At 66.2% G+C, this 56,169-nt stretch carries 51 protein-coding genes (2 of these 51 only partly in view); 36 read left to right on the top strand and 15 right to left on the bottom strand.

What is annotated here, in order from left to right; translation table 11 throughout:
- The 7 genes from ACZ50Q_RS22000 to recO form a co-directional block, all read left to right on the top strand.
- Positions 1-963, top strand: the 3' portion of a protein-coding gene (locus ACZ50Q_RS22000; RefSeq protein ID WP_464079550.1) for a MucB/RseB C-terminal domain-containing protein. The gene continues 126 nt to the left of window position 1, outside the view; 963 of the gene's 1,089 nt are visible here — the last part of the coding sequence; the start codon falls outside the window, past its left edge; it ends in the stop codon at positions 961-963.
- Positions 964-1,001: 38 nt separating this feature from the next.
- Positions 1,002-2,483, top strand: coding sequence for a DegQ family serine endoprotease (locus ACZ50Q_RS21995; RefSeq protein ID WP_092577832.1), 1,482 nt, complete (start codon positions 1,002-1,004; stop codon positions 2,481-2,483).
- Positions 2,484-2,775: 292 nt separating this feature from the next.
- Positions 2,776-4,569, top strand: coding sequence for a translation elongation factor 4 (gene lepA / locus ACZ50Q_RS21990; protein WP_464079549.1), 1,794 nt, complete (start codon positions 2,776-2,778; stop codon positions 4,567-4,569).
- A gap of 22 nt (positions 4,570-4,591) precedes the next feature.
- Positions 4,592-5,476 carry a signal peptidase I gene (gene lepB, locus ACZ50Q_RS21985; protein ID WP_464079548.1) on the top strand — a complete coding sequence of 295 codons (885 nt, stop codon included), beginning with the start codon at positions 4,592-4,594 and terminating at the stop codon, positions 5,474-5,476.
- A gap of 2 nt (positions 5,477-5,478) precedes the next feature.
- Complete coding sequence (gene rnc, locus ACZ50Q_RS21980) at positions 5,479-6,240, top strand: ribonuclease III (protein ID WP_076519392.1); 762 nt, start codon at positions 5,479-5,481, stop codon at positions 6,238-6,240.
- Positions 6,237-7,127, top strand: a complete 891-nt coding sequence (gene era / locus ACZ50Q_RS21975) for a GTPase Era (protein ID WP_076519393.1) — start codon at positions 6,237-6,239, stop codon at positions 7,125-7,127. The genes rnc and era overlap by 4 nt, the downstream gene beginning before the upstream one ends.
- Entirely contained in the window at positions 7,120-7,707 is a 588-nt protein-coding gene (gene recO, locus ACZ50Q_RS21970) for a DNA repair protein RecO (protein WP_076519394.1), read from the top strand. Before era ends, recO begins: the two co-directional genes overlap by 8 nt.
- Positions 7,708-7,764: 57 nt before the next feature.
- Here recO and ACZ50Q_RS21965 read toward each other — a convergent pair whose 3' ends face one another.
- The 6 genes from ACZ50Q_RS21965 to ACZ50Q_RS21940 all read right to left on the bottom strand — a co-directional run bounded on the left by ACZ50Q_RS21965 (position 7,765) and on the right by ACZ50Q_RS21940 (position 13,427).
- On the bottom strand, positions 7,765-9,054 hold the full coding sequence (locus ACZ50Q_RS21965) for an NTP/NDP exchange transporter (protein WP_464079547.1): 1,290 nt from the start codon (positions 9,052-9,054) through the stop codon (positions 7,765-7,767).
- A gap of 4 nt (positions 9,055-9,058) precedes the next feature.
- On the bottom strand, positions 9,059-9,976 hold the full coding sequence (locus ACZ50Q_RS21960) for an aldo/keto reductase (RefSeq protein ID WP_464079546.1): 918 nt from the start codon (positions 9,974-9,976) through the stop codon (positions 9,059-9,061).
- 99 nt (positions 9,977-10,075) lie between these two features.
- Positions 10,076-10,786, bottom strand: a complete 711-nt coding sequence (locus ACZ50Q_RS21955; protein WP_076519397.1) for a Bax inhibitor-1/YccA family protein — start codon at positions 10,784-10,786, stop codon at positions 10,076-10,078.
- A gap of 133 nt (positions 10,787-10,919) precedes the next feature.
- Positions 10,920-11,378 carry a hypothetical protein gene (locus ACZ50Q_RS21950; protein WP_464079545.1) on the bottom strand — a complete coding sequence of 153 codons (459 nt, stop codon included), beginning with the start codon at positions 11,376-11,378 and terminating at the stop codon, positions 10,920-10,922.
- Between the two features lie 56 nt (positions 11,379-11,434).
- Positions 11,435-11,893: a DNA polymerase III subunit chi gene (locus ACZ50Q_RS21945; protein WP_369825572.1), complete on the bottom strand. Its 459-nt coding sequence runs from the start codon at positions 11,891-11,893 to the stop codon at positions 11,435-11,437.
- A 25-nt stretch (positions 11,894-11,918) separates the two neighbouring features.
- Entirely contained in the window at positions 11,919-13,427 is a 1,509-nt protein-coding gene (locus tag ACZ50Q_RS21940) for a leucyl aminopeptidase (RefSeq protein ID WP_464079544.1), read from the bottom strand.
- Between the two features lie 57 nt (positions 13,428-13,484).
- Between ACZ50Q_RS21940 and lptF the strand changes: the two genes are divergently transcribed.
- Positions 13,485-14,588 carry an LPS export ABC transporter permease LptF gene (lptF, locus tag ACZ50Q_RS21935; RefSeq protein WP_092577845.1) on the top strand — a complete coding sequence of 368 codons (1,104 nt, stop codon included), beginning with the start codon at positions 13,485-13,487 and terminating at the stop codon, positions 14,586-14,588.
- A gap of 38 nt (positions 14,589-14,626) precedes the next feature.
- Here the strand turns inward: lptF and ACZ50Q_RS21930 are convergent, their stop codons facing one another.
- Positions 14,627-15,547, bottom strand: coding sequence for a LysR family transcriptional regulator (locus ACZ50Q_RS21930; protein ID WP_076519401.1), 921 nt, complete (start codon positions 15,545-15,547; stop codon positions 14,627-14,629).
- Positions 15,548-15,761: 214 nt separating this feature from the next.
- Here ACZ50Q_RS21930 and ACZ50Q_RS21925 point away from each other — a divergent pair, with 214 nt between their 5' ends.
- From ACZ50Q_RS21925 to ACZ50Q_RS21910, 4 genes are all read left to right on the top strand, one after another.
- Complete coding sequence (locus ACZ50Q_RS21925) at positions 15,762-16,979, top strand: ABC transporter substrate-binding protein (protein WP_464079543.1); 1,218 nt, start codon at positions 15,762-15,764, stop codon at positions 16,977-16,979.
- A 94-nt stretch (positions 16,980-17,073) separates the two neighbouring features.
- Entirely contained in the window at positions 17,074-18,567 is a 1,494-nt protein-coding gene (locus ACZ50Q_RS21920) for a CoA-acylating methylmalonate-semialdehyde dehydrogenase (protein WP_076519403.1), read from the top strand.
- A 95-nt stretch (positions 18,568-18,662) separates the two neighbouring features.
- Positions 18,663-19,607 carry a CysB family HTH-type transcriptional regulator gene (locus ACZ50Q_RS21915; protein ID WP_076519404.1) on the top strand — a complete coding sequence of 315 codons (945 nt, stop codon included), beginning with the start codon at positions 18,663-18,665 and terminating at the stop codon, positions 19,605-19,607.
- Positions 19,608-19,815: 208 nt separating this feature from the next.
- A complete protein-coding gene (locus tag ACZ50Q_RS21910; RefSeq protein ID WP_035212827.1) occupies positions 19,816-20,139 on the top strand; it encodes a DUF2325 domain-containing protein in 324 nt (107 codons plus the stop codon).
- Positions 20,140-20,323: 184 nt separating this feature from the next.
- Here ACZ50Q_RS21910 and ACZ50Q_RS21905 read toward each other — a convergent pair whose 3' ends face one another.
- Complete coding sequence (locus ACZ50Q_RS21905) at positions 20,324-20,983, bottom strand: C40 family peptidase (protein ID WP_464079542.1); 660 nt, start codon at positions 20,981-20,983, stop codon at positions 20,324-20,326.
- Between the two features lie 288 nt (positions 20,984-21,271).
- Here ACZ50Q_RS21905 and ACZ50Q_RS21900 point away from each other — a divergent pair, with 288 nt between their 5' ends.
- The 6 genes from ACZ50Q_RS21900 (at position 21,272) to ltaE (ending at position 29,252) form a co-directional block, all read left to right on the top strand.
- Positions 21,272-23,161, top strand: coding sequence for a propionate--CoA ligase (locus tag ACZ50Q_RS21900; RefSeq protein WP_076519406.1), 1,890 nt, complete (start codon positions 21,272-21,274; stop codon positions 23,159-23,161).
- Entirely contained in the window at positions 23,158-23,565 is a 408-nt protein-coding gene (locus ACZ50Q_RS21895) for a heme-binding protein (protein WP_076519407.1), read from the top strand. Before ACZ50Q_RS21900 ends, ACZ50Q_RS21895 begins: the two co-directional genes overlap by 4 nt.
- Complete coding sequence (locus ACZ50Q_RS21890; RefSeq protein WP_464079541.1) at positions 23,562-24,902, top strand: MFS transporter; 1,341 nt, start codon at positions 23,562-23,564, stop codon at positions 24,900-24,902. Before ACZ50Q_RS21895 ends, ACZ50Q_RS21890 begins: the two co-directional genes overlap by 4 nt.
- A 291-nt stretch (positions 24,903-25,193) precedes the next feature.
- Positions 25,194-27,173: an acetate--CoA ligase gene (gene acs / locus ACZ50Q_RS21885; protein WP_076519409.1), complete on the top strand. Its 1,980-nt coding sequence runs from the start codon at positions 25,194-25,196 to the stop codon at positions 27,171-27,173.
- 178 nt (positions 27,174-27,351) lie between these two features.
- Entirely contained in the window at positions 27,352-28,200 is an 849-nt protein-coding gene (locus ACZ50Q_RS21880; RefSeq protein WP_464082029.1) for a DMT family transporter, read from the top strand.
- A gap of 41 nt (positions 28,201-28,241) precedes the next feature.
- Positions 28,242-29,252, top strand: a complete 1,011-nt coding sequence (gene ltaE / locus ACZ50Q_RS21875) for a low-specificity L-threonine aldolase (RefSeq protein ID WP_464079540.1) — start codon at positions 28,242-28,244, stop codon at positions 29,250-29,252.
- A gap of 12 nt (positions 29,253-29,264) precedes the next feature.
- On the opposite strand, the gene aptA is transcribed toward ltaE, so the two are convergent.
- The gene (gene aptA / locus ACZ50Q_RS21870; RefSeq protein ID WP_464079539.1) at positions 29,265-30,590 is read right to left on the bottom strand and encodes an omega-aminotransferase AptA; all 1,326 of its coding nucleotides are present in this window, start codon (positions 30,588-30,590) and stop codon (positions 29,265-29,267) included.
- 145 nt (positions 30,591-30,735) lie between these two features.
- A complete protein-coding gene (locus ACZ50Q_RS21865) occupies positions 30,736-31,617 on the bottom strand; it encodes a GntR family transcriptional regulator (RefSeq protein WP_464079538.1) in 882 nt (293 codons plus the stop codon).
- A 190-nt stretch (positions 31,618-31,807) separates the two neighbouring features.
- Here ACZ50Q_RS21865 and ACZ50Q_RS21860 point away from each other — a divergent pair, with 190 nt between their 5' ends.
- The 5 genes from ACZ50Q_RS21860 to ACZ50Q_RS21840 are packed head-to-tail and all read left to right on the top strand — an operon-like array spanning position 31,808 to position 38,082.
- Positions 31,808-32,908: a C45 family autoproteolytic acyltransferase/hydolase gene (locus tag ACZ50Q_RS21860; RefSeq protein ID WP_464082028.1), complete on the top strand. Its 1,101-nt coding sequence runs from the start codon at positions 31,808-31,810 to the stop codon at positions 32,906-32,908.
- A gap of 23 nt (positions 32,909-32,931) precedes the next feature.
- Positions 32,932-34,509 carry an ABC transporter substrate-binding protein gene (locus ACZ50Q_RS21855; protein WP_464079537.1) on the top strand — a complete coding sequence of 526 codons (1,578 nt, stop codon included), beginning with the start codon at positions 32,932-32,934 and terminating at the stop codon, positions 34,507-34,509.
- A gap of 6 nt (positions 34,510-34,515) precedes the next feature.
- Positions 34,516-35,460, top strand: a complete 945-nt coding sequence (locus tag ACZ50Q_RS21850; protein WP_464079536.1) for an ABC transporter permease — start codon at positions 34,516-34,518, stop codon at positions 35,458-35,460.
- A 7-nt stretch (positions 35,461-35,467) separates the two neighbouring features.
- The gene (locus tag ACZ50Q_RS21845) at positions 35,468-36,292 is read left to right on the top strand and encodes an ABC transporter permease (RefSeq protein WP_346515893.1); all 825 of its coding nucleotides are present in this window, start codon (positions 35,468-35,470) and stop codon (positions 36,290-36,292) included.
- Positions 36,289-38,082: a dipeptide ABC transporter ATP-binding protein gene (locus tag ACZ50Q_RS21840; RefSeq protein WP_464079535.1), complete on the top strand. Its 1,794-nt coding sequence runs from the start codon at positions 36,289-36,291 to the stop codon at positions 38,080-38,082. Before ACZ50Q_RS21845 ends, ACZ50Q_RS21840 begins: the two co-directional genes overlap by 4 nt.
- 7 nt (positions 38,083-38,089) lie before the next feature.
- Here ACZ50Q_RS21840 and ACZ50Q_RS21835 read toward each other — a convergent pair whose 3' ends face one another.
- From ACZ50Q_RS21835 to ACZ50Q_RS21820, 4 genes are all read right to left on the bottom strand, one after another.
- On the bottom strand, positions 38,090-38,434 hold the full coding sequence (locus ACZ50Q_RS21835) for an antibiotic biosynthesis monooxygenase family protein (protein WP_464079534.1): 345 nt from the start codon (positions 38,432-38,434) through the stop codon (positions 38,090-38,092).
- Positions 38,431-39,582, bottom strand: coding sequence for a cytochrome P450 family protein (locus ACZ50Q_RS21830; RefSeq protein WP_464079533.1), 1,152 nt, complete (start codon positions 39,580-39,582; stop codon positions 38,431-38,433). Before ACZ50Q_RS21830 ends, ACZ50Q_RS21835 begins: the two co-directional genes overlap by 4 nt.
- A 72-nt stretch (positions 39,583-39,654) precedes the next feature.
- Positions 39,655-40,506: an NAD-dependent epimerase/dehydratase family protein gene (locus ACZ50Q_RS21825; RefSeq protein WP_464079532.1), complete on the bottom strand. Its 852-nt coding sequence runs from the start codon at positions 40,504-40,506 to the stop codon at positions 39,655-39,657.
- A 75-nt stretch (positions 40,507-40,581) separates the two neighbouring features.
- Positions 40,582-42,228 carry an electron transfer flavoprotein-ubiquinone oxidoreductase gene (locus tag ACZ50Q_RS21820; protein ID WP_464079531.1) on the bottom strand — a complete coding sequence of 549 codons (1,647 nt, stop codon included), beginning with the start codon at positions 42,226-42,228 and terminating at the stop codon, positions 40,582-40,584.
- Positions 42,229-42,341: 113 nt separating this feature from the next.
- On the opposite strand from ACZ50Q_RS21820, the gene ACZ50Q_RS21815 reads away from it, so the two are divergent.
- The 5 genes from ACZ50Q_RS21815 to ACZ50Q_RS21795 all read left to right on the top strand — a co-directional run bounded on the left by ACZ50Q_RS21815 (position 42,342) and on the right by ACZ50Q_RS21795 (position 46,053).
- The gene (locus tag ACZ50Q_RS21815) at positions 42,342-42,791 is read left to right on the top strand and encodes an acyl-CoA thioesterase (RefSeq protein WP_092577865.1); all 450 of its coding nucleotides are present in this window, start codon (positions 42,342-42,344) and stop codon (positions 42,789-42,791) included.
- A gap of 295 nt (positions 42,792-43,086) precedes the next feature.
- Positions 43,087-43,785 carry a CoA transferase subunit A gene (locus ACZ50Q_RS21810; RefSeq protein WP_076519417.1) on the top strand — a complete coding sequence of 233 codons (699 nt, stop codon included), beginning with the start codon at positions 43,087-43,089 and terminating at the stop codon, positions 43,783-43,785.
- 12 nt (positions 43,786-43,797) lie between these two features.
- A complete protein-coding gene (locus tag ACZ50Q_RS21805) occupies positions 43,798-44,451 on the top strand; it encodes a CoA transferase subunit B (RefSeq protein ID WP_464079530.1) in 654 nt (217 codons plus the stop codon).
- A 178-nt stretch (positions 44,452-44,629) separates the two neighbouring features.
- Positions 44,630-45,646, top strand: coding sequence for a polymorphic toxin type 44 domain-containing protein (locus ACZ50Q_RS21800; RefSeq protein ID WP_464079529.1), 1,017 nt, complete (start codon positions 44,630-44,632; stop codon positions 45,644-45,646).
- 239 nt (positions 45,647-45,885) lie between these two features.
- Positions 45,886-46,053, top strand: coding sequence for a hypothetical protein (locus ACZ50Q_RS21795; RefSeq protein WP_464079528.1), 168 nt, complete (start codon positions 45,886-45,888; stop codon positions 46,051-46,053).
- Positions 46,054-46,193: 140 nt separating this feature from the next.
- Here ACZ50Q_RS21795 and ACZ50Q_RS21790 read toward each other — a convergent pair whose 3' ends face one another.
- The gene (locus tag ACZ50Q_RS21790) at positions 46,194-46,652 is read right to left on the bottom strand and encodes a GNAT family N-acetyltransferase (protein WP_464082027.1); all 459 of its coding nucleotides are present in this window, start codon (positions 46,650-46,652) and stop codon (positions 46,194-46,196) included.
- A 190-nt stretch (positions 46,653-46,842) separates the two neighbouring features.
- On the opposite strand from ACZ50Q_RS21790, the gene ACZ50Q_RS21785 reads away from it, so the two are divergent.
- From ACZ50Q_RS21785 to ACZ50Q_RS21750, 8 genes are all read left to right on the top strand, one after another.
- Positions 46,843-47,718: a MurR/RpiR family transcriptional regulator gene (locus ACZ50Q_RS21785; RefSeq protein ID WP_076519420.1), complete on the top strand. Its 876-nt coding sequence runs from the start codon at positions 46,843-46,845 to the stop codon at positions 47,716-47,718.
- Positions 47,715-48,695, top strand: a complete 981-nt coding sequence (locus tag ACZ50Q_RS21780) for an isoaspartyl peptidase/L-asparaginase family protein (RefSeq protein WP_092577866.1) — start codon at positions 47,715-47,717, stop codon at positions 48,693-48,695. The genes ACZ50Q_RS21785 and ACZ50Q_RS21780 overlap by 4 nt, the downstream gene beginning before the upstream one ends.
- A 46-nt stretch (positions 48,696-48,741) precedes the next feature.
- Positions 48,742-50,628 carry a dipeptide ABC transporter ATP-binding protein gene (locus ACZ50Q_RS21775; RefSeq protein WP_076519422.1) on the top strand — a complete coding sequence of 629 codons (1,887 nt, stop codon included), beginning with the start codon at positions 48,742-48,744 and terminating at the stop codon, positions 50,626-50,628.
- A 37-nt stretch (positions 50,629-50,665) separates the two neighbouring features.
- Complete coding sequence (gsiB, locus tag ACZ50Q_RS21770) at positions 50,666-52,219, top strand: glutathione ABC transporter substrate-binding protein GsiB (protein WP_464079527.1); 1,554 nt, start codon at positions 50,666-50,668, stop codon at positions 52,217-52,219.
- A gap of 89 nt (positions 52,220-52,308) precedes the next feature.
- Positions 52,309-53,229, top strand: coding sequence for a glutathione ABC transporter permease GsiC (gsiC, locus tag ACZ50Q_RS21765; protein WP_076519424.1), 921 nt, complete (start codon positions 52,309-52,311; stop codon positions 53,227-53,229).
- A 7-nt stretch (positions 53,230-53,236) separates the two neighbouring features.
- Positions 53,237-54,136 carry a glutathione ABC transporter permease GsiD gene (gene gsiD, locus ACZ50Q_RS21760; protein ID WP_464079526.1) on the top strand — a complete coding sequence of 300 codons (900 nt, stop codon included), beginning with the start codon at positions 53,237-53,239 and terminating at the stop codon, positions 54,134-54,136.
- Positions 54,137-54,282: 146 nt separating this feature from the next.
- Positions 54,283-55,377, top strand: a complete 1,095-nt coding sequence (locus tag ACZ50Q_RS21755; RefSeq protein ID WP_464079525.1) for a DmpA family aminopeptidase — start codon at positions 54,283-54,285, stop codon at positions 55,375-55,377.
- Between the two features lie 19 nt (positions 55,378-55,396).
- A protein-coding gene (locus tag ACZ50Q_RS21750; protein WP_464079524.1) for a M55 family metallopeptidase crosses the window boundary here: on the top strand, positions 55,397-56,169 show its 5' portion. 61 nt of this gene lie beyond the right edge of the window; 773 of the gene's 834 nt are visible here — the first part of the coding sequence; its start codon is at positions 55,397-55,399; its stop codon lies beyond the right edge, outside the window.

Raw genomic sequence — 56,169 nt, 5'->3', positions numbered from 1 at the left:
GCCGCCGACGCGCCTGCCGCCGGTCAGGCCGAAGACATCGTGCAGTTGCTCACGCGCATTCAACAAGCCGCCCGCAAGCAGGACTACGCCGGCGTCTTCATGTATCAGCAGGGAGACATGATCCAGTCTTCGCGGCTGGTTCATGTGGTCGATGGCACCGGCGAGCGCGAACGCCTGGAGATCCTCGACGGCCAGCCGCGCGAATACCTGCGTCACAACGAGGACGTGCAGTGCCTGATCCCCGAGCGCAAGACCGTGCTGCTCGAGCGTCGCCGAGGCGATCGTTTCCCGGGCCTGCTGCTGGGCGATCCGGCTCATCTGTCCGAACACTACAAGATCCGCGCCGAATCCGCGCTGCACCGCGTCGCGGGCCGCGAATGCCGGCTCATCACCATCGAACCGCTGGACAAGCTGCGCTATGGCTATCGTCTGTGCGCGGACGTCGAAACCAATCTGCTGCTCAAGGCCCAGACCTTGAACGCCGCGCGCGGCGTGGTCGAGCAGGTGTCGTTCTCGTCGCTGCGGCTGGGTTCCGACGTGGATCCGCAAGCGTTGTCCTCGCACTGGAACACCCGCGACTGGAAGGTCCTCGAGGCCGCCATGAAGAACGTGGACCTCGCAGCCCAGGGGTGGCGCATTCCGGCTCCCAAGGGTTTCAAGCCCATCATGCAGGTCTCGCGCGCCATGAAACGCGGTTCGCCGGTCAGCCAGATGGTGCTGTCCGACGGCCTGGCGGCGATCTCCGTGTTCATCGAGCCCTATGACAGCCAGCGCGACCACCAGCCGCCGCACGGCGCGGCCCAGCGCGGCGCGATCAACGTCTATGGCACGCGCATCGCGGACTTCTGGCTGACCGCAGTGGGCGAAGTGCCCGCAGCCACACTGGAGCAGCTCGCGCAAGCCACTGAGTACGTGCCTCCCGCACCCGCGGCAGCCGCACCGGCGGAGGGCGGGGCCAAGTAGTTCCCGCCTGTCCGCAAGCAGCAATTTCGGAGTGACATATGAAAGCAATGACGGTCTCGAACGCTTTTTTCCGGCGCTTTCTGGCGGCTGTCGCGGCGGGGGCAGTGTTGTCCACCGCCTACGTGCCCGTGACGGCGGCGCAGACCGCGCCTGCCGCCGTCGGGCTGCCCGACTTCACGACCATCGTTGAAAAGGCCGACCCGGCCGTCGTTAACATCCGCACCACGGCGACCGTGCCCGTGCGTGGCGGCGGCGGCCCCGGCGGCACCGACCCCTACGAGCTGTTCCGCTGGTTCTTCGGCCCCGAATTCCAGCCGCCGGGCCAGCCTTCGCCCAATCCGCGCCAGCGTCCCCAGCCGACGCCGCCCGAAGAGCGCACCGTGCCGCGAGGCGTCGGTTCGGGCTTCTTCATTACGGCCGACGGCTTCATCCTGACGAACAACCACGTGGTGGTCGACGCGACGGACATCTACGTGACGCTGACCGACGGGCGCGAGTTCAAGGCCAAGGTCATCGGCACCGACGAGCGCACCGACGTGGCGCTCATCAAGATCGAAGCCAAGGACATGACGCCCCTGGTGGTCGGCGATCCGAAGAAATTGAAGAAGGGCCAGTGGGTGCTGGCGATCGGCTCGCCGTTTGGCCTGGATTCCACGGTCACCTCCGGCATTGTCAGCGCCATCGGCCGCGATACCGGCGAGTACCTGCCGTTCATCCAGACGGACGTCGCGGTCAATCCCGGCAATTCGGGTGGTCCGCTGATCAACCTGGACGGCGAGGTCGTGGGCATCAATTCCCAGATCATCTCGCGCAGCGGCGGCTTCATGGGCATTTCGCTGGCGATCCCGATCGACGAAGCCATGCGCGTGGTGGACCAGCTGCGCACGACGGGCAAGGTGACGCGCGGCCGGGTCGGGGTGCAGATCGGCGAAGTCGGCAAGGACGTGGCCGAGGCCATCGGACTGCCCAAGGCCGAAGGCGCACTGGTCAGCAGCGTCGAAGCCGAAGGGCCTGCCGAGCAGGCGGGCGTGCAACCGGGCGACGTGATCCTGAAGTTCAACAAGGAACCGATCAAGCGCTGGTCCGATCTGCCGCGCATCGTGGGCGAGACCAAGCCGGGTACGCGGGCCGACATGGAAGTGTGGCGCAAGGGCAAGAGCCTGACGCTGTCGGTCAAGGTGGGTGAGATCCCCTCCGAGAAGACGGCTGCCGCCGGCAAGAAGGCGGCCCCGGAACCCGAGGTCACCAATGCGCTGGGGCTGAGCGTGGTCGACGTGCCCGCCGACGTCCAGAAGAAGCTGCGCATCAAGGGCGGCGTCCAGGTGAAGGTGGCCGAGGGCGCGGCCGCAAAGGCGGGCCTGCAGGACGGCGACATTGTGTTGGCCCTGAACGACACCGACGTCACCGGCGCCAAGCAGTTTGGCGAGTTGGTCGCCAAGCTGGACAAGGGCCGCGCGACCGGCCTGCTGGTGCGCCGCGGCGACCAGACGCAGTGGGTGGCGGTGCCGGCCTCCAAGTGATGGCGGCCCGGACCGGCCGGCGTCCCTGCGGCGCCGCAGCCGGGCAGGCGATCCGGCTGGAGCCCGCCGGACGCCCGCACCCCAGGGCGCTTTTTGTCCCGGGGCGCGCCTTGGGCAAAAAAAATGGCTCAAGACCGGCTAAAATGGCTGGTTGCCGCAAGAGGGGGCGCCTGACGCCCCCTCAGTTTTGTCCGGGCAAAGCCCGTCAGCGCCTCACACGTCGGCCGTGCACATTCCGGCGGCGGTGTCTCCCGGCAGTATGCCGTCTGTTCCGTCCCTTATAAATTCAAGCATGCAGCATATCCGCAACTTTTCCATCATTGCCCACATCGATCACGGCAAGTCGACCCTGGCCGATCGCCTGATCCAGCGCTGCGGCGGACTGGCGGATCGCGAAATGTCGGCGCAGGTCCTCGATTCCATGGAAATCGAGCGCGAGCGCGGCATCACCATCAAGGCCCAGACGGCAGCCCTGCATTACAAGGCGCAGGACGGCAAGGTCTACAACCTGAACCTGATCGACACCCCGGGGCACGTGGACTTCTCGTATGAGGTCAGCCGTTCCCTGTCCGCCTGCGAAGGCGCGCTGCTGGTGGTGGACGCTTCCCAGGGCGTGGAAGCGCAGACGGTGGCCAACTGCTATACCGCCATCGAGTTGGGCGTGGAAGTGGTGCCTGTGCTGAACAAGATGGACCTGCCGCAGGCCGATCCCGAAGGCGCCCGCCAGGAAGTCGAGGACGTGATCGGCATCGACGCCTCGAACGCCGTGCTGGCCAGCGCCAAGACCGGCATGGGCATCGACGAGATCCTCGAGACCATCGTGGCGCAGGTCCCGCCGCCCAAGGGCGATCCGGACGCGCCGCTGCAGGCCCTGATCATCGACTCGTGGTTCGACAACTACGTGGGCGTGGTGATGCTGGTGCGCATCGTCAATGGCGTGCTCAAGCCCAAGGACAAGATCCTGCTGATGGCGTCCGGCGCCACCCACCTGTGCGAGCAGACCGGCGTGTTCACGCCGAAGTCGCAGCAGCGCCCGCATCTGTCCGCGGGCGAGGTGGGCTTCATCATCGCCGGCATCAAGCAGCTTGAAGACGCCAAGGTCGGCGACACCGTCACGCTGGCCAACAAGCCCGCCGCGAGCCCGCTGCCCGGCTTCAAGGAAGTCAAGCCGCAGGTGTTCGCGGGCCTGTATCCGGTCGAAAGCTCCGAATACGACCAACTGCGCGATTCGCTCGAAAAGCTGAAGCTGAACGACGCCGCGCTGATGTTCGAGCCCGAAGTCTCGCAGGCGCTGGGCTTCGGTTTCCGCTGCGGCTTCCTGGGTCTCTTGCACATGGAAATCGTGCAGGAGCGCCTGGAGCGCGAGTTCGACATGGACATCATCACCACCGCGCCGTCGGTGGTGTACGAGGTCGAGCAGCGCGATGGCTCGGTGATCACCGTGGAAAGCCCGTCCCGCATGCCCGAGATCGGCAAGATCCAGGACATCCGCGAGCCCATCGTGAAGGTCACGCTGTTCATGCCGCAGGACTACGTGGGTCCGGTCATGACGCTGTGCAACAACAAGCGCGGCGTGCAGGTCAACATGAGCTACCACGGCCGCCAGGTCCATCTGGTGTACGAGATCCCGCTGGCCGAGATCGTGCTGGACTTCTTCGACAAGCTGAAGTCGGTGTCGCGCGGCTATGCCTCCATGGACTACGAGTTCCTGGAGTACCGTTCCGCGGACGTGGTGCGGGTGGACCTGCTCATCAACAACGACCGCGTCGACGCGCTGGCCGTGATCGTCCACCGCAGCAATGCGCGCCATCGTGCGCGCGATGTCGTCACCCGCATGCGCGGCCTGATTCCGCGCCAGATGTTCGACGTCGTCATCCAGGCGGCCATCGGCGCGGAGATCATCGCGCGCGAAAACGTGAAGGCGCTGCGCAAGAACGTGTTGGCCAAGTGCTATGGCGGCGACATCTCGCGCAAGAAGAAGCTGCTGGAAAAGCAGAAGGCGGGCAAGAAGCGCATGAAGCAGGTGGGCAGCGTGGAAATTCCGCAGGAGGCGTTCCTCGCCATCCTGCAAGTGGAAGACAAATAGAACCCAAAAAGGCGAGTAGCTGATGAGTTGGAACTTTGCCCTGATCCTTTTTATCCTGCTGGTCCTTACCGGCGTAATCTGGGTGCTCGATCTGGCGGTGCTGCGCAAGGGGCGCGAGCGCCGCGCTCAAGCGGCAATGGCGCAGTACGACACGGCCCTGGTCGGCGACGCCCAGGAAGCCGAGCGCCTGCGGCGCGAAGCCGGCGATGCCGCGCGTCGCGTGCCCTGGTGGATCGAATACGCCGTCAGCTTCTTTCCCGTCATCCTGTTCGTGTTCATGCTGCGCTCGTTTGTGGTCGAGCCCTTCCGCATTCCGTCAGGATCGATGCTGCCCACGCTGCAATCGGGCGACCTGATCCTCGTGAACAAGTTCAGCTATGGCCTGCGTCTGCCGGTGATCGACAAGAAGGTCATTCCCGTCGGCACGCCGCAGCGTGGCGATGTCTTCGTGTTCCGCTATCCTGTTGATCCGGACGTGGACTACATCAAGCGCGTCGTCGGCCTGCCGGGCGACGAAATCGCCTACCTGGACAAAAAGCTCTACGTGAACGGCCAATTGGTGCCGCATGTCCGCGACGGCGATTACTTCGAACCGGACCGGGTTTCGTATATCGCGCAATATAAAGAGAAATTGGGCAACGTTGAGCACAAGATCCTGCTGGATGAGAACAAACAGCAAGATTATTCACCCATGTGGCAATTTCCCAACCGCCAAAACTGCCAATACAGCCGCAATGGGGTACGCTGCAAGGTACCCGAAGGGAATTATTTCGCCATGGGCGATAATCGGGACAACAGCGCAGACAGCCGGTACTGGGGCTTCGTTCCGGAAGCCAATATCGTCGGCCGCGCTTTCTTCATCTGGATGAACTTCAGCGATCTCAGCCGCATCGGCCGATTCAACTGATTATGTCGCTAGCCACGCTGGAAAACCGCCTGGATTACCACTTCGGTGATCAGGCCCTGCTTGAACAGGCGCTCACGCATCGCAGCCACGGCGCGCGCCATAACGAGCGTTTGGAATTCCTTGGGGATTCCGTGCTGAACTTCGTCGTGGCGGCGATGCTGTTTGAACGCTACGCCAAGATCGACGAAGGCGATCTGTCGCGCCTGCGGGCCAATCTGGTCAAGCAGGCGTCGCTGGCGGATATCGCCCAGCGGCTGGAACTGTCGCAGTATCTGCGCCTGGGCGAGGGTGAGCTCAAAAGCGGCGGATTCCGCCGGCCGTCCATCCTGGCTGACACCGTCGAAGCCATCTTCGGCGCGGTCTTCCTGGATGCGGGCTTCGACGCGGCGCGCCGCGTCATCGTGCGGCAGTACCAGCCCGTGCTGGCGTCCGTGGATCCCAAGACCCTGGGCAAGGACGCCAAGACCCTGCTGCAGGAATTCCTGCAGGGCCGCAAGCTGGCCCTGCCGCTGTACACGGTGGTGGCCACGCATGGCGCGGCCCACAGCCAGCAGTTCGAAGTCGAATGCGCCATTCCGGCGCTCGATATCAAGGTGATGGCGCCCGGCGCCAGCCGCCGCGCCGCCGAGCAATCGGCGGCCAAGCTGGCGCTGGAGGCCGCGCTGGCCATCAGTCCGGCCACCAAGGCTGCCCGCAAGTCGGGCAAGGCGCGCAAAACCGCGCAATTGTCGCTGCCTGTGGCAGTGGCTCAAGAGACTAAATGAGCGATACCCCTTTTCGTACCGGCTTCGTTGCCATCGTCGGCCGCCCCAATGTGGGCAAGTCCACGCTCACGAACGCCCTGATCGGTTCCAAGATCTCCATCGTGTCGCGCAAGGCGCAGACCACGCGCCATCGCATCCACGGTGTGCTGACCCGCGAGCACGAACAGTTCGTGTTCGTCGACACCCCGGGTTTCCAGACGCGCCACGGCGGCGCGATGAACCGCATGATGAACCGCGTCGTGACGCAGGCGCTGGCCGACGTGGACGTGGTGGTGCACGTCGTCGAGGCCGGCAAATGGTCCGAGGGCGACGCCAAGCTGCTGCCGCTGTTGCCCAGCCCCGAGCGCACCATCCTGGTGGTTTCCAAGATCGACGCGCTGAAGAACCGCGACGACCTGTTTGCGTTCGTCTCCAAGATCATGGCGCTGCATCCGTTCGGCGCGGTGGTGCCGGTCAGCGCCACCAAGAACCAGCAACTGGACCAACTGCTCGACGAGATCGCGTCGCGTCTGCCGGAAGGCGAGCCGATGTTCGAAGAAGACACGCTGACGGACCGGCCCATGCGCTTCATCGCCGCCGAACTGGTGCGCGAGAAGATCTTCCGCCTGGTGGGCGACGAACTGCCTTACGGCTGCACGGTCGTCATCGAGCAGTGGGAAGAGACCGCCAAGGGCGCCACCATCAATGCCTGCGTCGTCGTCGAGCGCGACAGCCACAAGCCCATCCTCCTGGGCGCGGGCGGCATGCACATGAAGCGGATTGCCACGGAGGCGCGGCAGGACATTGCCAAGCTGCTGGACAAGCCGGTGCACCTGGAGGTTTACATCAAGGTGCGCAAGGGCTGGTCCGACCGCGAGGGTGCGCTGCGCGACCTGGGATATGAGTAGAAGGGCGCCACGCGTCCAGGATCGCCCGGGGTTCATGCTCCATGCCACGGCGTGGCGTGAAACCTCACTGATTGTCCAAACCTTCTCGCGCGATCACGGCTGCGTGGCCATGGTCGCCAAGGGCGCCAAGCGCCCTTATTCCGTGCTTCGTCCCGTTCTGTCGGCTTTTCAGCCGCTGCTGTTGTCCTGGACGGGCAACGGCGAAGTCAAGACGCTGACGCGCGCCGAGATCGCCGGCATCCGGCCGCTGGCCGGCGCCGCGCTGATGTCGGCCTGGTACATGAACGAACTGCTGCTGCGTCTCTTGCCGCGCGAGGACGCGCATCCGCTGCTGTTCGACGCGTACGACATGGCCTTGCAGCAATTGTCCGCCGGCACGCGCGCGGCCGGTGCGCTGCGCCGCTTCGAATGGACCCTGCTGCGCGAGACCGGCTACGGCGTGGACGAGCCGCCGCCGGACTTCGATGATCCGGCGATCGAACCCGCGCTGCGCAGCGACCTGCGCGCGCGCCTGGCCGAGATCCTGGCCGGCCGTCCCCTGTCCACGCGCCGGGTGCTGCTCGACCTGCAACGCATCTGAGCGCGGCGGCCGGCGCGTCAATATGTTTGCTTCAATGAGATGGTCGCGCGGAAAAAACTAACTGATGTCGCCGTCGCGCCGGTCGGCCCGCTTGCCCAGCCCGTAGCCGACGGCGGCCGCGCCCAGCGCCACCGCGGCGCCCAATAGCGCAATCAGCGCCGCGCCATAGCCCAGCATGTCGATGCCGGTCTTGACCCAGCCACTGGCGGCATCGCCGCCGCGATAGACCACGGTGTCGATGACATTCTTGGTCTTGTACTTGTCCTCGGGCGTGACCGCCGTGAACAGCATTTCCCGTCCGGGACGGATCAGCGCATATTCGCCCGCGCGGCGCAGGATCATGGCGCCCGCCAGCACGCCGAACACCGGATAGGCGGCGAGCGCCAGGAAGGCGATCGCCACGGCAAGCGGCACCGCGGTCAGCAGAAAGCGCAGGCCCAGGCGGGCGGCCACCCGGCCGGTGATGAAGACCTGCGACAGCAGCGCCAGCGTCTGCACCGTGAAATCCAGCGCGCTGAAAACGCGGATGCGCTGGGCCGTGTCGGGAAACGCATCGGCCACCAGCCGCGCCTGCTCCATGTAGAGGAAGGTGTTCAACGTCGCCAGCAGCACGACCAGCAGCGAGATGCCCAGCAGATAGCGCGACTGGAAGATGCGCCCCAGCCCCGCCAGGATGGTGCCTTCGATGGGATGCCGCATGTCCCGCAGGCCGGTGTCGGGCCGCGAGGCCGCGCGCCAGCCCAGCAGCCACTGCTTGAGCGGCAGCGTGGCCGTCAGCAGCAGGGCCGACAACAGCAGCAGGCCCGGCGGCCCCAGGCTGCCCGCCAGCAGGGCGCCCAGCAACGGGCCGCAGAGGCCGCCCGCGCTGGCGCCGGCGGCGATCAGCGCGAACAGCCGTTTGGCCGACTCCATGCGGAAGACGTCGGCCATGAGGCTCCAGGCGATGGAGACGACAAACAGATTGAAGACCGACAGCCAGACGTAGAACGCGCGCGCCGCCCAGACGCTGCCGGGCTGCAGGTACAGCAGGGCTGCAAAGCCCGCCATGGTCAGCGCGAAGATGGCGTAGACCCAGGTCACCAGCGTGGCCCGCGGCACGCGGGTGGAAATCCAGCCAAAGCACGGCACCACGGCCAGCGTGGCAAGAAAGGTGGCGGTGAACAACCATTGCAGCTGGTTCACGCCCGCCTGGATGCCCATGGTCTCGCGGATCGGCCGCAGCATGAAGTAGCCGCAGAAGAGAAAAAAGAAAAACGCGAAGCCGCAGGCGGCGGGCGCGAGTTCGTCTTCGTGGATGCCCAGGGCACGGGCGGCGCGCGCGCGCCACGGCGTGGGAATGACCGCCATGGCGTCAGGCGAGCAGCGCGGCGATGCGGTCGCGCAGGGCTGCGTCGGGCTGGGGGCCGAACCCGGCGCGCGCGTTGTCGGCCATGTTCACGGGCTTGGAGGTGGCGGGGATGACGGCCGTGACGGCGGGGTGGCCGATGATGAACTTCAGGAAGATCTGCGCCCAGGACGTGCAATCGATCTCGGCCGCCAGCTTGGGCAGCGCCACGCCCTTGACCTGCCGGAACAGCGCCCCGTCCTCGAACGGCCGGTTGATGAGCACCGCGACGCCGTTCGCCTGGCAGGCGGGCAGCAGGCGCTTTTCGGCGCTGCGCGAGGCGATCGACAGGTTCACCTGCACGAAATCGGGCTTTTCCCGTTCGACCAGTTCGGTCAGGTCGTCGTGGGCGTGGTCGGTGTAGTGGGTGATGCCGATGTAACGCGTCACCCCCTGTTGCTTCAGCTCGCGCAGCAGGGCGAGTTGATTGCGCGTGTCGATGAGGTTGTGGACCTGTATCAGGTCCAGCTTGTCGCTGCCCAGGGCCTGCTGCGACTGGCGCACCTGGCGCATGGCCGATTCGTGCCCGCGCGTGCTGATCTTGGTGGCCAGGAACACCCGCTTGCGCAGGCCGCTCTCGCGAGCCAGCAGCGCCCCGGTCACGGCTTCGGCCTGGCCATAGCTTGGGGCGGTGTCGATCAGCGTGCCGCCGGCCTTGAGCAGCGTTTCAAGCACCTGGGCCAGGGGCGCCATGGCCGCGGCGTCGTCGGGGGCCACATTGAAGGTGTCCGCGGTGCCCAGCCCGACGACCGGCAAGGTTTCGCCCGACGAGGGGATTGCGCGCTTGAGCATGACCTGCCCGGAACTGGCTGCCCATGCCGGCCACGCGGTTCCGAAAAGGGCGGCGCTGGCGGCGGACTGGAGGAAGCGGCGGCGGTCGGGCATGGCGTGGCTCCGTCTGACGGGAAATCAAGGGGAAAGGCCAATGAAAAAGGGCCTACATGTACATGCAGGCCCCTTGGGTGCTGGTCTGGCGGCGGCGCGTTACTCGCGGTTGCCGCCGAAGATGCCCAGCAGCATCAGCAGGTTCGAGAAGACGTTGTAGACGTCAAGGTAGATGGCCAGGGTGGCGGAGACGTAGTTGGTCTCGCCGCCGTTGACCACGCGCTGCAGGTCCACCAGCATGAACGCCGAGAAAATCACGATGGCCAGCACCGAGATGGTCAGCATCAGGGCGGGCAGCTGCAGGAAGATGTTGGCCAGCGCAGCCACCAGGATCACGACGGCGCCGATGAACAGGAACTTCTGCAGTCCCGAGAGATCGCGCTTGATGGTCGTGGCCAGGGTGGCCATGGTGCCGAACACGATCGCCGTGCCGCCGAACGCCGTCATGACGAGCTGCGAGCCGTTGCTCATGCCCATCACGAAGCCGAGCAGGCGCGACAGCATGACGCCCATGAAGAACGTGAAGGCCAGCAGCAGGACCACGCCCAGCGAGCTGTTCTTGTTCTTTTCGATGGCGAACATCAGGCCGAAGGCGCCGACCAGGAAAACGATGGCCGACAGGCCGGGGCTGGCGCCCATGACCTGATTGATGCCGGTGTAGAGGCCGACCGCCGCGCCCAGCACCGTGGGGATCAGCGACAGGGCCAGGAGCCAGTACGTGTTGCGCAGGACCTGGTTGCGAGCGACCTCGCCCGGCGCGCCGGCGACCGAGCCGGAACGGTTAAAAGGGGACGGACGATATTCGTTCATGGAGAACTCCTGTTTACGGCAAATATGGTGATTGCCTAGAAGGCTTAGATGCGAAGGATACCTTACAGTTCCCTGAAGAATCCAGTTGCAGGAAGAATGAACCCGGGGGCTGCCGGACGGGCAGGCGGGCGGTTCAACCGCGCCTCACGTCGTTGAGCACACGGGACACGATAGCAGGCAATTCCGCGTCCATGCGGTCCTGCAGCTGCGTGACGGCGTCGGCCAGGGCTTGCCGCATGAGCTGTTCCACCTCGGCCTGCAGCCGCGCGGCCAGCACGGTGGCCTCGGGCAGGGCCGGCGCGGGCGGCGCCGCGGCCGGTTCCAGGGCGGGCGCGCGTTGCGGCAGGGGCGCGGCGGTCAGGCCGGGAACAGACGGCGCCGGTTCGTCGGGCTGCCCCAGGTCCGGCCCATCCGCCACATCCGCCACATCCGTCAACACGGGAAACGGGTCGTTCTCATAGACGGGGCCGACCTCGTCGGCCAGCTCCGTCAGCAGCGGCGCATCGGCTTCGTCGACGACGGGGGCATGGAAGGAGGGCTCGGCCCGGTGGGTCAGGGTGGGGATACCGGGGTCGGATGAGCGAGAGGGCATGTGGACTCCCGAATTGCTTGTGGATGCGGCGCCGGGGCGCGCGATGGGCGGGGCGGTCAGGCGCCCGGGGTCTTGCGGCTCAGGTCGTGGCTCTGGGGCGCGTGTCCGGCCGTCTGGTAAATCCGCCAGCGCTGGCGGGCCGCCTGCCGGTCGTCGGGATCGTCCGAGACGATTTCGAGCAGGCGGTCGAAGGCGTCGAAGCCGGGCGGGCAGTCGTCGTCCAGGTTCAGCAGCCAGGGCTGCGGCTGGTCGGGCTGGCCGGCCGCCTGCGCGGCCTCGCGCGGGTCGCCCGCGGTGAGCACCACCGGGGTTTCGCTGGCCAGCGGGTCGTTGGCCAGCACGTGCGGCACGAAGGCCGTGTCGTCGAATGCCCAGAGCATCCGGTCGAACGCGGCCAGCCGTGAGCCGTCTTTACAGTACACCACCAGCCGCTGTCCCGCCAGGACGCGCTTGCGCACGACCTGGCAGGCCATGCGCAGGCGGTCGGGCGCGCCGAAGGCGAAATCGATGCGCATCACGCGGCTTCCGGCGTCTGGCGCTTCAAGCCTGGTCCAGCAGGTACTGCATCAGCAGCGGCACCGGGCGCCCGGTCGCGCCCTTGTCCTTGCCGCCGCGCCAGGCGGTCCCGGCGATGTCCAGGTGCGCCCAGGGGTAGGCCTTGGCGAAGCGGGACAGGAAGCAGGCCGCCGTGACGGCGCCGGCCGGGGGGCCGCCGATATTGGCGAGGTCGGCGAAATTGGACTTGAGCTGTTCCTGGTAGGCGTCGTCCATCGGCATGCGCCATGCGGTGTCCAGCGAGCGGCGGCCGGCCGCCGCCAGCGCGTCCGCCAGTGCGTCGTCCTTGGAGAACAGCCCGGTGTTGACGTGGCCCAGCGCGACGACGCAGGCGCCGGTCAGGGTGGCGATGTCGATCACGGCCGACGGCTTGAAGCGTTCGGCGTAGGTCAGCGCGTCGCACAGGACGAGGCGGCCTTCGGCGTCGGTGTTCAGGATCTCGATGGTGAGGCCAGCCATGCTGGTGACCACGTCGCCCGGCTTGTTGGCCTTGCCGCTGGGCAGGTTCTCGCAGGCGGGGATCAGGCCGACGACGTCCAGGGGCAGCTCCAGTTCGGCCAGGGCGCGGAACGAACCGAGCACGCTGGCGGCGCCGCACATGTCGTACTTCATTTCGTCCATGGTGGCCGCGGGCTTGAGCGAAATGCCGCCCGCGTCGAACGTGATGCCCTTGCCGACCAGCACGATCGGACCCTGCGCGGCTTTGGCGCCCTTCTTGACAACCTTGGCGCCGGCATGGCGCAGCACGATGAAGCGCAGCGCTTCATCGGAGCCGCGCGCGACCGACAGGAACGAGCCCATGCCCAGCGCCTCGACCTGCTTGCGGTCCAGCACTTCGACCTTGATCGACTTGAATTCGCGCGCCAGGCGCTTGGCCGTGTCGCCCAGATAGGTGGGGGTGCAGATGTTGCCCGGCAGGTTGCCCAGCGTGCGGGTCAGGTCCATGCCGTTGGCGATGGCGCTGCCTTCGCGCAGGCCCTTCTGGACCTGAGCCGCGTCGGCGCGTTCGACGATCTGCACGATCTTCTTGAGCTTGGGACGCGCATCGCGGTCGGGCTTGCCGAAGCTGGCGTCGTAGTGGTAGGTGGCGTTGCCCGCGGCAATGGCGGCGCTGCGCGCGCGCGCAATGAGTTCGACGTCCGCGATGGGGTTGGCGACCAGGGTGGAGACGCCCTCGGCAAGCTGCGCCGCGACGCAGGCGGCGGCGAAAGCCTGTTCGGCCGACGCATGCGTGCGGGCCGAATATTCTTCCTGCTTGCCCAGACCGACCAGGACGACGCGCTGCGCGGCCACGCCCGGCAGATTGCGCAGGACCAGTGTGGAGCCGGTGCGGCCGCGGAATTCGCTCTTTACGACCGAACGCACGGCGCCGTTGGACGCGCGGTCGATGATGTCGGCGGCGGGGCTCAACACGCCGTCCGCGTACACGCCGACGGCGAGGGCGGCGGTTTTGACCTGGTGCAGGGAAGCAGTGGTCTGTGTGCTAAATTCCATGAGGGTTTCCCGTGTGCGTCTGTGTATGATGCGGTCGATTATCCCGCATATTCTCCCATGTCTCTATTCAAACGCTCTGTCGTCAGCGAGATCACCAGTCACGCTGGCGTTGTCTTTTCCACGTTGCTCGTCGTGTGGCTCAGCGTGCTTCTCGTGCGCCTGCTCGGCGAGGCCGCGGGAGGCAACATCGGAGCCGACGTGGTCGTGGTGCTGGCCGCGCTCTCGACCATCACCGCGCTGCCGACCATCCTGGCGGTCTCGATCTTCATCGCCGTGCTCACCACCGTCACCCGCAATTACCGTGAATCGGAAATGGTGGTGTGGTTTGCCAGCGGCCTGTCGCTGGCCGATTGGCTCAAGCCTGTGCTGCGCGTGGCCGTTCCTGTCGCGATCGCGGTGGCGGGCCTGACGCTGGTGGCCTCGCCCTGGGCCTATCGCCAGATCGGCGAATACCACGAGCGCTTCGAACAGCGCTCCGACCTGTCCAAGGTCACAGCCGGGCAGTTCGCCGAATCCTCCGGCGGCAACCGCGTGTTCTTCGCGGAAGACCCCGTCAATCCTAGCGACGAACTCGGCAACGTGTTCGCGCGCGAGATCGGCCCCGAATGGCTCAGCGTGCTGACCGCCAGCAGCGCGCACAGCGAGACCCTGCCCAATGGCGACCGCTTCCTGGTGCTGGGCGAAGGCCACCGCTACGACCTGAAGCCAGGCACCCCGGAGTTGCGCCTGGTGCATTTCGAAAAATACGGCGTGCGCCTCGAAAGCAAGTCCGGCGGCGACCCGGTGGCCGAAGCCCGCGCCGCCGCGGAGCGCTCGTCCAAGGCGCGTTCCACGCCGCAGCTCATCGAAGACAACACCGACAGCAGCTGGTCGCAGGTCATGTGGCGGATCTCGCTGCCGCTGGCGGCGCTGAACCTGGCATTGCTGGCCATTCCGCTTGGCGCGGTGAATCCGCGGCTGGGCCGCTCGGGGGACCTGCTCATCGCCGGCCTGGTCGGGTTGCTCTATATGAACCTGATCAACCTGTCGCGCGCCTGGATCTCCAGCGGCAAGCTCAGCTTCGGACTGGGCGTGTGGGCGATCCACGGCGCGGTCGCGCTGCTGACCGCCTTCCTGCTGATGCGCCGCCTGCGCGTCAAGGCGCCCAAGAACGCCGCATAGCGAAGCGGCGCCTTGCGGAGAACGCCGGGCGCCGTCTTTCAGGGTAGATACTTCATCGTTCCGCGCCGGCCGGCCAGCAGGTCGGCGTTCTTCAACACCGATTTGCGGATGAACTCCCACAGCGCGGTCACGCGCTTGAGTTTGCGCAGGTCTTCGTGGCAATACATCCAGAACGAGCGCGTGATCGCGATCTCGTCCTCCAGCACGGGTTTGAGCCTGGGGTCCTGCGCCGCGATGAAGCAGGGAAGGATCGCGAGCGACTGTCCCTGCAGGGCCGCGTGATACTGGGCCACCACGCTCGTGCTGCGCAACACCACCTTGCTGGCGGGCAGCACGTCCTCCAGGTAGCGCAGGCGTTCGCTGAACAGCAGCTCGTCCACATACCCGATGAAGGTGTGGTCCGCGAGGTCCGCGCGCTCGTTGATGGGGGCGTGCTTGGCCAGGTAGCCCGGCGTGCCGTACAGGCGCAGCGTGTAGTCGCACAGCTTGCTGCACACATAGGGCCCGCGCTGCGGGCGCTCGATGGTGATGGCCAGGTCCGCTTCGCGCTTGGACAGGCTGACAAAGCGCGGCACGGGCAGGATGTCCAGCGTGATGTGCGGATAGCGCCGCTGGAAGTCCGCGGCAAGCGGCGTCAGCACGTAGCTGCCGAAACCTTCGGTGGCGCCGATGCGCAGGTGCCCCGATAGCGCCTGCCCGATCCCGGACAGGTTTTCGCGCGCGGTGTGCACGACGCTTTCCATCTGTTCGGCGTGGACGAACAGCCGCTGGCCGTCGTCCGTCAGCACGAAACCCGCGCTGCGGGATTTTTCGAACAGCAGGGTGTCCAGTTCCGTCTCGAGCGCGCGGATGCGGCGCGACACGGTGGTGTGCTCGACGCCGAGCTTGCGCGCCGCCGCGCTGACGCGCTGGGTGCGGGCCACTTCCAGGAAATATCGCAGACTGTCCCAATCAAGCAAGATCCGGCGCTCCAGCCCCTGGCGACGCAACGCGCAAGAGGCGATGTTGGTATGTGCATGGATGCACAAGGAATGTGCATTTCTGGTGTTGCTTGTTGATTTTCACACATCTACACTGGATCGGCTGGCCTTGGGCTAAGCCCTGGGACCGCAGGCCGCAAAGACGGCGCCATAACGCTAACACTCAGCGCATAAATACTCAGGAGACAAATCCATGAAATTGCACGCACGCGGGCTCGCCGCAGGCTTGTGTCTGGGCGCCGGATTGCTTGGGCAAGCCCTCGCGGCGGACAAGCCGCCAGTGAAGATCGGCATTCTGACGGACATGTCCGGCACCTATGCCGGGATGGGGGGAGCGGGCTCGGTCGCGGCGGCGCAGTTGGCCATCGACGACTGCCTGGCCGCGGAGTGCAAGGGCATGAAGATCGACCTGGTGTCCGCGGACAACCAGAACAAGGCGGACGTCGGCGCCGCCCGGGCGCGCGAATGGTTCGACCGCGACGGCGTCACCGCCATCGCCGACCTGACCAATTCCGCGGTGGCGCTGGCCGTGCAAGGCATCGCCCGGGAAAAGAACAAGGTCGTGATGTTCTCCGGTCCCGCCACCACGGCGTTGACCAACAAGGAATGCTCGCCGGTCGGCTTTCACTGGATGTTCGACACGTACTCGCAGTCGGCGGGCGGCGCCAAGGCCACCGTCCGGGCGGGCGGCAAGTCCTGGTTCTTCATCACCGTCGATTACGCCTTCGGCCATTCGCTGGAAGCCGACACCGTCAAGGCCGTGCAGGCGCTGGGCGGCACCGTGGCCGGCAACGTGCGCCATCCCCTGAACGCGCCGGACTTTGCGTCCTACCTGCTGCAGGCGCAAAGTTCCAAGGCGCAGGTGGTGGCGCTGGCCAATGGCGGCCAGGACACCGTGAACGCCGTCAAGCAGGCGCGCGAGTTCGGCATCGTGGCGGGCGGCCAGCGGCTCGTGTCGCTGCTGATCTTCCTGTCCGACCTGCGTGCGCTTGGCCTGGAAAACGCGCAGGGCCTGTCTTATGTGGACGGCTTTTACTGGGATTACGACGATGCGACGCGCGAATGGTCTTCGCGCTTCGAAAAGGCGTTCCGCGGCCTGAAGCCCACCATGACGCAGGCCGGGGTGTATTCCAGCGTGCTGCATTACCTGCGCGCCGTGGCCGCCGCCAACAGCACCGACGGCAAGGTGGTGGCCGACAAGATGCGTGACATGCCCATCAAGGATCCGATCATGCGCAATGCGTCGATCCGTCCCGATGGCCGGGTCATTCACGACATGTACCTGTATGAAGTCAAGAAGCCCGCGGACTCCAAGGGCGGCTGGGACTACTCGAAGCTCGTGGCCACCATCCCGGCGGCAGAAGCCTTCCAGCCCCTGGCCGACTCCACCTGCCCGCTGGTGAAGAAATAGCCTGCGCGCGCCCCGGCCGCGGCGCCGGGGCACCGCAAGATCCAAGAACGCGGATGTCCATCCGCATCGACTACGCAGTGTGAGGAGCATCAAAATGAGTGAAGTCCCGCGCGTCCCGCTACTGATCGGCGGCAAGCTCGTGCAGTCCAAAACCACCGAATGGCGAGACGTGATCAACCCCGCCACCCAGGAGGTCGTCGCCAAGGTGCCCTTCGCCACGCGCGAAGAACTGGACCTGGCCGTCTCCAACGCCAAGGAGGCTTTCAAGACCTGGCGCAACAGCGGGCAGGGCGCGCGGATGCGCGTCATGCTGAAGTTCCAGGAGCTGCTGCGCGCCAACACCGGCAAGCTGGCCGAGATGATCACCCGCGAGCACGGCAAGACCCTGCCCGACGCCGAAGGCGAAGTCGGCCGCGGCCTGGAAGTGGTCGAGCATGCGTGCTCCATCGCCAACCTGCAGTTGGGTGAATACGCCGAAAACGCCGCGTCCGGCATCGACGTCTACACCCTGATCCAGCCGCTGGGCGTGTGCGCGGGCATCACCGCGTTCAACTTCCCGGTGATGCTGCCGTGCTTCATGTTCCCGATCGCCGTGGCCTGCGGCAATACCTTCGTGCTCAAGCCGTCCGAGCAGGATCCGACGTCCTCGCTGTTCCTGGCCCAGCTGGCGCTGGAAGCCGGCCTGCCGCCGGGCGTGCTGAACGTCGTGCACGGCGGCCCCGAGACGGCCAACGGCCTGTGCGAACATCCGGACATCAAGGCGGTGTCGTTCATCGGCTCGACCCGCGTGGGCACCGAGATCTACAACCGCGCCTCCGCCGCCGGCAAGCGCTGCCAATCCATGATGGGCGCCAAGAACCACTGCGTGATCCTGCCGGACGCCGATCCGGAAGTGGCGCTGAACCAGTTGCTGGGCGCCGCCTTCGGCGCGGCCGGCCAGCGCTGCATGGCCTCGTCGGTGGCCGTGCTGGTGGGCGAGGCCCGCAACTGGCTGCCCGACTTCGTCGAGCGCGCCAAGAAGCTCAAGGTCAACGTCGGCACGGATCGCGAAGCCGATCTCGGGCCCCTGGTGTCGCCCAACGCCAAGAAGCGCGTCGAAAGCCTGATCCAGAAGGGCGTGGACGAAGGCGCCAAGCTGCTGCTCGATGGCCGAAACCTCAAGGTGTCGGGCTTTGAGTCGGGCAATTTCGTGGGTCCGACCGTGTTCGATGCGGTGGCCGAAGACATGACCATCTACACCGAGGAAATCTTCGGACCGGTCCTGTGCTGCGTCGGCGTCGAGACGCTGGAAGACGCGGTGGCGTTCATCAACCGCAACCCCAACGGCAACGGCGTTGCCCTGTTTACGCAGGACGGGGGCGCGGCGCGCTACTTCCAGAACAACATCGATGTGGGCCAGGTCGGCATCAATGTGCCCATTCCGGTGCCGGTGGCGTGGTTCAGCTTCACGGGTTCGCGCGGCTCCAAGCTGGGCGACCTGGGTCCGAACGGCAAGCAGGCGGTGCAATTCTGGACGCAGACCAAGACCGTGACGGCGCGCTGGTCGGCGCATGCCAAGACGGTCAACACCACGATCTCGATGCGCTAAAAGGAGGGACGCCTTGCTCCTAAGCTTATACGAATAATTCATATAGAAAGGCGTTCCTATTACTTATAATTGGCCCGTCTATCAGGGGCCGATTAATGAACCTCCAGCAATTTCGTTTCGTGCGTGAAACCATCCGGCGCGACTTCAACCTGACCGAAGCCGCCCGGATGCTCTATACCTCGCAGCCGGGCGTGTCCAAGGCCATCATCGAATTCGAAGACGAGCTGGGCATCAAGATCTTCGAGCGGCACGGCAAACGCATCAAGGGGCTGACCAAGCCCGGCCTCGCCGTGTCCCAGGTGATCGACCGCATCATGCGCGAGGTCGACAACCTGAAAAAGGTCAGCGACGAATTCGCGCGCCGTGACGAAGGCGGACTGGTCATTGCCTGCACCCACACCCAGGCGCGCTATCTGCTGCCGCGTGTGATCCCCGCGTTCCGCAAGCAATTCCCGAAGGTCCACCTGTCGCTGGCCGAGGGCAGTCCGGCCCAGCTTGCCGAAATGGTGCTGCATGAACAGGCCGATCTGGCGCTGGCGACCGAATCGCTGGCCCTGACGCCGGGCCTGGCCACCTTGCCCGTCTATGCGTGGGAACACACCGTGGTCGTGCGTCCGGACCACCCGCTTGCCGAGCTGACCTCCAGCGCGGCCAAGCGCCTGTCGCTGGCGCAACTGGCCGAATATCCCATCGTCACCTATGACCGCGCTTTCACCGGCCGCAGCACGATCGACGAGATTTTCGCCAACCAGGGCATCCACCCGGACATCGTGCTCGAAGCCATCGATGCCGACGTGATCAAGACCTATGTGGACGTGGGCCTGGGCATCGGCATCATCGCCGGCGTCGCCTACGACCCGCGCCGCGATTCGAATCTGGTCGGTCTGCCGGTGGGGCACCTGTTCGGCACGCACACCACCCGCGTGGGCGTGAAGGCCGGCGTGTTCCTGCGCGACTACGTCTACACCTTCCTGGAGATGCTGGCGCCGTCGCTGACCCGGGCCGTGGTCACCGACGCGGTGCAAGGCGTGCCCAAGTAGGGCGGTCCCGGCTGCCTGCGCCGCCCCATGCGCGACGTCTCGATGACGTCGCGTTTTTTTTGCCCCGGCCCAGCGCAAGAGGCCTGCCGGCTATCCCCTGGCGTCATCTCATAAAAATAATTAAATAAGAACTGATCTCATTTAAGTTGACGAAAAAATAGGAATCATTATCATTACATCCAGGCTCAACGACCCAGTGAGGTACATCATGACGGCAGGACTTAGTGCAGTGGTAGTGGGCGCCGACCGCCTCGGCAATATTCCCGATCTGCTCAAGGGACACAACATTTCGATCACGCACCACATCAGCGGTCGTGATCCCTCGCATCAAAAGAAGACCTTGCAACTGCCCTCGGGCACGCAACTGGTCATCCTGCTGACCGATTTCCTCGGCCACAACGTCATGAAGACCTTCCGCAACGCGGCGCAGCGCGGCGGCATCCGGGTCGTGGCTTGTCGCCGCTCGGTGTGCAGCATGCAGCAAGCCCTGCAGCAGTGCGGCCTTTGCCCGCGCGCCGGCACGGTACATTGACGGAACGCGTCTTGCCGCGCATTCACGAAGAACTGGGGAGGCCGATACGGCCTGCGGCCTGAAACGCCGCGAAGAGAAAAAATAAAAACGCCGCCGGACGGGATCGTCTGGCGGCGTTTTGCATTTTTGGAGGATGGCGCGCCGGGCGCGCTGCGTGCGAAGATGCCGGCGAAGGGCGGGGCGGTCAGTTTGCCGCGCGGGCCGACGCCATCAAGGTGTTGTCCAGGCGGCGGGCGCCGTTGTAGCGTTTGCTCCAGTAGGCCATGGTCATGTTTTCGACACGCACCACGCCGCCGGCGCTGGGGGAATGCACGAAGCGGTCGTCGCCCAGGTAGATGCCTACGTGGGAATAGCGGCGGCCCATCGTGTTGAAGAAGACGAGATCGCCGGCCTTGAGCTCATTTTTGGCGACGGCCACGCCTTGGCGCGCGATTTCCGCGGCATTGCGGGGCAGCTTCAGGCCCAGCCCGCGTTCGGCCGAGTAGGCCACCAGGCCGCTGCAGTCGAAACCGGTGTCGGGGGAACTGCCGCCGAAGCGGTAGCGGATGCCCAGGTGGTTCAGGGCCTCGCTGACCATGGCGTTGTCGCTAGAGACACCGGCAAGGTTGCGTTGGCGTTCACGCTTGAATTTTTGCACCACCAGCATGCCGATCGGGTCATCGGCGGTGGCGACCCATTCCATCTCGTAGGGATCGATCTCGGACGAATGGGCGGTTGACTTTTGGCTATTGCTTGCACAACCGGCCACACCCGCGACGCACGCAACCAACGCGAGCATGCGCAAACCGCGCTTTGCATGGCCAGTGGTTGAATTGAATCGCGCGAGTATGGAGTGTCGATGCATTCGCCTGGGGATGAATCACTGAAGACGGCAACAACCCGCGCATTAGCCGCGGATGGGGCCGAAATGTCAGCAAATTCAACAATTATGTGCAACTTCGCGGGGATTCTACCAAACTTTCAAGGCCGATTCGTGATGTAACGACCCTAAATATCCATGCAGCGTGGACATCTGGAAGAATTTTTTGACTTGCGGCAAGCCTCGTGCAAGGTTTGCCTACCAGAATGACCGAAAAGATTTGACAACAAATCAATCAGCCTTAAGGCGTATGAACAATACCAGGAGACAACCATGCAAAGAACCCGGGATTTCCACTATCGCTCGGTTCATGACCGTGACGCGTTCTGGCGCGAGGAAGCCAGCCGCATCCATTGGGAGACGCCTTTCGAGTCTGTGCTGGATTTCTCCCGGCCGCCATTCGCCAAGTGGTTCGTAGGCGGTCGGACCAATCTTTGCTACAACGCGGTCGACCGCTGGCTGCCCACCCAGGCGGACAGCCCCGCGCTCATCTGGGTGTCCACCGAAGTGGACCGCGAGCAGGTCTACACCCGGCAGGACGTCTACGAAGAAGTGAACGCCGCCGCCGCGATGCTGCGGGAACTCGGGGTAGGGCGCGGCGACCGCGTCCTGCTCTACATGCCGATGGTGCCGGAAGCGGTGTTCACCATGCTGGCCTGCGCGCGCATCGGCGCCGTCCACTCCGTGGTGTTCGGCGGCTTTGCGTCCGTGAATCTTGCGCAGCGCATCGACGACGCCGCGCCCAAGGTGGTGGTCTGCACGGACGGCGGGTCGCGGGCCGGCAAGGTCGTGGCCTACAAGCCGCTTCTGGACCGCGCGCTGAGCCTGGCCAAATCGCCGCCCGCGTCGGTGGTGGTGTTCGACCGCGGCCTGTCGCCGTTCGAGCCGGTGGCGGGACGCGACCTGGACTACGCCACCTTGCGCGAACGTCACCGCGGCGCGCGCGTGCCGGTTGAATGGCTTGAATCGTCCGAGCCCAGCTACATCCTGTACACCTCCGGCACCACGGGCCGGCCCAAGGGCGTGCAGCGCGATACCGGCGGTTATGCGGTGGCGCTGGCCTCGTCCATGGAATACCTGTTCGATGGCCGTCCCGGCGACACCTACTTCTGCACCAGCGACATTGGCTGGGTGGTGGGGCATTCCTACATCGTCTACGGGCCGCTGATCGGCGGGCAGTCAACCATCCTCTACGAGGGCACGCCGGTGCGCCCGGATGGCGCGATCCTCTGGAAACTGGTCGAGCAATACGGCGTGAACACGCTTTTTTCGGCGCCCACGGCCGTGCGCGTCCTCAAGCGCCAGGATCCGGCGCTGCTCAAGCGGCACGACCTGTCCACGCTGCGCGCCGTCTATCTGGCTGGCGAGCCGCTGGACGAGCCGACGGCGCAATGGATTTCGGAAGGGCTGGGCAAGCCCATCATCGACAATTACTGGCAGACGGAATCCGGCTGGCCGATCCTGTCGGCCCAGCCCGGCATCGAAAAGGTGCCCACCCGGTTCGGCAGCCCTTCGTTTCCCGTCTATGGATTCGACGTTCGCATCGTCAGCGAGTCCACCGGCGAAGACCTGGGCCCCGACCAGAAGGGCGTGGTCGCCATCGTGCCCCCGCTGCCGCCCGGCGCGATGTCCACCATCTGGGGCGACGACGAGCGCTTCGTGCAGACCTATTTCACGGCCATCCCGGATCGGCAGGTGTATTCCACCTTCGACTGGGGGCGGGTGGACGCGGACGGCTACTGGTTCATCCTCGGCCGCACGGACGACGTGATCAATGTGGCGGGCCACCGGCTCGGCACGCGCGAAATCGAGGAGTCGGTCAACAGCCACAGTGGAATCGCGGAATGCGCGGTGGTGGGCGTGGCCGATCCGCTCAAGGGGCAGGTCGCCATGGCCTTCGCCGTGCTGAAGAATCCCGCCGGCGCCGATACGCCGGAAGCGGCAAAGCGGCTGGAAGGCGATATCATGCGGCTGGTGGAAGAACAGCTTGGGGCGGTGGCAAGGCCGGCCAGGATCCGGTTCGTGGGCGCCCTGCCCAAGACCCGTTCCGGCAAGGTGCTGCGCCGCGCGATCGTCGCGGTGTGCGAGTCGCGCGATCCCGGCGACCTGACCACCATGGAAGACCCCAACGCCCTCGAACAGATCAAGGAGTCACTGCAATGAAAACCAAACCCGTGCTGAGCGCCGACGACGTCAAAAAGATCCTGGCCGCGGCCGAAGCACACGCCTTGCAGAACAAATGGGCCGTCACCATCGCGGTGACCGACGATGGCGGCCATCTGCTGGGCATGCTGCGCCTGGACGACGCGGCTCCCATCTCGTCGCACATCGCGCCCGCCAAGGCCAAGACGGCCGCGCTGGGCCGCCGCGAGTCGCGCGTCTATGAAGAGCTCATCAACAACGGCCGCTACTCGTTCCTGTCGGCGCCGCTGATCGAAGGCATGCTCGAGGGCGGCGTGCCGGTCGTGGCCGATGGCCAGGTCGTCGGCGCGGTGGGCGTCTCGGGCGTGAAGTCGACCGAGGACGTGCAGATCGCGCAAGCAGGCATCGCCGCGCTGGGCCTATGAGCCAGGCGCTGCCGCCGGAAACGCCGGCCGGCGTTTCCGCGCAGGACTCCCGGGCGGCGGACGACAGTCCGCTGAACCCGGGTGTGACCCGGCGCGAAGTCTGGGCCTGGGCCATGTACGACTTCGCGAATTCCGGCTACACCACCGTGATCCTCACGGCGGTCTTCAGCACCTATTTCGTCGGCGTGGTCGGCGGGCGCGCCCCGTGGGCCACGCTGGCATGGACCGCGGCGCTGTCGCTGTCCTACCTGCTCATCATGCTGACGATGCCCACGCTGGGCGCACGCGCGGATGCGCGGGCCAGCAAGCGCCGGCTGCTCTACACCAGCACGACCGGCTGCGTGGCGGCCACGCTGGTGCTCACACAGGCCGGGCCGGGAGACGTGTGGCTGGCGCTCGCGGCCATCGTCGTGTCGAACTACTGCTATTGCGTGGGCGAGTCCGTGGTCGCGGCCTTTCTGCCCGAGCTCGCCAAGCCGCAGGCGCTGGGGCGCGTTTCGGGTTGGGGCTGGAGCTTCGGCTATTGCGGCGGCATGCTCACGCTGGGCCTGTCGCTCGTCGTGGTGACGCTGGCCGAGGCGCGCGGCGCGACGGCCGAACACTTCGTGCCGTGGGTCATCGTGGTTACCGCGACGGTGTTCGCCCTGGCCGCGTTGCCCTCGTTCTTCCTGCTGCGCGAACGCGCCAAACCGAAGTCCGGCAGTCCGGCCGCGCTGCACATGCTCAGGCGGCTGGCGTTTGCCTGGCGTGAGACCGGCCTGCACTTTCCGGAATTCCGGCGCCTGCTGATGTGCATCGCGTGTTACCAGGCCGGTATCTCCGTCGTCATCACGTTGGCCGCGGTGTATGCGTCGGAAGTCATGGGCTTCACCACGCCGCAGATCATGCTGCTGGTGTTCACGGTGAACATCGGCGCGGCGGCGGGGGCGTTTTCGTTCGGCTACGTGCAGGACCGCATCGGCCACAAGCCGGCGCTGGCCATCACGCTGGTCGGGTGGATCGTGATGGTGCTGGTGGCCTACGCGGCCGTGACGGCGCCGGTGTTCTGGATCGCCGCCGCGCTGGCCGGGTTGTGCATGGGCACCACGCAGAGCGCGGGCCGCGCGATGACCGGGGCGCTTGCCCCCGCGGGCCGGCTGGCCGAGTTCTATTCGCTGTGGACCTTTGCGGTGCAGCTTGCCGCGGTGATCGGCCCGTTGACCTACGGGCTGGTCACCTGGGCCACGCACGGCAATCATCGCCTGGCCATCCTCGTGACGGGGCTGTTCTTCGTCGGAGGACTGGTCCTATTGTCGCGCGTGGACATGCATCGCGGCCTGGCGCGCCGGACCGCCTGAATGCGGTATTCGCCCAGGCTGCGGCGGCTGCTATCCTTATGGGCTGCCTTGCGTCGCGGCTGAACCGACCTGTGGGTCGGCAACGCGGCGGCGCGGCGCAGGCTTGTGCATGCTGCCTGGCGGATGCCTCATGGCGTCTTCCTGCCCTGGTCCGGCGCCGCCGCGACGCGCCACGCCGCGGGCTCCGGCCCGCATTTTGCGTAAGGTGCCCGTAAGAGCGCGGCGATACGGTTGCAGATGGGTAATAAAAAAGCAGCATAAACAACAGAATCACCTATTGGAGACAAGATCATGTCGAACGCTATTCAGTCCGTACTGGTGGAAAACCGCGTGTTTCCGCCGCCCGAGCGCGCCGCGCAGGGCGCCGCGATTCCCAGCATGGACGCCTACAACGCGCTGTGCGCGCAGGTCGAGAACGACTTCGACGGATTCTGGGCGGGGCAGGCGCGCGACAACCTGCAATGGACCAAGCCCTTCACCCAGGTCCTGGACGAATCCGATGCGCCGTTCTACCGCTGGTTCGGCGACGGCGAGCTGAACGTCTCGGCCAACTGCCTGGACGTGCACCTGACCAACGGCAACGCCGACAAGACCGCCATCATCTTCGAATCCGACGATGGCAAGGTCGACAAGGTCACCTACCGCGAACTGCTGGCGCGCGTGTGCCGCTTCGCCAACGGACTGGCCGCGCTGGGCTACAAGAAGGGCGACCGCGCCATCATCTACATGCCCATGTCCATCGAAGCCGTCGTGGCCATGCAGGCCTGCGCGCGCCTGGGCGTGACGCACTCGGTGGTGTTCGGCGGCTTCTCGGCCAAAAGCCTGCAGGAGCGTATCGTCGACGTGGGCGCATCGCTCGTCATCACCGCCGATGAACAGGTGCGCGGCGGCAAGACCATTCCGCTCAAGCCCGCCGTGGAAGAAGCCATCGCCATGGGCGGCTGCGAGGCCGTCACCAAGGTCGTCGTGTACCGCCGCACGGGCGGCAAGGTGCAATGGAACGACAGCCGCGACCTCTGGATGCACGACGTCGAAGCCGGTCAGCCCGACACCTGCGAACCGGTCCCGGTCAACGCCGAGCATCCGCTGTTCATCCTGTACACGTCCGGTTCCACCGGCAAGCCCAAGGGCGTGCAGCACTCGTCCGCGGGCTATCTGCTGTGGGCGCTGCTGACCGTCAAATGGACCTTCGATGCGCGCAAGGACGACGTCTACTGGTGCACGGCCGACGTGGGCTGGGTCACGGGCCACACGTACATCACCTACGGTCCGCTCGCCGCGGGCCTGACGCAGATCGTCTTCGAAGGCGTGCCCACCTACCCGAACGCCGGCCGTTTCTGGGACATGATCGCGCGCCACAAGGTCACCACGTTCTACACGGCGCCCACGGCGATCCGCTCGCTGATCAAGGCGGCCGAGGCCACGCCGCAATCGCATCCGCAGAACTACGACCTGGACTCCCTGCGCATCATCGGCACGGTGGGCGAGCCCATCAATCCCGAAGCCTGGATCTGGTATCACAAGAACGTCGGCCGCGAGCGCTGCCCCATCGTGGACACGTGGTGGCAAACCGAAACCGGCGGGCACATGATCACGCCGCTGCCCGGCGCCACGCCCACCAAGCCGGGCTCGTGCACGCTGCCCCTGCCGGGCATCGCTGCTGCCATCGTCGATGAAACCGGCGGCGACGTCGAAAAGGGCAACGGCGGATTCCTGGTCATCAAGCGCCCGTGGCCCGCCATGATCCGCAACATCTGGGGCGACCCGGAGCGCTTCAAGAAAAGCTATTTCCCGCCGGAACTGCGCGGTTACTACCTGGCGGGCGACGGCGCGCAGCGCGACGCGGACGGCTATTTCTGGATCATGGGCCGCATCGACGACGTCCTGAACGTCTCGGGCCATCGCCTGGGCACGATGGAAGTCGAATCCGCGCTGGTCGCGCACGAAATGGTGGCCGAGGCCGCGGTGGTGGGGCGTCCCGACGACACCACCGGCGAAGCCGTCGTGGCCTTCGTGGTGCTCAAGCGTTCGCGTCCGGAAGGCGAAGAGGCCCAGGCCATTGCCAAGCAGTTGCGCGACTGGGTGGCCCGCGAGATCGGCCCCATCGCCAAGCCCAAGGACATCCGCTTTGGCGACAACCTGCCCAAGACCCGTTCGGGCAAGATCATGCGCCGCCTGCTGCGCGTGGTCGCCAAGGGCGAAGAGATCACGCAGGACGTGTCCACGCTTGAAAATCCCGCCATCCTGGAGCAGCTCTCCAAGCCGCTGTGATCGCAGCCGGCCGGATTCCTCCGGCCGCTGCAGCGCGACAGGCGCATAATGTCTACGCCCGTGCCGGCATGATGCGGCACGGGCGTAGTCTTTCCTGATCCCCGATTCCTGATCCCCGATTTCTTCCTACGGAGCCGCACCCGTGAGCAGCAGTTTCGATCGCGCAGGGCTTGCCCTGATGTTCAGCACCATCCTGGTCTGGGCGGGAAGCTGGATCGCGATGAAGCTGATCGTGCCGTACATCGGGCCATTCGATTTCGTGGCGCTGCGCTACGTGACAGGCAGCCTGGTGCTCTTCCTGCTGGCGTTTGTCACGCATCGGCCGCTGTCGATGCCGCCGTGGAAGCTGACCCTGCTGATCGGCCTGACGCAGACCGCCGGCTTCCAGGGCTTCGTGCAGACGGCGCTGGTGTCGGGCGGGGTGGGCAAGGTGTCGCTCATGGCTTACACCATGCCCTTCTGGGTGGTCCTGTTTGCCTGGTGGCTGCTGGGCGAACGGCCCACCGCCCGGCACGCGGCCGGCATCGCGTTGGCCGCCATTGGCCTCGTCTGTTTCGTCGAGCCCTGGAACGGACTTGGCGACATCCGTACCGTGCTGCTGGGCCTGGGCAGCGGCCTGTGCTGGGGCGTGGGAACGGTGCTGTCCAAGCGCATGTTCGACCGACACGCGCCCGACGTGATGACCTTCACCGCGTGGCAGATGCTGTTCGGCGGCCTGGTCATGGTGCCGGTGGCCTACCTGGTGCCGCAGATGACCGCCCAATGGGGCTGGCAGCTTTGGACCGGCATGACCTACATTGTGCTGATCGCGACCGCGGCGGGCTGGCTGCTGTGGCTGCAGGTCGTGCGCCGGGTGCCCGCATCCATCGCCGGCCTGTCCAGCCTGGGCGTGCCCGTGGTCGCCATGCTGCTGGCGTGGGCGATCCTGTCCGAACGGCCCACGCCCGTCGAGCTGGGCGGCATGGCGCTGATCCTGGCTGGCATCTTTGTCGTGAGCCGCGCAGCGCCTGCGGCGCGCGCCGACTGATCCGGCCGACATCCGACTTTCCCTCTACCTGGAATATTTTCATGATCGATCTGCGTAGCGATACCGTCACCCGGCCCGGCGCCGGCATGTTGCAGGCGATGGCCAGCGCCCCGCTGGGCGACGACGTGATGGGCGACGACCCCACCGTGATCCGCCTGCAGAAGGCGCTGGCCGAACGCACCGGCAAGGCAGCTGGCCTGTTCTTTCCGTCGGGCACGCAGAGCAACCTGGCGGCTCTGATGGCGCATTGCGAACGGGGCGACGAATACCTCGTGGGCCAGCTTGCGCACACCTATAAATACGAAGGCGGCGGGGCGGCGGTGCTGGGCAGTATCCAGCCGCAGCCCATCGAGCATGCGCCGGACGGTTCCCTGCCGCTGGAAAAGCTGGCCGCGGCGCTCAAGCCCGCCGGCGATCCGCACTTTGCGCGCACGCGCCTGCTGGCGCTGGAGAACACCTTCCACGGCAAGCTGATTCCGGCCGCCTACATCCAGGCCGCGACGTCCTGGGCGCGAGAGCAGGGCCTTTCGACGCACCTGGACGGCGCCCGCGTGTTCAATGCGGCAGTGGCCAGCGGCAAGCCCGTGGCGGATTTGTGCCAGCCGTTCGACTCGGTGTCGATCTGCTTTTCGAAGGGCCTGGGCGCGCCGGTGGGATCGGTGCTGGTCGGAAGCGAAGAACTGATCGCGCGCGCCCGCCGCTGGCGCAAGATGCTGGGCGGCGGCCTGCGCCAGTCCGGCGTGCTGGCCGCCGCCTGTCTGTATGCGCTGGAGCACAACGTGGACCGGCTGGCCCAGGACCACGACAACGCGCGGCAATTGGCCGAGGGGCTGCGCGGCATCGCCGGCGTGAAGGTGCTGAGCCAGGACACCAACATGGTCTTTGCGGAGTTCGAGCCGTCGCGCTGCGACGCGCTGACTGCCGCGCTGGCCACGGAAGGCATCCTGATGCGCGCGGTCTACGGCGGTCCGACACGCCTGGTGACGCACCTGGACGTGTCGGCTGCGGATGTGCGGCGGGTGGTGGAGACGGTGGGCCGCCTGCTGGCGTAGGCGGGGGTGTCGTCAGGCGCTGGCGTGCAGCACGTCCGCCAGCACCGAGAACAACTGGTCGATCTGGGCGCGCTCGATGATGAGCGGGGGTGACAGCAGCATCGTGTCGCCCGCCGACCGGATCAGGCAACCGCGCTCCAGGCAGGCGGTATGCACCGCATAGGCGCGCTGGCCGGGCTTGTCCTCCTGTGGCGCCAGTTCGATGGCCGCCAGCAGGCCGATGTTGCGGATGTCGATCACGTTCGGCAGGCCCTTCAGGCTGTGCGCCGCGTCTTCCCAGTAGTTCCACAGTTCGCGGCTGCGCTGGAAAAGGCCGTCGCGTTTGCAGAGTTCCAGTGTTGCCAGGCCTGCGGCGCAGGCCACCGGGTGCCCGGAATAGGTGTATCCGTGAGAGAACTCGATGGCGCTTTCCGGTCCTTGCATGAACGCATCGTAGACGTGCTTCTGCACCAGCGTCGCACCCATCGGGATGGCGCCGTTCGTCAGGCCCTTGGCGCTGGTGATGATGTCCGGCTTGACGCCGAAGTACGACGAGGCAAACGCGCCGTCGATGCGGCCGAAGGCGCAGATCACTTCGTCGAATATCAGCAGGATGCCGTGCGCGTCGCAGATCTGGCGCAGCTTCTGCAGGTAGCCCTTGGGCGGAACGATCACGCCGGTGGACCCGGCCACCGGCTCCACGATGACGGCGGCGATCGTCGACGCGTCATGCAGGGCGACGATGCGCTCCAGGGTGTCGGCCAGATGGGCTCCCCAATCGGGCTGCCCGCGCGTATAGGCCATCTGGTCGCGGTCGTAGGTGTGGGGCAGGTGGTCCACGTAAGGCAGCAGGTTGCCGAAGGGCTTGCGGTGGCCTGCGATGCCGGACACCGACAGGCCGCCGAAGCCCACGCCGTGATAGGAACGTTCGCGTCCGATCAGCCGGACCCGCTGGCCCTGGCCGCGCGCGCGGTGGTAGCCCAGCGCGATCTTCAGCGCAGTGTCCACCGCCTCCGAGCCCGAGTTTGAAAAGAATACGTTGGAAAAGCCTTCAGGCGCCTCCGCGCGCAGGGCGTCCGCCAGTTCGAACGCCAGCGGGTGGCTCATCTGGAACGACGAAGCGTAGTCGAGGTCATGGGCGGTGCGTGAAATGGCCTGCACGATCTCGGGCCGGCGGTGGCCGGCGTTCACGCACCAGAGGCCCGCGATTCCGTCCAGCACGCGGCGGCCGTCGGGGCGGATGTAGTGCATGCCCTCGGCGGCGCTGAACAGCACCGGATCGCGCTTGGCCCGGCGGTTGGCGGTGAAGGGCATCCAATAGGCTTCGGGATTGGCGGAAAGGGGGGAAGGCGAGGGCATGGGACAGATCCTGCTTAGACGTGAGGTTCAGGTCTGTCTATTTTGTATTAAATAAATGATAAATACAATATTGGGAAGTGCGCAGACGCGGCGCGCGCGCACGGCGGCGCTGCCCGTCCGCAGCGGGCGGGCATTTGGCGGGGGATCAGGAAGCCTGCAGCGAAGTCTTCAGGTGGCGGCGCATGAGCTGCGAGGCCCATTCCTGGTCGCCGGCCTCCAGGGCTTCGATGATCTGCAGGTGTTCGGTGCTGGAGTTGACGAAGCGGGCGTCGCGGTAGAAGGCCGCATGCTCTTCCAGACGGCGCAGCTGGTTCTGCTGCTGCACGGCCTGCAGGATGTAGCGGTTGCCCGAGAAGCGCGCCAGCATCTCGTGGAATGAGGCATTCAGCGCGAAGAACTCCGTGGCGGAGATCGCGGCGTCGTCGCGCTGGACAAGCGCCTCGTGTGCGGCGCGCATGCGCGCCAGCGCTGGCTTGTCCAGCCGGAAGGTGGGTTCGAGCAGGCCCGCGCATTCGATGGTCATGCGGAACCGGTAGCTCTCCGCAAGCGCCTCGGCGCTTTCAAGCGAGGGGGCGAACTGCCAGCCGTGGCCCTTGCGCTTTTCGATCAGGCCGTCGGCGGACAGCTGCAGCAGGGTCTTGGCCAGCAGGCTGCGGGGCGCCTCATAGCGCTGCAGCAGGTCGCGTTCGGTGAAGGTTTCGGGCAGGCCGCGCGAGGCGCGGTCGTCGATGAGCCGCCGGTAGAGCTCGTCGAGCGTGGGGCCGGCGCCTTCGATGGGGGAGGCCGCGGCGGCCGCGTTGTCCGCCACGGTGTAGCCGCTGTTGGGGCGGTGCGAGATCAGCCCCTGCGCCGCAAGCAGGCGCAAGGCGCCGCGCACGGGGGTGCGCGAGACGTCGTAGTCCGCGCCCAGCGCCTCTTCGGAGAGGTGGTCGCCCGGCGCGTAACGCCCCGCCGCGATGTCCTGCGCGATATGGCGCGCCAGGTCGACCTGCAGCGGGGTGGGGCGGGCGGAAGCGGCGGCGGGCATCGGGCGTCGGAATGGCGGATTGGGGCGGCGGAGTCGGAATGGTACCGGAGAGCCCGGGGTTCGCGGTGCGGGCGCGGCGGGCTGCGGCGATATCCTGGGCAAACCCTAGTATTGAACTTTTATATATATTAGTACAAAATCTGCCGGACTTTATGCCATCGCTTGAATCTGGAGCATTGCCAGCGTGACTATGCCTACCCCCTTTCCCCTGGTCGACGTACAGGGCAGCCCTTACGAACGCGGTCGCCAGCATGGCGCCGCCGTGCCCGAACGCGTCGCGCGCAGTGTCGCGCTGTACCGCGGCCAACTGGAACGCCGCGGCGTGGGCGCCGCCCGGCTCAAGGAGCTGGCCGCCGCCATGGTGCCGGTGGTGGGCGACTACGACGCCGCCTACCTTGAAGAGTTGCGCGGCATCGCCGACGGCGCCGGCCAGGCGCTGGAAGACGTGGTGGTGATCAACTGCCGCACCGAGATGATGTTCGGCCACGCCGAACTGGGCCGCGCCCGCAAGGGCCTGGACGATGGCTGCACCGGCCTGGTCGTGCTGCCCGAGGCCGCCGCCGGCGGCAAGCTGATGCACGCCCACAACTGGGACTGGCGCGAAGAATGCGTGGATACCGGCATCGTGCTGCGCATGCGTCGCGAAGACGGTCCGGACCTGCTGGTGTTCACCGAGGCGGGCAGCCTGGCGCGCCACGGCTTCAACAGCGCCGGCGTGTCCCTGTCCGGCAATTTCCTGTCCTGCGAGCAGGACTATCAGCGTCCCGCCGAGGTCCCGCTGGTGCTGGTGCGCCGCAAGATGCTGGAATCCACCAACATCTGCAATGCTATGAAGGTGCTCTGGGCGTCGCGCCGCTTCTGCTCCAACAACCTGATGCTGGCGCAGGCCCAGGGCGAAGCCGTCGACCTGGAATGCGCGCCCGACGAGATCTTCTGGATCACGCCCGAAAACGGCCTGCTGGTGCACGCCAACCACTGGATCAGTCCGCCCGCGCGCGCCAAGCTGTTCGACAAGGGCCTGGCAGCCAATCCGGATTCCATCTACCGCCAGCGCCGCGTTCAGGACATGCTGGCGCGCGCGGGCGGCAGCGTCGACTGGGGCACGGTCAAGCGCATTCTTGCCGATGACTTCGCCGCGCCCGATGGCGTGCTGCGTTCGCCCAAGCCGGCCAGCTTCGACAGCATTTCCGCTACCGTGGCGACGACCCTGATGGAGCCCGAAAGCGGGGTGATGTGGATCGCGCGCAAGCCCTATGAAGGGCGCAACTTCGCCGAGTACCGGCTGTTCTGATCCGATTCCAGGGGGAAACTTCCATGACCGAGCAATCCTTGCGCGCCAAGCGCGCGCTGATGTTATCCGCCGCCCTGGCCGGCGCCTTCACGGGCCTGCCAGGGCTGACCCAAACCCAGGCCCAGGCCGCGCTGCCCGAGATCCGCTATGCGGAAGGCTCGGGCACGCCCACGTCGCTGCCCGGCGGCCGTTCGCGCAACACCTCCACCGACAACGTGCTGGCGCACGTGGTCGAGGCCCTGGTCGCGCTGCGCGCCGACATGAGCGTCGCGCCCATGCTGGCCGACAGCTGGGCGCTGTCGGACGACAAGCGCACCTACACCTTCAAATTGCGCCAGGGCGTGACCTTCCACGATGGATCGCCGATGACATCGGCCGACGTCAAATGGAGCTACGACTACCTGACGGGCGCCAAGTCGGAATATTCGTGCAAGAACCTGTATGACGGCAGCAAGGGCGCCAAGGTCGTTGGCGTCGAAACGCCCGACCCGGCCACTGTCGTGTTCAAGCTGGATCAGCCCTATGCGCTGTTCCTGGACCAGATGGCCAGCGTGCAGTGCCCGATGCCGGTGCTCAGCCCGAAAAGCGTGGACGCGGACGGCAACTGGGTCAAGCCGGTCGGCACCGGCCCGTATGTGCTGGCGGAATGGAAGAAGGAACAGCATGTGCTGCTGACGCCGTATGCGGGCTATGCGCCGCGCACCGAGGCGGCCAGCGGCATGGCGGGCAAGAAGGCCGCCCTGGCGAACGTGCGCTTCGTAGTGATTCCCGATGCCGCGGCGCAGAAGGCCGCGCTGATGGCCGGACAGGTCGACGCCTATAACGCCGACGAAGACAACCTGCCCGCCAAGGACCCGCGCTGGAACATCGTGACCGAGCAGGGGCTGGACACCGTCAACCTGCTCATGCAGACGCGTTCGCCCCTTCTGTCGGACGTGAACATGCGCCGCGCCATCGCGCTGGCGCTGGATTTTCCCGCCATCGCCAAGGCGCTGAACAATGGTCAGGCGGCCTACAACCCGTCCCTGGTGCCGGCGGCCAGCGCCTATTACTCGGACGCGGACCGCGCGGGCTATGAAAAGAACCTGAAGGAGGTCAAGCGCCTGCTCGAGGCCGCCAACTATCGCGGCGAAACGCTGAAGCTGCAGGCCAACAAGCGCTATCCGTACCTGTACCGCGTGGCGGTCGTCACGCAGCAGCTCCTGAACAAGGCCGGCATCAAGACCGAACTCGACATGCTGGAATGGGGCACGCAGGTGACCAATTTCCGCGAGGGCAAGTTCCAGCTCATGGCCTTCGCCTATTCCGCGCGCACCGAACCCGCGCTGATGTTCCGCGACGTGGTCGGCGACAAGTCCAAGGCCCCGATGGCGCAATGGGAAAGCCCGGAAGCGTCCGCCATTCTCGAATCCATCGAAGCCGAGTCCGACCCGGCCGCGCGCAAGCAGGCGTTCGACAAGCTGCACGCGCTGATGCTGCGCGACACGCCGCTGCTGATGTACTACAACAAGCCCGGCTATGTGGTGGTGTCGAGCCAGCTGCACGGATTCACCGGCTGGCCGCTGCGCAAGCCGCGCTTCTTCAACGTCACCAAGAACTGAGGCGCCGTGCTGGGCTATCTACTCAAGCGCACCGCGGCGGCGGTGCCCACCGTCATCGTCGTAACGGTGCTGGTCTTCGCGATGATTCGCGCCATTCCCGGAGACCCGGCATCGCTGATGCTGGGCGACATCGACAACCCCGCGCTGCTGGCCGAGATGCGCCATGCGCTGGGTCTGGACCGTCCGGTGGGCGAGCAGTTCATCATCTGGGTCGGTCATGCGCTGCAGGGCGACCTGGGCATGTCCATCGCCCGGCGCGAGCCGGTCACGCATCTGGTGCTGACGCATTTCGCGGTCACGGCGCAGGTCGTGCTGACGGCCACGCTGCTGGCCTGCCTGGTTGCCGTTCCTGCGGGCATGGTCGCCGCGTGGCGCCAGAACCGGAGCGCCGATACGGCCATCGTGTCGACGTCCATCCTGTTCGTCTCCATGCCCAGTTTCTGGGTGGGCATCCTGCTGATCTGGCTGTTCGGCGTGAAGCTGAACTGGCTGCCCGTCTATGGATTCGAGTCGGTCCTGCAGGGTGGCCTGGGCGCGGCGAAGTACCTGGTGCTGCCGGTGTTCGCCATCGTGCTGACCGAGATCGCGGCGATCACCCGCATGATGCGAGCCAGCACCATCGAGACGCTGCGGCTGGAGTACGTGGCGCACGCCCGGGCGAAAGGACTGCCTGAAAAACGGGTGATGCTGCGCCACGTGCTGCCGAATTCCTTCGGCCCCACGCTGACCGTGATCGGCCTGATGCTGGGCCATCTGCTGTCGGGCGCGGCCGTGATCGAAACCGTTTTCACGCTGCCCGGCATCGGACGGCTGCTCGTCGAAAGCATCTATGCGCGGGACTATCCGGTGGTGCAGGGCTGCCTGCTGTTCATCGCGCTCTTGTACGTGGCGGTCAATCTGGTGGTGGATCTGTTGTATCCGCTGTTCGATCCGCGCGTGAAGCTTCAATAGGATCATCATGTCGGGTTTCAAGCATACCAATGCCGTCCTGGGCGGCTTTCTGGTCGGCGCCGTGGTGCTGCTGGCGCTGGTGGGGCTGGTCTACACGCCTCACGATCCGCTGGAGGGCGACCTGCTGGCTCGCTTTTCGCCGCCTTCGGCCGAATACTGGCTGGGCACGGACGAGTTCGGCCGCGACGTGTTGTCCCGCCTGATGGCCGGGGCGGGCGTCAGCGTGGCGGTCAGCGTGTTCTCGGTGCTGCTGGCGCTGGTTTTGGGTACGACCATCGGCGTGACGGCGGGCTACGCCGGCGGCTGGGTGGATCGCGGCATTTCGGTGCTGGTCGAATCCATGATGGCGTTTCCGGGCCTGCTGCTGGCGCTGGGCATCATGACCGTGCTGGGGCCGTCGAAGTGGGGCGTGGTGCTGGCGCTCGGCCTGGCCTACTCGCCGTCCGTGTCGCGCATCGCGCGTGGCGCGGCGCTGTCCCTGCGTCAGCGCGACTTCGTCATCGCCTCGCGCGCGACCGGCCACGGCGGCCTGTGGACGGTGTTCCGCCACGTGCTGCCCAATTGCGTGGCGCCGCTCCTGATCTTCGCCACGTCGATCTTCGGCTCGGCGCTGCTTGCCGAAAGCGCGCTGAGCTTCCTGGGCCTGGGCGTGCCGCCGCCCCTGGCGACCTGGGGCGGCATGCTGTCCGAAAGCCGCAACGCCATGGACCAGGCCATCTGGCTGGCCGTGTTTCCCGGCGCGATGATTTCGCTGAGCCTGCTGGGCATCAACCTGCTGGGCGACGCGGTGCGCGACCGGCTTGATCCGCGCATGCGGGGAGTGATGGCATGAGCGCGCGCGAACCTTTGTTGTCAGTGCGCGACCTGGAGATCCGCTTTCCGGGCAAAGACGATGCGGCGCCCGTTGTGAACCGCGTGTCGTTCGACCTGCACGCCGGCGAGTCGCTGTCCATCGTCGGCGAATCCGGCAGCGGCAAGACCCTGATCGGAAAGGCGCTGCTGGGCCTGCTGCCCGACGCCGCCCGCATCACGGGCGGCAGGGCTTTCTTTGACGGCGGCAATCTGCTGGGGCAGAGCGCCAGCGAATGGCTGGCCGTGCGCGGCACCGGTATCGGCATGGTGTTTCAGGAGCCCATGGTGTCGCTCAATCCGGCCTTCCGGGTGGGCGAGCAACTGATCGAAGCGCTGGTGCTGCGCCGGGGCATGGCGCGCCGAGCCGCCTGGGATGCGGCCGTCCAGATGCTCGAGCGCGTGCGGGTGCGCGATGCGCGCGATTGCATGACGCGCTATCCGCACGAGTTCTCGGGCGGCATGCGGCAGCGGATCCTGCTTGCTGGAGTGATGCTGCTCAAGCCCCGGCTGCTGATCGCCGACGAACCGACGACGGCGCTGGACTGCGTAGTGCAAAAGGAAGTGCTGGACCTGATGTGCGAACTGACCCGCGAGCAGGGCACGGCGTTGATCTTCATTAGCCACAACCTGGCGCTGGTGGCGGCCTACACGCAGCGAGTGCTGGTGATGTGCCGGGGCCGCGCCGTGGAAACCGGCGAGGTGGCGCAGGTGCTGTCGCGTCCCGCCGATCCCTACACTCTCAGCCTGCTGGATGCGTTGCCCAAGCGCGGCGAGGCGCGCGCGCCGGTTGTCCGGCCGCCGATCCTGCAGGTGAACAAGCTGGCGATCGACTACGCGGTGCGCGCGGGATGGCGCGGCAAGCGCGCCGTCAGGGCGGTGCACCACGCCAGCTTTGCAGTCGCGCCCGGCGAGACCCTGGCGATCGTGGGCGAGTCCGGCAGCGGCAAGACGACCGTGATGATGTCCATCCTGGGCCTCGTGCCGCAGGCGCAGGGCAGCATCGCACTGGACGGGCAGGCCCTGCCGCCGGGCGGGGCCGGCGCCGCCTGGCGTTCCGCGCGGCGGCGCGTCCAGATGGTGTTCCAGGACCCGTATTCGTCGCTGGACCCGCGCATGAACATCGGCGCGCTGGTGGGCGAAGGACTGCGGCTCGAGGCGGGCATGACGACGGCGGAACGGGACAGGCGCGTGGCCGAGGCGCTGCGCGACGTGGGCCTGGGCGACGGCTATGCCGGGCGCTATGCGCACGAACTCTCGGGCGGGCAGCGCCAGCGCGTGGCGATCGCGCGGGCGCTGGTCATGCGCCCCGAGGTCATCATCGCGGATGAGCCGGTGTCCGCGCTGGACGTCACGGTGCAGAAGCAGGTGCTGGAGACGCTGATGTCGCTGCAGCGTTCGCACGGGTTCGCGTGCCTGCTGATTTCGCACGACCTCGGTGTGGTCGAGCAGATCGCGGATCGCGTGGTGGTCATGCTGCGCGGCCATATCGTCGAACAGGGAACGCGCGACGACGTGTTCGATCATCCGGCGCATCCGTATACGCGCCGGCTGCTGCAGGCGGTGCCCGAGCTGCGCGGGAGCGCCGCCGAGGGCTTCCGGGTGGAACTGCGCGACCTGCCCGCCGGCCAGGAACGGGACGATTCGGCGTACTTCGATCCCTCATCCGACGCGGCGGCCGCGCCCCGGATGGCGGCCGTGGCTGCGTCCGGCCAGTCCCACCGGGTGGCGCTCGCGGCGGGCGAAGCGATGGCCGAGACCATCGCGGCCTGAGCCGCCGTCAGCCGTGATGGGCGCGGCTGTCGGCGGGTGCCTGGTCGCGTTCGTTCATGCCGTAGTCGCGCAACACCTGCGCGACGCGCAGGCGGTAGTTCTGGAACACGCCGCCGCGGCCGGCCTCCTGCGCACGGCGGTGCGATTCCAGCGAACGCCAGCGCAGCACCGCCGCCTCATCGCGCCAGAACGATAGCGACAGCAGCTTGCCGGGCGCGGACAGGCTCTGGAAGCGTTCGACGGAAATGAAGCCGTCGATGGTGCGCAATTCGTCGATCAGGCTGGCAGCGATGTCCAGATAAGGGGCGGGGTCGCCATGGGCGGGCTCGACCTCGAAAATCACGGCGATCATGGATGGGTCTCCTCTTGAAAATCGAACTGGGGGATGCGCGCGTTGGGCAAGGGGCGATAGCGGAATCGCGCCGCCAGCGCGGCCGCATCCACGCCCGCGCCCAGCACGTGCAGGAGCGCGTCGGCGGCATGGTTTCTGGCCGGCACTGCGCCCGGGCAGGCATGGCGCTGCGCGCCGAAGATCCAGCCCGCGTCCGGTTCGGCCATGGCCGCGGCCGCGAGCACGAGCAGGGCGGTCTGGCCGGCCTCGATGCGCTGCCCGTCGATCTCGACGGGCTCGGCCATGAAACGCCGGGTGTTGTGCAGGGGCGGATCGCGGCGTAACACCTCGTCGATCAGGGCAAGGGCGTGCCTGCGGGTGGCCGGGGCTTGCGGGCCGCGGCGTCCCGCCATGACGAGCGCGTTGCCCAGCAGCCCCGCGCCCGCCTCGCAGGATTGGAACAGCAGGCCGGCGAGGTTGGCGGCCACCATGCCAGGCGCGATGCCGGCGTGCGCCGCGTCTGCGCCCAGCTTGCGCAGCGCGGGCGAGGCCAGCGGTCCGGACAAGTGGGCTTCCAGGCGAGCCTGCAGGCGCGCGGCGGCGGCCTGGCCGGCGACGATGCGTGCCGCGTCCGCTTCCGCACGGGTACCTGCATTTGTATTGGCTTTGGCACTGGCGTGCACCGCGCCCAGGAACATGACGATGTCGTGCGCGCAATCGGCATGCAGGGACGGCGCAAGGCCGAGCAAGGCGGCCTGCGCGTGGACAGGCGCGGCATACAGGTAGCGGTCGATGCCGGCGGCATCGCGCGGCGCGGCGGGTAGCCACGCAGGCGGGGCGTGCTCATCCTCGCCTTGTCGTTGCTGCTGCTGGATGAATGCCGCCAGCAACACCTTCAATCGCGCATGCGCCGCGCTGTCGTTCATGCGGACGAATCGGCCGAACAGATCTGCCGCCGGCCCTGGGCACAAACCGCGCGGCACCGGCTCCGCCAGGGGGCGCACGCGGGCGGCGGGGTGCCGCAGAATGGCGGTGATGCTATCGGGATGCGCCGCGACCCACAGGTCCAGCGCCCCGTCCCGATAGAGCGGCCGGTCGCGCGCCAGCGCGACGTAGTAGGGATAGGGGTCGGGGTGGGTGACGGCGTCCAGGGGATGGGCGGGGGGCATGGCAATGGCCGGCAGTGAAGATGGCCGTCAGTATCTGCCAGCGCCGCCCACAACGATTCGGCGCCGGGCGAACTATGCCTGCGCCGCGCCGCCTTCGGCCAGCAGGGCGGCGTAGCCCAGGCGGGAATCGGGCCACTGCAGCGTCAGGCCGCTGGCGCGCAGGCGGGCGTTGCTGAGCTTCTTGCTGCCGACGTTGGCGGGCGCCAGCGCCACGCGCGGCGCGGGGGCGCCGATCATTCTGGCCAGTTCCGCATACAGGACGTGCAGGGGCAGGGGCGTGTCGTCGCAGCCGATATACACCGGCGCAACGTCAGGCAGCAGCGCCAGATGGACCACCGCGGCGGCCGCGTCGTCGATGTGGATGCGGTTGGCCCAATGTTCAGGCTGCACGGGCGCGCCCGCCGCGCCGCTGCGCAAACGCTCGATGAGCTGCAGGCGTCCGGGTCCATACAGGCCCGCAAGGCGCAGGGCCGTGGACGAGACGGGCTGCGCCGCCAGCGCGGCCTCGGCCTCGAGCAGCACGCGGCCATTGAACCCCTGGGGCGCGGGCGGGGTGTCTTCGTCCACCCAGGCGCCATGATGCTCGCCGTATACCGCGCTGGAGGACACGAAGACGATGCGGGCCAGACGGGACGCATCCAGCGCCTTGAGCACATTGGCCAGGCCATCGACGAAGACGCCGCGGTAGGCCTGCGGATCGCGCGCGCCGGGCGAGGGCAGGTGGATCAGCCGGGTCACGCCTTGCGGCAGGGCCGTCAGCGTGTCGGGACGGGTGATGTCGCCCTGCAGCCATCGAATGCCGCTGGTGTCCCCGGCGGGCGGATGGCGGCGCAGGGCGTGGACCTCGGCGCCGCGCGCCAGCAAGCGCCGCGCCGCGCGCAGGCCCAGGTCGCCGCAGCCGGTGAGAAGTACGCGTTCGCTCATGGTGTCGCTCCAGATGGTCGGAAAAAAAGGCGCCCCGCGGGGCGCCTTGTGGCCGGGCGCGGGCGCCCGATGGAATTACATGCCGCTGTAGACCGGCCCTTCGCCGCCCTGCGGCGCCACCCAGACGATGTTCTGCGTGGGGTCCTTGATGTCGCAGGTCTTGCAGTGCACACAGTTCTGCGCGTTGATCTGCAGGCGGTCTTCGCCGTGATCGTCCTTGACGAACTCGTACACGCCGGCCGGGCAATAGCGCGCTTCGGGGCCGCCGTACTTGGCCAGGTTCACCTTCACCGGCACGGACGGATCCTTCAGGGTCAGGTGGACCGGTTCGTTCTCGTCGTGGTTGGTGTTGGAGATGAACACCGAGCTCAGCTTGTCGAACGTGAGCTTGCCGTCCGGCTTGGGGTAGTCGATGCGCGCGCACTGCGAGGCCGGCTGCAGACAGGCGTGGTCGGGTTTGTTGTGGCGCAGCGTCCAGGGCATCTTGCCCTTGAGCAGCAGTTGCTCGATGCCGGTCATCAGCGTGGCGACGGTGCGGCCCTTCTTGAACCACTGCTTGAAATTGCGTGCCTTGTTCAGTTCGGCATGCAGCCAGGACGACTCGAAGGCCTTGGGATAGGCGGTCAGTTCATCCTGGCGGCGGTCGGCGTTGAGCGCATCGAACGCGGCTTCGGCGGCCAGCTTGCCCGACTTGATCGCGGCGTGGCTGCCCTTGATGCGCGAGGCGTTCAGGAAGCCGGCCTCGCAGCCGACCAGCACGCCGCCGGGGAAGGTGAGCTTGGGCAGCGCCAGCAGCCCGCCCGCCGTGATGGCGCGGGCGCCGTAGGCGATGCGCTTGCCGCCTTCGAAGGTGCCGCGGATGGCGGGGTGCGTCTTGTAGCGCTGGAATTCGTCGAAGGGCGACAGCCAGGGGTTGGCGTAGTCCAGGCCGACGATCATGCCCACGGCCACCAGGTTGTTGTCCAGGTGATAGAGGAACGAGCCGCCGTAGGTGTCGGCGTCCAGCGGCCAGCCGGCGGTGTGGACCACGAGGCCGGGCTTGGACTGCGCCGGATCGACTTCCCACATTTCCTTGATGCCGATGCCGTAGGACTGCGGATTGCGGCCGTCGTCCAGCTTGTAGCGTTCGATGAGCTGGCGGCCGAGCTGGCCGCGCGCGCCTTCGCCGAACACCGTGTAGCGGGCATGCAGTTCCATGCCGGGCTGGTAGTGGTCGGTGTGGCTGCCGTCGCGGGCCACGCCCATGTCGCCGGTGGCCACGCCGCGGACGGCGCCGTTCTCGTCGTACAGCACTTCGACGGCGGCAAAGCCGGGGAAGATGTCCACGCCCAGCGCCTCGGCCTGCTCGCCCATCCATTTGACGACGTCGCCCAGGCGGACGATGTAGTTGCCCTCGTTGTGGAAGCACTGCGGCAGCAGCCAGTTCGGCGTGGCGCGCGCGCCGGTCTCGGACAGGAACAGGAACTTGTCCTGCGTGACGGGCACGTTCAGCGGCGCGCCTTTCTCTTTCCAGTCGGGGATGAGTTCGGTCAGCGCCAGCGGGTCCATGACGGCGCCGGACAGGATGTGCGCGCCAAGTTCCGCGCCCTTTTCGAGCACGCAGACGCCGATCTCCTGATTCTTCTCAGCGGCCAGTTGCTTGAGACGGATTGCGGTGGCCAGGCCAGCGGGTCCACCGCCAACCACGACCACGTCATATTCCATCGACTCGCGTTCAGACATTTGCAAAGCTCCCCGTATGTATTCCATATTTGGCTGGAAGTATTATCGGCGATTGTATTGCAGGCGAGGGTCCTGTATGCCTTCGCATTTCTTTTAGCCTTCAGGAGTAATTGGTGAACCCGGACAATCCGTCGGCGCGGCTTCTTTCGGTGGGCGACACCCATCAGCTCGAATTGCCTTTGCGTTGGGGCGATTCAGACGCTTTGAACCATCTGAACAACACGCTGTATTTCCGACTCATGGAAGAGGCCCGCATGCAGATCCTGTATGGCGCGGGTTTCGAGCTGCCCGCCGACAATGGCGCCATCCTGGCGCATGCGTCGTGCGATTTCCTGCGTCCGCTGACCTATCCGGCCACGGTGCGGGTCACGCACACCGTGACGCGGATCGGCCGTTCCAGCGCCGAATTCGAGTTGCTGCTCGAGAAAGTGGGCGATGACGTGGGCCCTTATGCCCGCGGCCGCAACGTCCTGGTCTGGATGGACTACGTGGCCAATACGTCCGCGCCGTGGCCGCAGGAAGTGCTGGCGCAACTGGGCACGCAATTCGCCGCGGCAGCGTAATCCACGTGGGCCGCGCGGGCAGCGCGGGCGCGGCCCCGCCAAAATAGCGCGTGCTTTGGCCGGACATGCCGGTAAAATCTAGCGCAAAATCACAAAAGCAATGAGGGCGCGCCACCCACGGCGCAGCCGTTCCACGGAAATCGGGCCCAGCCGCGATGCCCGTGTGGCAAGCGCCAGCAGCCGCGCCCCAAGGAAAGACTGGGTCTGCCCCGATTTCCCCGATTTTTCCGGGACCCGTGCGCGGGTAGCGGCGGGCAGGCTTACTTTGGTTCGACCTTAACTAGGAGTTGGAGCGATGGACAAGGTTTATGCAAGCGCCCAGGAGGCGCTGGCAGGCATCGTCAAGGACGGTCAGATGATCGCCGTGGGCGGTTTCGGCCTGTGCGGTATCCCCGAGGCGCTGATCGCCGCGCTGCGCGATTCGGGCGTCAAGGATCTCACCTGCATCAGCAACAATGCGGGCGTCGATGGCTTTGGCCTGGGCCAGTTGCTCAATACGCGCCAGGTGCGCAAGATGATCGCGTCCTACGTCGGCGAGAACAAGGAATTCGAACGCCAGTACCTGTCCGGCGAACTCGAGCTTGAATTCACGCCCCAGGGCACGCTGGCCGAAAAGCTGCGCGCGGGCGGCGCCGGCATTCCGGCGTTCTTCACCCGCACGGGCGTGGGCACCATCGTCGCCGACGGCAAGGAAATCCGCGAGTTCGACGGCCATCAGTACGTCATGGAACGTTCGCTGGTGCCGGACGTGTCGCTCGTGAAGGCGCACATCGCCGATCGCAGCGGCAACCTGGTGTTTCGCAAGACGGCCCGCAACTTCAATCCCAACGTCGCCATGGCGGGCAAGTTCACGGTGGTCGAAGTCGAAGAAATCGTCGACACCGGCAGCCTGGACCCGGATCAGATCCACCTGCCCGGCATCTATGTGCAACGGATCGTGCTGAACGCCACGCCCGAAAAGCGCATCGAACAACGCACCACTCGCCCGGCCTAAGGAGAAGACGACATGGCATGGTCCCGCGATGAAATGGCGGCGCGCGCCGCGCGCGAGCTGCAAGACGGCTTTTATGTGAACCTGGGCATCGGCCTGCCCACGCTGGTCGCCAACCACGTGCCCAGGGGCGTGGAAGTGTGGCTGCAATCCGAAAACGGCCTGCTCGGCATCGGCCCGTTCCCCACCGACGATCAGGTCGACGCCGACCTCATCAACGCCGGCAAGCAGACGGTCACGACGCTGCCCGGCTCGTCGATCTTCTCGTCGGCCGACTCGTTTGCGATGATCCGCGGCGGCAAGATCAACCTCGCCATCCTGGGCGCGATGCAGGTCTCTGAAAAAGGCGACCTGGCCAACTGGATGATCCCGGGCAAGATGGTCAAGGGCATGGGCGGCGCGATGGACCTGGTGGCCGGTGTCGGCCGCGTGGTCGTGCTGATGGAGCATGTGGCCAAGAAGAAGGACGGCTCCGAAGACATCAAGCTGCTGCCCGAGTGCACGCTGCCGCTCACGGGCGTGGGCGTGGTCGACCTCATCATCACCGACCTGGGCGTGATGGAAGTCACCGAATACGGCCTGAAATTGCTGGAAACGGCGCCGGGCGTGACGGTGGACGAGATCAAGTCCAAGACCGGCGCGAAGCTGGACGTGTCGGCGGTTCAGTAGGTTACTGCCGGCTCCAACGCAAGACGCCCCGATGAGGGGCGTTTTGCTTGGCGCGCCAATGTTTCGATGCGATCACGTGCGTGGTGGATCCCCAGACGCGAATTTCGGTGTTTTCTTATTGAGTCTTATCCCGCGATACGTAGATTCGAACGCTCCAACCATTGTCTGGAGCCGGAAGATGGCAGGCCGCCCAATTATTCGAATTGGTGACAAGACGTCCCATGGCGGGACGGTGAAGCAGGGATTTCCCTATTACACAATCGAGGGCAGGTCGGCTGCGGGCTTGGGCCACATGGTGGCCTGTCCGCAATGCAAGGGCGTCTTTCCCATCGCTGACGGGGTTCCCAGCTTCTGCGTCGATGACGGTTTGGTGGCGATCGAAGGCATGAAGACGTCCTGCGGCGCTACGCTGATCGCCAGTCAGAATATCGCGGTATTGGATCCTGGTCCGGGCGCCGTCGCTTGGGCAGCCGTCGAGGCCAGTCGGTTGTCCAAAAGTCTGCGCGAGGCCGACTGCGTTCATACCGATACGGCCGTGCCGTTGGCTGAATACATAGTACGGGAGATGACGACCAATCCCTTCTCAATCCGAGGTCGCCAGATTTATGACGCCAACCACTACGACGTCAAGGCATATGGCGAAGATTGGGAGCGATCTCCTTGGTATATGAAGCTTTCAGGGCGCAAGACCTACATGGAAATGCTGGCCGAGAAGAAGCTGCACGCATACGCCCTTTTCGCGGAAATCATCGGACCAGGCCGCCCTTGGGACCACAAGCCAGCGTTGCGGCGGATGCTCGGCCCAAATTTCAATCTCGGCTGGCAGAAGTACGGCGATTTCGACTACTACTTTGACATCTGGTCCAACATCCACTTCGGATACGTTGGTATTGCACTAGGATTTAGTGCCGCCGAGTTGATTAACGGGGCAGGCTTGGCGCAGGCTTTGCTTGATGCCTGGAAGCGAAAACCTCAACAGAATCACCCTCAGAACGGCCCGTGGCCAGCGAGCGCGGATGATGTAACGGACCACATTTCCATCAGGCTGGGGACGGATCTATACGAGCAGGCCAAGCCTCACGAATTGACTGTGGACCTCCTGCTCCAGAGGATTAGCGCCGTGCCACTTCCCTGGGGATATGGAAAAGACGTGGCGAAAGAACCGCATACATGCCGAAGAGAGCCGAACAAGTGAGGGTCTGCCGTGCTCGCCGCGCCTTTAAATGGATCGGCCTTGTTCTTTGTGCAGCGCCAGTGCTTTGGGTGCTGTTCCTGTACTTTTGTAGGCCGGTCGTAGCCTTGCACTACTCGGCGGACGCACGAGCAGACATTCTGGTTTTCTTCAATGACAATCACGATACGGCCAGATTCCTTCTGGCTCCGGGGCAGTCCGTAACATCCCCCACTGCGATGTTTCCAGCATCGGATATGTGGATGCTGATCTCGTTTCCCCGAGAGGACGGCGACAGCATGGAGATCACGAAGCCGTTCAGCCGCGTCGACGTGTACATCGGCGCAGGCGGAAAAATAGAGCGGACAGAGACACGCCAGCGCTTTTTTGCTCGGTTTACGGAACCCGGCGACCAATGCAATGCCTGCTGAGTGCTTCGGCGTGATCGTTCGGCTTGCGCCTCTCACATCATGCTGAACGCCACCGAGGCGGATCCGGTCGAGGCTTTCAGCATGTGTGTTTGAAAGGGGGGGCTGCAAGGCCGCTTGCAAGTAGACCGCCGCAGTTGATCTCAGGCTGCTTCCCGCAGCAGCATGCCCACGTGCGGGATGCCGTCTTCCATGTATTCCTCGGTGACCGGCACGAAGCCGTGGCCGCCGTAGTAGCCCTTGAGCCGCGCCTGCGCGCCCAGGTAGACCGGTTGGCCGGGCCAGAGGCGTTGCACTTCCACTTTGGCGCGGCGCATGAGTTCGTGGCCCAGGCCCGTGCCGCGGGCAGCGGGGGCGGTGATGACCCGTCCGATGACGGCGTGGCCGTCGTTCAACGCCGGCTCCAGCAGGCGGCAATACGCGAGCAGCTCGCCGTCGCGCCACGCCATCAGGTGCTCGGTCTGGCCTTGCAGGTCCTTGCCGTCCATGTCCAGGAACACGCAGTTCTGTTCCACCACGAAAACCGCCGAACGCAGCCGCAGGATGGCATAGAGCTCGGCGGGGGTCAGGTCGGCATGGGGTTTGCAAGTCCAGGCGGGCAGCATGCGGGCATTCCAGATAGCGGGAAATGAAGGGGGCAACAAGCGTACCTCAAACCGGCCCCGATTTAATCCGAGCGATTGTTACAACTAATCACGGGTATACCCTTAGTATGAAAATCAATTTTCTTAACTAAAATTTGCGTGTAAACAGATTTACATAAACCCGTCTCCGACTTCCCCCCCCGTTTTGATGAACAAGGCCGTACTTACGATTGCTGATCGGATCGCCCGGGCCCAGCCCGCGCTGAGCCGGACCCAGCACAAGATGGCCGAGTACGTGCTGGCGCACCAGTTCCGCGTCGCCACCATGACCATCGACGAATTCGCCGCGGCCGTGGGCGTGTCGGTCGCCACCGCCAACCGGTTCGCGCGCGCCCTGGATCTGCCGGGCTACCCGCAGTTCCGCGCCGAACTGGCCCGCGGCTTCGAAGCCGCGCTGGAACCCGTCGAAAAGCTGCGCACCGAACTGGCGCACTCCGCCAGCGCCGTCCAGATCTTCGCCGCCACGCTGGAAGAAGACATCCGCAACGCGCAGCGCAACCTGCAGGCCCTGGATTCGGCCGCCTGTGAGCAGGCGGTCGAGGCGATCCTGGCCGCCGAGCGCGTTTTCATCATCGGTTTCGGGGCCAGCGGGTTTCTCGCGGGCCTGCTGCAACGCGGCCTGTGCATGCACCTGCATTCGGTCGAATCGCTGGCCGGTCCCGGCGGCGTGTCGCACGCCGCGCGCCAGATGTCGCGCATGACGGGCAAGGACCTGGTCATCGCCATCGGCTTTCCGCGCTACCTGGCCGACACCGTGACGCTGGCCGGCGCGGCCAAGCAGGCGGGCGTGCCGGTGCTGGTGCTGACGGACAAGCCCACGTCGCCGCTGGCGCCAACCGCCTCCGTCGTGCTGTACGCGTACTCCGCACGCCAGCTCATTCCCAATTCCGAAACCGCCGCGTTGGGGCTCATCGAAGCCCTGTCCGCGGCGGTGGCCTATCGGGCCAAGAATTCCGTCGCGGCCGCCGCTGGGGTTACCCAGTCCGTGATGCCGTGGCTCATCCATGGAGTAGGTAAACGATGATTCAACCCGTGATTGCCATTCACGGTGGCGCCGGCGCGATGTCCCGCGCGGCCATGTCTCCCGAAAAAGAACAGGAATACCTCGCGGCCCTGGAGTCCATCCTGACCGCCGGCCAGGCCGTGCTGGCCAAGGGCGGTAGCGCCCTGGACGCCGTCACCGAGGCCGTGCGCCTGCTTGAAGACTGCCCGTTGTTCAATGCGGGCCACGGCGCCGTGTTCACCAGCGCCGGCACCCATGAGCTGGACGCCGCCATCATGGACGGCGCGACGCTGCGTTCGGGCGCGATCGCCAACGTGAACTGCGTGCGCAACCCCATCGTTGCCGCGCGCAAGGTCATGGAAAACAGCAAGCACGTGTTCTTCGTCGGCGAGGGCGCCGAAACGTTCGCGCGCCAGGAAGGCGTGGAGCTCGTCGACCCGTCGTACTTTTCGACCGAGGCCCGCCGCGAGCAGCTGCTGCGCGTGCAGCGCGAAACGCCGGACGCCGCCGTGCTGGACCACGACGGCCAGGCCATGGTCGCGCGCGGCCAGCCCGCGCCGGCCGATCCGCTGGACGCCGACAAGAAGTTCGGCACCGTCGGCGCCGTGGCCGTCGACGCCCAGGGCAACCTGGCCGCCGCCACGTCCACGGGCGGCATCACCAACAAGCAGGTCGGCCGCGTGGGCGATGCGCCCCTGATCGGCGCCGGCACCTATGCCAGCAACAAGACCTGCGCCGTGTCCACCACCGGCACGGGCGAAATGTTCATCCGCATGGTCGCCGCGTACGACGTCGCGGCCCAGATGGAATACTGCGGCGCCTCGCTGGAAGCGGCGGCGGACCGCGTCGTGATGGAAAAACTGCCCACCATCGGCGGCAAGGGCGGCCTGGTGGCCGTCGACGCCCAGGGCAATGTGGCCTTGCCGTTCAACACGGAAGGCATGTACCGGGGTTACGCCCGCGTAGGCGAGAAGCCGGTGGCCGCCATCTACCGATGAGCGGCGGCGGTTTGGATCTGTAGGTTTATTTTGGGAATGAGAAGAGATGGTTGATCGCGCAAACAGCCTGGCGCTGCCGGATAACCGCGTGGTCCAGGTCGACGACCTGACGGTGCGCTTCGTGGGTTCCGAGCGCACGGTCGAAGCCGTGCGCAATCTGTCGTTCCATGTGGACCGGGGCGAAACCCTGGCCATCGTGGGCGAATCGGGTTCGGGCAAGTCGGTGACGTCGCTGGCGCTGATGCGTCTGGTGGAACACGGCGGCGGGCGCATCGCCCAGGGCAGGATGGCCCTGCGCCGGCGCAACGGCTCCGTGATCGATCTGGCCAACGCCAACCAGCGTGTCATGCGCAACGTGCGCGGCGCCGACATGGCGATGATTTTCCAGGAGCCGATGACCTCCTTGAACCCGGTGTTCACGGCCGGCGACCAGATCGCCGAATCGATCCGCGAGCACCAGGGCATGGACGCGGCGGCGGCGCGCGCGGAAGCGCTGCGCATGCTGGAACAGGTCCGGATTCCCGAAGCCAAGTCGGTGCTGGACCGCTATCCGCATCAACTGTCGGGCGGCATGCGCCAGCGCGTCATGATCGCCATGGCGCTGGCGTGCAAGCCGGCCCTGCTGATCGCCGACGAGCCGACCACGGCGCTGGACGTGACCATCCAGGCCCAGATCCTGCAACTGATCCGCCAACTGCAGGAAGAAATGCACATGGGCGTGGTGTTCATCACCCACGACATGGGCGTGGTGGCCGAAGTGGCCGACCGCGTGCTGGTGATGTTCCGCGGCGACAAGGTCGAGGAAGGCCCGTCCGAACAGGTGTTCGCCGCGCCCCAGCATTCCTACACGAAGGCGCTGCTGTCGGCCGTGCCGAAGCTGGGCGCCATGCAGGGCACGGACCTGCCCGCGCGCTTCCCGCTGCTGCAGGTCGAAGGCCAGGTCCAGCCCGTGGCCGAAGCCGGCGCGGCCAGCACGCAGGAAGTGCCCGCCGCCAAGCGCGAGCCCATCCTGAGCGTGCGCAACCTGGTGACGCGCTTTGACCTGCGCGGCGGCATCATGAGCCGCGTGCAGCGTCGCGTGCACGCCGTGGAGAAGGTCAGCTTTGACCTGTATCCCGGCGAGACCCTGTCGCTGGTCGGCGAGTCCGGCTGCGGCAAGTCCACGACGGGCCGTTCGCTGCTGCGCCTGGTGGACAGCCAGGGCGGCGAGATCCGCTTCGGCGGCCGCGACATCGTGCGCCTGAAGAACACCGAGCTGCAATCCCTGCGCCGCGACATCCAGTTCGTGTTCCAGGATCCGTTCGCCTCGCTGGATCCGCGCGTGACCGTGGGCTTCTCCATCATGGAGCCGCTGCTGGTGCACGGCGTGGCCAAGGGCAAGGATGCCGAACGCCGCGTGGCCGAACTGCTGGAACGCGTGGGCCTGCCGCCGGAAATGGCGCAGCGCTATCCGCACGAATTCTCGGGCGGCCAGCGCCAGCGCATCTGCATCGCGCGCGCCCTGGCCCTGAACCCCAAGGTCGTGATCGCGGACGAATCCGTGTCCGCGCTGGACGTGTCGATCCAGGCGCAGATCGTGAATCTCTTGATCGACCTGCAGCGCGACATGGGCATCTCGTTCCTGTTCATCTCGCACGACATGGCCGTGGTCGAACGCGTCAGCCACCGCGTGGCGGTGATGTACCTGGGCCAGATCGTCGAGATCGGCCCGCGCCGCGCGATCTTTGAGAACCCGCAGCATCCCTACACCAAGAAGCTGATGTCGGCCGTGCCGATCGCCGATCCGGCGCGCCGCCACATGAAGCGCACCTTGCTGTCCGATGAAATCCCCAGCCCGATCCGCAAACTGAACGATGAACCGGTGGTGCAACCGCTGGTCCAGGTCGGTACGGATCATTTTGTAGCCCGCCACCCCGTCGGCGGCGCGTATTGACTCAGTAGTTGACCTTTTTTTGGAACCAGGAGTTGCAATGATGAAAGTTCTGCGCCCCACCAAGCTGATGGCCGCTGCCGCGTTGGCCTTCGGCGTGCTCACCGCGCCGATGGCGCACGCCGCCAAGGATGTGACGTTTGCCGTTTCCATCGCGCTGGAAACGCTCGACCCCTACAACACCAACAGCACGCTGAACCAGGCGGCCGGCAAGGCCTACTACGAAGGCCTGTTCGAATTCGACAAGGACCTGAAGGTCCAGAAGGTCCTGGCGACCGACTACACCGTCAGCGAAGACGGCCTGGTCTACACGTTCAAGCTGCGTCCCGGCGTGAAGTTCCATGACGGCACCGACTTCAACGCCGAAGCGGTCAAGATCAACTTCGATCGTCCGGCCAACCCGGACAACCGCCTGTCGCGCTACATCCAGTTCAGCGTCATCGAAAAGACCGAAGTGGTCGACCCGATGACCGTCAAGATCACGCTGAAGAAGCCGTTCTCGGCCTTCATCAACGCGCTGGCCCACCCGGCCGCCATGATGATCTCGCCCGCCGCGCTGGCCAAGTACGGCAAGGACATCGGCTTTCACCCGGTCGGCACCGGTCCCTTCGAATTCGTCGAATGGAAGCCGGCCGAATACCTGAAGGTCAAGAAGTTCGACGGCTACTGGAAGAAGGGCTACCCGAAGGTCGACACGCTGACCTTCCGCACCGTCACCGACAACAACACCCGCGCCGCCGTGGTGCAGACGGGTGAAGCGCACTTCGCGTTCCCGGTGCCGTTCGAGCAGGCCGCCGTGCTGAAGAAGAACGAGAAGCTGGACGTGGTCGATCACCAGAACTCGATCATGGCCCGCTACCTGTCGATGAACACGCAGCAAAAGCCGTTCGACAACGTCAAGGTGCGTGAAGCCATCAACTACGCCATCAACAAGGAAGCGCTGGCCAAGGTCGCTTTCTCGGGCTACGCCACCGTCATCGACGGCGTCGTGCCGCAAGGCGTGGACTACGCGCACAAGATCGGCGCGTGGCCGTATGACCTGAAGAAGGCCAAGGCCCTGCTGGCCGAAGCCGGCTACCCCAACGGCTTCGAGAGCACGCTGTGGTCCGCCTACAACGACGGCACCTCGGTGAAGGTGGTTCAGTTCCTGCAGCAGCAGCTCGCCCAGGTCGGCATCAAGGTTTCCGTGGAAGTCCTGGAATCCGGCCAGCGCGTGCAGCGTGTGCAGCAGGTGCAAAAGCCCGAGGACGCCAAGGTCCGCATGTACTACGCCGGCTGGTCGTCCTCGACCGGCGAAGCCGACTGGGGCCTGCGTCCGCTGCTGACCACCGCCGCGTTCCCGCCGGTGCTGAACAACGTGTCGTACTACTCGAACAAGTCGGTTGACGAAGGCGTCCAGCAAGCCCTGGCCACCACCGATCGCGCCAAGAAGACCGAGATCTACAAGAACGTTCAGGAAACCATCTGGAAGGACGCCCCGTGGGCCTTCCTGGTGACCCAGAACAACCTGTACGTCAAGTCCAAGAACCTGTCGGGCGTGTACGTGGAACCGGACACCTCGTTCTGGTTCGGCGACATCGACCTGAAGCAGTAAACCAAGCAGTAACTCTCGGGGCCCACGGGCCCTTGTAAGGCCACATACGGCGGGGGCGCGGTGTCCCCGCCGATGTTGCAGGAATTTCAATGCTGACCTACATCGTCAAACGTCTTTTGGGCATGATCCCCACGCTGCTGCTGGTAGCCGTGGTCGTGTTCCTGTTTGTGCACATGCTTCCGGGCGACCCGGCGCGACTGGCCGCGGGCCCCGAGGCCGACCAGCAGACCGTCGAACTCGTGCGCAAGGAACTCGGGCTGGATCAGCCCCTGCCGCAGCAGTTCGTGCGCTATTTCAGCCACATGCTGCAAGGCGACCTCGGGACCTCGCTGCGCACCAAGCGCCCCGTCTCGACCGAAATCGCCGACCGCTTCATGCCCACCTTGTGGCTCACGATCGCCAGCATGGTGTGGTCCGTGGTCTTTGGCATGGTCATCGGCATCGTGTCGGCGGTATGGCGCAATCGCTGGCCCGACCGCCTCGGCATGACGCTGGCGGTGTCCGGCATCTCGTTCCCCGCGTTCGCGCTGGGCATGATGCTGATGCAGATCTTCTCGGTGAACCTGGGCTGGCTCCCCACCGTGGGCGCTTCCACCTGGCAACACTACATTCTTCCTTCCATCACGCTGGGCGCCGCCGTGGCCGCCGTGATGGCGCGCTTCACGCGGGCGTCGTTCGTTGAAGTCGTGCAAGAGGACTTCGTGCGCACCGCACGCGCCAAGGGGCTGTCCGAGCGCCGCGTCATCATCAAGCATGCGCTGCGCAACGCGCTGATTCCCGTCGTGACCATGATGGGCCTGCAGTTCGGCTTCCTGCTGGGCGGCTCGATCGTGGTCGAAACCGTGTTCAACTGGCCCGGCCTCGGCCGCCTGCTGGTGGACGCCGTGACCCAGCGCGACTATCCGGTGATCCAGGGCCTCGTGCTGCTGTTCTCGCTGGAATTCATCCTGATCAACCTGATTGTCGACGTGCTCTATGGCGTCATCAATCCCAGCATCCGTTACAAGTGAGGCGGCCATGAGCAATACGACACCCGCCGCGACCATTGCCGCCGTTCCCAAGAACGACGTGCGCACGCCCGCCACCGAGTTCTGGCGCAAGTTCAAGAAGCAGAAGCTCGCCGTGGGCGCGGGCCTCTTCGTCCTGCTGCTGGTCATCGTCGCGGTCTTCGCGCCGTGGATCGTGCCGTTCGACCCGGAGAACTTCTTCGACTACGACGCGCTGAACGCCGGCCCGTCCCTGACCCACTGGCTGGGCGTGGACTCGCTGGGTCGCGACATCTTCAGCCGCATCATCATGGGCGCGCGCATCTCGCTGGCCGCCGGCTTCCTGTCGGTTGCCATGGGCGCCATCGTCGGCACCTTCATGGGCCTGATGGCGGGCTACTACGAAGGCTGGTGGGAGCGCATCACGATGCGCATCTCCGACGTGCTGCTGGCCTTCCCCGGCATGCTGCTGGCCATCGGCGTGGTCGCCATCCTGGGTTCCAGCATGGTCAACGTGATCGTCGCCGTGGCCGTGTTCAGCGTGCCCGCGTTTGCCCGCCTGGTGCGCGGCAACACGCTGTCGATCAAGCAGATGACCTACGTCGAAGCCGTGAAAAGCGTGGGCGCGTCCGACTGGACGATCATCATGCGCCACATCCTGCCCGGCACGATCTCGCCCATCGTGGTGTACGGCACGATGCGGATCGGCACCTCGATCATCACCGCCGCCAGCCTGTCGTTCCTGGGCATGGGCGCTTCGCCTCCCACGCCGGAGTGGGGCGCCATGCTGAACGAAGCCCGCGCCGACATGGTCATCGCGCCGCACGTCGCGATCTTCCCGGCGCTGGCCATCTTCCTGACGGTGCTGGCGTTCAACCTGCTGGGCGACGGCCTGCGCGACGCGCTGGACCCCAAGATCGACCGCAAGTAAACCTGCCGCCGGAGCCTCCCACGAGGGCCGGCGTGGAGGGCGATTTTTCCGCCGCCGCCTCCGTCCGCCACGCGCTTGCCCGCGCGTGTCCCGGACCCAGGGTGGCGGCGTTTTGCATTCTTGAGCGTGGCGACACGTAGACGAACATGGACAAACAAGCGCTGGACATTCCGCGTATCGGCGTACTGCCGTCAGGGCCGCTGGACTCGATCTGCGACGTGGGTGACGTCACCGTTGGGCATTGCACGCTGGCCGAGGGCCCGCTGCAGACCGGCGTGACCGTCGTACGCACGCATGGCGGCGATGCCTTTCTGGACAAGACGCCGGCCGCGGCCACCGTGCTGAACGGCTTCGGCAAGAGCACCGGCCTGGTTCAGGTGCAGGAACTGGGCGTGCTGGAAACGCCGATCGGGCTGACCAACACGTTCGGCGTGGGCACCGTGGCCAATGCGCAGATCCGCGCGGCGGTCTCCGCCAACCCCGGCATCGGCCGCGGCATGGCCACCGTGAATCCGCTGGTCTTCGAGTGCAACGACGGCTACCTGAACGATATCCAGGCGCTGGCAGTCCAGGAATCCCATTACGCCGCGGCGCTGGCCGCCGCCGGCAAGCAGTTCGCGCAGGGCGCCGTGGGCGCCGGCCGCGGCATGTCCAGTTTCTCGTTCAAGGGCGGCATCGGCTCGGCCTCGCGCGTGGCGCAGATCAAGGACGGGCCGCAGTACACCGTGGGCGCGCTGGTGCTGTCGAACTTCGGCCGCCTGCCCAACCTGACGGTGGCGGGCAGGCCGTTCGGCCGCCGTCTGGCGAGCCAGCTTGACCAAGGGCTTGCGCAGCAGGGCGAGAACGCCGTGATCGCGCCCGAGAAGGGCTCGATCATCCTGCTGGTGGCGACCGACGCGCCGCTGGATTCGCGCCAGTTGCGCCGTCTGTCGCTGCGCGCTGGCGCGGGCCTGGCGCGCACCGGCTCGGTGTTCGGGCACGGCAGCGGCGACATCGCGCTGGCGTTTTCCACGGCGTACACGATTCCGCAATTGGCCGAGTCGCCCATGCCCGCGATTGCCATGCTGCACGAGGCCCGCATCGATCCGCTGTTCGAAGCCGCCGCCGAGTCCTGCGAGCAAGCCATCATTGCCGCGCTATGGCACGCAGAAAGCGTGACCGGCCGCGACGGCCATCACCGCGAGTCCATCCGCCATGCCGCGCCCGATTGGCGCCAGTGGCTGTCCGCTACCGAATTCTGAATATCCTGAAGGCCAACTCATGAAGATCCTGATTTCCACCGATATCGAAGGCGTCGCCGGCGTCTTCCACCCCGAGCAGGTCCGCGCCGGCAACGGCGAATACGAGCGCGCCCGCGCCTGGATGACCGCCGAGGCCAACGCGGCCGTGCAAGGCGCCATCGCCGGCGGGGCGGAAGAGATCCTGGTCAACGACTCGCATGGCGGCTTTCGCAACCTGCTGCCCGACGGCCTGGACGAACGCGCCCGCCTGGTGCTGGGCAAGCCGCGCTACCTGGGCATGATGGGCGGGCTGGAAGAGGGCTGCGACGCCGTCTTCATGATCGGCTACCACTCGCGCTCGCAGGGCCGCGGCATCCTGGCCCACACGATCAACAGCTTCGCGTTCGCGCGCGTCGTCATCAACGGCATGGAACTGGGCGAAGCGGGCCTGTACGGCGCGCTGGCCGGCGAGCTGGGCGTGCCCGTCATCCTGGGCACCGGCGATGACGTGTTCATCGAGGAAACCCGCGCCACCTTTCCCGGCGCCGAGTGGGTGCAGACCAAGGTCGCGCACGGGCAGGGCAGCGGCGTGACGCTGTCGCCCGCCGCGTCCCGCCGCGCGATCGCCGCGGCCGCCGAAGCCGCGGTCCGTAACTTCAAGCGCGGCGGTCCCGAAAAAGCCGTTCCGTTCCGCATTCCCGCCCCTATAGAATGCCGGTTGCAGACGCAGAGCGCGGCGCTGGCCGACCTGTTCTGCATGTGGCCCACGCTGGAACGCGTGGACGGCGTCACCTTGCGGTTCACCACGGACAG

The sequence above is a fragment of the Achromobacter sp. T5-5 genome, assembly GCF_055397965.1.
The sequence above is the reverse complement of the archived record's forward strand: the minus strand, read 5'-3'. Positions and strand labels throughout refer to the sequence as shown.

What these genes read in the sequence shown, in the direction of transcription:
- ACZ50Q_RS21995 (WP_092577832.1), top strand. Translation starts at nt 1,002, where the DNA reads ATGAAAGCAATGACGGTCTCGAACGCTTTTTTCCGGCGCTTTCTGGCG.
- lepA (WP_464079549.1), top strand. Translation starts at nt 2,776, where the DNA reads ATGCAGCATATCCGCAACTTTTCCATCATTGCCCACATCGATCACGGC.
- lepB (WP_464079548.1), top strand. Translation starts at nt 4,592, where the DNA reads ATGAGTTGGAACTTTGCCCTGATCCTTTTTATCCTGCTGGTCCTTACC.
- rnc (WP_076519392.1), top strand. Translation starts at nt 5,479, where the DNA reads ATGTCGCTAGCCACGCTGGAAAACCGCCTGGATTACCACTTCGGTGAT.
- era (WP_076519393.1), top strand. Translation starts at nt 6,237, where the DNA reads ATGAGCGATACCCCTTTTCGTACCGGCTTCGTTGCCATCGTCGGCCGC.
- recO (WP_076519394.1), top strand. Translation starts at nt 7,120, where the DNA reads ATGAGTAGAAGGGCGCCACGCGTCCAGGATCGCCCGGGGTTCATGCTC.
- ACZ50Q_RS21965 (WP_464079547.1), bottom strand. Translation starts at nt 9,054, where the DNA reads ATGGCGGTCATTCCCACGCCGTGGCGCGCGCGCGCCGCCCGTGCCCTG.
- ACZ50Q_RS21960 (WP_464079546.1), bottom strand. Translation starts at nt 9,976, where the DNA reads ATGCCCGACCGCCGCCGCTTCCTCCAGTCCGCCGCCAGCGCCGCCCTT.
- ACZ50Q_RS21955 (WP_076519397.1), bottom strand. Translation starts at nt 10,786, where the DNA reads ATGAACGAATATCGTCCGTCCCCTTTTAACCGTTCCGGCTCGGTCGCC.
- ACZ50Q_RS21950 (WP_464079545.1), bottom strand. Translation starts at nt 11,378, where the DNA reads ATGCCCTCTCGCTCATCCGACCCCGGTATCCCCACCCTGACCCACCGG.
- ACZ50Q_RS21945 (WP_369825572.1), bottom strand. Translation starts at nt 11,893, where the DNA reads ATGCGCATCGATTTCGCCTTCGGCGCGCCCGACCGCCTGCGCATGGCC.
- ACZ50Q_RS21940 (WP_464079544.1), bottom strand. Translation starts at nt 13,427, where the DNA reads ATGGAATTTAGCACACAGACCACTGCTTCCCTGCACCAGGTCAAAACC.
- lptF (WP_092577845.1), top strand. Translation starts at nt 13,485, where the DNA reads ATGTCTCTATTCAAACGCTCTGTCGTCAGCGAGATCACCAGTCACGCT.
- ACZ50Q_RS21925 (WP_464079543.1), top strand. Translation starts at nt 15,762, where the DNA reads ATGAAATTGCACGCACGCGGGCTCGCCGCAGGCTTGTGTCTGGGCGCC.
- ACZ50Q_RS21920 (WP_076519403.1), top strand. Translation starts at nt 17,074, where the DNA reads ATGAGTGAAGTCCCGCGCGTCCCGCTACTGATCGGCGGCAAGCTCGTG.
- ACZ50Q_RS21915 (WP_076519404.1), top strand. Translation starts at nt 18,663, where the DNA reads ATGAACCTCCAGCAATTTCGTTTCGTGCGTGAAACCATCCGGCGCGAC.
- ACZ50Q_RS21910 (WP_035212827.1), top strand. Translation starts at nt 19,816, where the DNA reads ATGACGGCAGGACTTAGTGCAGTGGTAGTGGGCGCCGACCGCCTCGGC.
- ACZ50Q_RS21905 (WP_464079542.1), bottom strand. Translation starts at nt 20,983, where the DNA reads ATGCATCGACACTCCATACTCGCGCGATTCAATTCAACCACTGGCCAT.
- ACZ50Q_RS21900 (WP_076519406.1), top strand. Translation starts at nt 21,272, where the DNA reads ATGCAAAGAACCCGGGATTTCCACTATCGCTCGGTTCATGACCGTGAC.
- ACZ50Q_RS21895 (WP_076519407.1), top strand. Translation starts at nt 23,158, where the DNA reads ATGAAAACCAAACCCGTGCTGAGCGCCGACGACGTCAAAAAGATCCTG.
- ACZ50Q_RS21890 (WP_464079541.1), top strand. Translation starts at nt 23,562, where the DNA reads ATGAGCCAGGCGCTGCCGCCGGAAACGCCGGCCGGCGTTTCCGCGCAG.
- acs (WP_076519409.1), top strand. Translation starts at nt 25,194, where the DNA reads ATGTCGAACGCTATTCAGTCCGTACTGGTGGAAAACCGCGTGTTTCCG.
- ACZ50Q_RS21880 (WP_464082029.1), top strand. Translation starts at nt 27,352, where the DNA reads ATGTTCAGCACCATCCTGGTCTGGGCGGGAAGCTGGATCGCGATGAAG.
- ltaE (WP_464079540.1), top strand. Translation starts at nt 28,242, where the DNA reads ATGATCGATCTGCGTAGCGATACCGTCACCCGGCCCGGCGCCGGCATG.
- aptA (WP_464079539.1), bottom strand. Translation starts at nt 30,590, where the DNA reads ATGCCCTCGCCTTCCCCCCTTTCCGCCAATCCCGAAGCCTATTGGATG.
- ACZ50Q_RS21865 (WP_464079538.1), bottom strand. Translation starts at nt 31,617, where the DNA reads ATGCCCGCCGCCGCTTCCGCCCGCCCCACCCCGCTGCAGGTCGACCTG.
- ACZ50Q_RS21860 (WP_464082028.1), top strand. Translation starts at nt 31,808, where the DNA reads ATGCCTACCCCCTTTCCCCTGGTCGACGTACAGGGCAGCCCTTACGAA.
- ACZ50Q_RS21855 (WP_464079537.1), top strand. Translation starts at nt 32,932, where the DNA reads ATGACCGAGCAATCCTTGCGCGCCAAGCGCGCGCTGATGTTATCCGCC.
- ACZ50Q_RS21845 (WP_346515893.1), top strand. Translation starts at nt 35,468, where the DNA reads ATGTCGGGTTTCAAGCATACCAATGCCGTCCTGGGCGGCTTTCTGGTC.
- ACZ50Q_RS21840 (WP_464079535.1), top strand. Translation starts at nt 36,289, where the DNA reads ATGAGCGCGCGCGAACCTTTGTTGTCAGTGCGCGACCTGGAGATCCGC.
- ACZ50Q_RS21835 (WP_464079534.1), bottom strand. Translation starts at nt 38,434, where the DNA reads ATGATCGCCGTGATTTTCGAGGTCGAGCCCGCCCATGGCGACCCCGCC.
- ACZ50Q_RS21830 (WP_464079533.1), bottom strand. Translation starts at nt 39,582, where the DNA reads ATGCCCCCCGCCCATCCCCTGGACGCCGTCACCCACCCCGACCCCTAT.
- ACZ50Q_RS21825 (WP_464079532.1), bottom strand. Translation starts at nt 40,506, where the DNA reads ATGAGCGAACGCGTACTTCTCACCGGCTGCGGCGACCTGGGCCTGCGC.
- ACZ50Q_RS21820 (WP_464079531.1), bottom strand. Translation starts at nt 42,228, where the DNA reads ATGTCTGAACGCGAGTCGATGGAATATGACGTGGTCGTGGTTGGCGGT.
- ACZ50Q_RS21810 (WP_076519417.1), top strand. Translation starts at nt 43,087, where the DNA reads ATGGACAAGGTTTATGCAAGCGCCCAGGAGGCGCTGGCAGGCATCGTC.
- ACZ50Q_RS21805 (WP_464079530.1), top strand. Translation starts at nt 43,798, where the DNA reads ATGGCATGGTCCCGCGATGAAATGGCGGCGCGCGCCGCGCGCGAGCTG.
- ACZ50Q_RS21800 (WP_464079529.1), top strand. Translation starts at nt 44,630, where the DNA reads ATGGCAGGCCGCCCAATTATTCGAATTGGTGACAAGACGTCCCATGGC.
- ACZ50Q_RS21795 (WP_464079528.1), top strand. Translation starts at nt 45,886, where the DNA reads ATGCTGATCTCGTTTCCCCGAGAGGACGGCGACAGCATGGAGATCACG.
- ACZ50Q_RS21785 (WP_076519420.1), top strand. Translation starts at nt 46,843, where the DNA reads ATGAACAAGGCCGTACTTACGATTGCTGATCGGATCGCCCGGGCCCAG.
- ACZ50Q_RS21780 (WP_092577866.1), top strand. Translation starts at nt 47,715, where the DNA reads ATGATTCAACCCGTGATTGCCATTCACGGTGGCGCCGGCGCGATGTCC.
- ACZ50Q_RS21775 (WP_076519422.1), top strand. Translation starts at nt 48,742, where the DNA reads ATGGTTGATCGCGCAAACAGCCTGGCGCTGCCGGATAACCGCGTGGTC.
- gsiB (WP_464079527.1), top strand. Translation starts at nt 50,666, where the DNA reads ATGATGAAAGTTCTGCGCCCCACCAAGCTGATGGCCGCTGCCGCGTTG.
- gsiC (WP_076519424.1), top strand. Translation starts at nt 52,309, where the DNA reads ATGCTGACCTACATCGTCAAACGTCTTTTGGGCATGATCCCCACGCTG.
- gsiD (WP_464079526.1), top strand. Translation starts at nt 53,237, where the DNA reads ATGAGCAATACGACACCCGCCGCGACCATTGCCGCCGTTCCCAAGAAC.
- ACZ50Q_RS21755 (WP_464079525.1), top strand. Translation starts at nt 54,283, where the DNA reads ATGGACAAACAAGCGCTGGACATTCCGCGTATCGGCGTACTGCCGTCA.